The organism is Thioalkalivibrio sp. AKL6 (genome assembly GCF_000376905.1).
Lineage (GTDB): Bacteria > Pseudomonadota > Gammaproteobacteria > Ectothiorhodospirales > Ectothiorhodospiraceae > Thioalkalivibrio > Thioalkalivibrio versutus.
This window is the reverse complement of sequence record NZ_AQXS01000007.1, coordinates 169,255-226,148: the sequence shown is the minus strand read 5'-3', so window position 1 is coordinate 226,148 and position 56,894 is coordinate 169,255. Positions and strand designations below refer to the sequence as shown.

Sequence of the window (56,894 nt, the reverse complement as noted above, 5' to 3'; positions counted from 1 at the left end):
ACATCGATTTTGCCGCGCAAAACCCCGACTACTATCGCCTGACCCAGTACCTGGTGACCGAGGTGGTCTGGGCCAATGTGTCGGCTCCGCGCCGCATGGCATTGCTGGAGGCCGGGAAGCCGATCAGCGAGGCGGTGCATGCGGTGGTGGCCGAGGCGCGTGACCGCGGCGACCTGCCGCCGGCCCGCGAGATCTCCGAAGACGAGATGGGGCTGGGCCCCTGGGCGCTGAACGTGGGGATGCAGAGCCTTGCCAATGCGCAGGGGTTGCTGGATGCCTACGACATCCATCGGCCCTATGACCACCTCATCCGGCATTTCCATGCCCTGATGACCGGCTGGCGCTGGGAGCCGCGGCTGGATCCGGACGAGCCCACGGTGGTTCGGGCGGAGACGGCGCGCGTGCGTGCCGCCCTGCGCGATGCAGGTCTCTGCGACCCGGGCGCTGTTTAGAGTCCGGCGACGGGCGAGTCTGTTGAACTCATTTCATGATGCCGGTGGGAATGCCCCCGCCGGTGTCTCCAGGAGACCCTGATGAAGCGTTTTATCCTCATGCTGGTGGCGGTGGCCATCGTGCTCGGCGGTATTTTCGGCTTCAAGGCCTTTGTCGATCAGCAAGTCGCAGAGTACTTCGAAGACATGCCGGAGCCGGTGGTGACCATCAACGCCGCCGAGGTCACGACGGACTCTTGGACTCCGCAGGTGCGTGCGATCGGTAGCCTGGAGGCCGTGCAGGGCGCGACCCTGAGCTTCGAGGCGCAGGGCATTGTCCAGGCGATTCACTTCGAGAACGGGGCGCGGGTCGAGACCGGCGATCCACTGGTCGACCTGGATACCACCCTGGACGAGGCCGAGCTCGAAAACTTGCGGGCCGGCGAGCGCCTGGCGCGCCGCGAGCTGGAGCGCGCCAGGGGCCTGATCGAGCGCAACGACATCTCGGATTCGGAATTTCAGCGCCGGGTCGCCGAGGCCGAGCAGGCCCAGGCCTCGGTGAGGGCGCAGGAGGCGCGCATCCGGCAGAAGAGCCTGCGCGCGCCGTTCGCTGGCGAGCTGGGTATCCGCGAGGTGAGCGTCGGGCAGTTCGTCGGGCCCGGGGATCCGATCGTGGTGCTGGAGGCGTTGCAGCCGCTGTATGTGAATTTCACCCTGCCGGAGCGCCGCCTGGGCGAGATCGCCCTGGGTCAGGACGTCCGTGTGGAGGTGGATGCCTTTGGCGAAGAGTTCACCGGCAATGTCACGGCCATCGAGCCGCGGGTCCGCGCGGCCTCGCGCATGTTCCGCGTGCAGGCCGTCCTGGGCAACGAACAGGGTCGCCTGCGTCCGGGGCAGTTCGCCCGGGTGACGCTGGATCGCGGCGAGTCCGAGGAGGCGGTGGTCGCGCCGCAGACCGCGATCCGGTTTGCGCCCTGGGGGCAATCGGTATTCGTGATCGCGGAGGATGACGAAGGCCAGCTGCGGGTGGAACAGCGCCTGATCGAGACCGGCGCGCGCCGCGGTGATCTGGCGCAGGTCCTTGACGGGCTGGAGCCGGGTGAGCGTATCGCGGCCAGTGGCCTGCTCAAGCTGCAAAACGACTCCCCGGTCGAGATCACCGAGGATGCCCAGCCCGACGCCGAGCGCGACCCGCGCCCGGCGAACCGCTAGAGCGGGGTCGCTGGCATGCGCTTTACCGATATCTTCATCCAGAAGCCGGTGCTCGCCACGGTGGTGAGTCTGTTCATCCTGTTGTTCGGGGTGCGCGCGGTATTTGACCTGAACGTGCGCCAGTTCCCCGAGGTGCAGAACGCGGTGGTGACCGTCAGCACCGCGTATATCGGCGCGGATGCCGATCTGGTGCAGGGCTTCATCACCACGCCGATGGAGCGCGAGGTGGCCGAGGCCGAGGGGATCGATTACCTCGTCTCCACCAGCCGCGCGGGGATCAGCATCGTCGAGGCCCATCTGGAGCTGGACTACGACCCCAACGTGGCCCTGACGCAGATCGCCGCCCAGGTGGACAAGATTCGCAGCGACCTGCCGGCGGAGGCCGAGGACTCGGTGGTGGATCTGTCCGTGGGCCAGGACGTGGCCGCAATGTACATGTCGTTCTACTCCGAACGGTTGTCCAACAACCAGACCACCGATTACCTGATCCGCGAGGTGCAGCCGGAACTGGCGACCATCAACGGCGTGCAGCGTGCCGAGATCCTGGGTGCCCAAAGCTTTGCGATGCGCGCCTGGCTGGATGCCGATCGCATGGCCGCCTTTGGTGTGACCGGGCGCGATGTGCGCGAGGCTCTGGAGCGCAACAATGTGCTGTCCGCCGTGGGGCAGACGCGGGGTTCCATGGTTGGGCTGGATCTGACGGCGGATACCGATCTGAGTCGTCCGGAGGAGTTCGAGCAGCTGATCCTGTTCGAGGCCGACGGTGACCTGGTGCGCCTCGGCGATGTCGCCGAGGTCGAGCTGGGCTCGGAAAGCTACGACACCTCGGTGCGTTTCAATGGCCAGGCCGCGACCTTCGTCGGCATCGAGCTGGCGCCGGACGCCAATGCCCTGGACCTGATCGCCGAAGTCCGCGACGTATTCGACGAGCGCATCCTGCCGCGGCTGCCGTCGGGGCTGGAGGGCGAGATCGTCTATGACTCCACCGACTACATCCAGAGTGCGATCGACGAGGTGCTGGTGACCATCGGCCTCGCCCTGGCGATCGTGCTGGTGGTCATCTACCTGTTCCTCGGCTCGCTGCGCAGCGTGATCATCCCGGCCGTGGCGGTGCCGCTATCGCTGGTGGGCACCTTCATGCTGATGCTGCTGATGGGGTTCTCCCTGAACCTGCTGACCCTGCTGGCGATGGTGCTGGCGATCGGCATCGTGGTGGATGACGCCATCATCATGCTGGAGAACATCTCGCGGCATATCGAGGAGGGCATGTCGCGCATGGACGCGGCGATCCAGGGTGCGCGCGAGCTGGCCTGGCCGATCGTCGCCATGTCGACCACGCTGGTGGCGGTGTTCCTGCCACTGGGCTTCATTGGCGGGTTGACCGGGACGCTGTTCATCGAGTTCGCGTTCACCCTGGCGGCGACCGTCGTGATCTCGGGGATTGTCGCGATCACGTTGTCGCCGATGATGTGTTCGAAGATCCTGCGCGATGGCGCCACCGAGAAGCGCGGACGGATCGAAGGCTGGCTGGATGCACGCTTCGACTCCCTCCAGCAACGCTATCGTCGGCGCCTGCATGGGGCGCTGAATGACCGCTTCACCATCGCGGTGTTCGGTGCCATCGTGCTGGTGTCCTGCTACTTCCTGTTCGTCACCTCGCAGAGCGAGCTGGAGCCGCCGGAGGACCAGGGCTTCGCGTTCTCCATCATGGAGGGCGACGCCTACATGGGCCTGGACTGGCTGGAACGCAACACCGAGTTGACCGACCGCTTCTTCGACGAAATCCCGGAGCTCGATAACATCTTTATCGTGAACGGTTTTGGCGGCGGCCCGGGGATCGCCGGTGCCGGCAACCAGGCCCTGGGCGGTTTCGTCCTCGCACCCTGGGATCAGCGTGATCGGGATACCGAGACCATCCTGCAGGAGGAGCTGCAGCCACGCCTGGACCGCATCCCGGCGCTGGAGGTGTTCGCGATCCAGCCGCCGCAGCTGCCCACTCCGGGCGACGGTGCACCGGTGAGTGTGGTCCTGGGTTCCACCGGTTCGTTCGAGGAGCTGGAGCAGTTCGCCAGCGAGATCATGCAGCGGGCGATGGCGACCGGGCGCTTCATCTTCATGGACTCCGATCTCGACTTCGATCAGCCGCAGGTGGATCTCAAGATCGACCGCGAACGCGCCGCCCAGCTCGGGATCGACATGGCCACGCTCAATGCCGATCTGGCAACCATGCTGTCTGGCGGGTTTGCCGGGCGCTTCGCGATGGAGAACCGCAGCTATCGCGTGATTCCTCAGGTGCAGCGCAGCGAGCGCCTGAATCCGGAGCAGCTGGAAGAGTTGTTCACGCGTACCCGTGACGGCGAGCCGATCCCGTTGTCCAGCATCGTGACACTGGAAGAAACGGTGACCCCGCGCTCGCTCAAGCGCTTCCAGCAGCTGAATGCCGTGACCCTGTCGGGCGTGCCGCGGCCGGGGGTGACCCTGGGCGAGGCGCTGGACATCGTCGACGAGATTGCCGCCGACGTGCTCCCACCGGATGTCAGTGTCGACTATGCCGGACAGTCGCGTCAGCTGAAGGCCGAGGGCAGTGAGCTGGTGGTCACCTTCTTCTTTGCCCTGTTGGTGATCTTCCTGGTCCTGGCTGCTCAGTTCGAGTCCTTCCGCGACCCGTTGATCATTCTGACCACGGTGCCGATGTCGATCGCCGGGGCACTGATCTTCATCAGCCTTGGGGTGACTTCGCTGAATATCTATACCCAGGTGGGCCTTCTGACCCTGATCGGCCTGATTGCCAAGCACGGCATCCTGATCGTGGAGTTCGCCAACCAGCTGCAGCGCCAGGGGCGGACGCTGCGCGAGGCGATCGAGGAGGCGTCGGCCCTGCGCCTGCGGCCGATCCTGATGACCACCACCGCGACCGTGGTGGCGATGGTGCCCTTGCTGATGGCCGCCGGGGCCGGCGCCGGCTCGCGTTTCGCGATGGGCCTGGTGATCGCGAGCGGTATGGCGATCGGGACCCTGTTCACCCTGTTCGTGGTGCCCGCCATCTACCTCTACCTGGCGCGGGATCACCATGCCGCCGGTGACGGAGAGCCTGCCGCTGCCGCCACGTCCTGATGCCCGGACTCGTGGGCTGTGTGACGGGGCGTTCCCGGCGGCCCGTCACAGGGCCTGTGCGGTGGGTCGCGCCAAAGGCATGCACAGGCTACGGTCTTCGACTACAATCGACCTCCGCAATCCGTCGCGGTCGGTGTTTCGATGCCTGGCTGCACCATTGCGAACCCGAACCCCTGCCGGTCAGTGGCCCTCCCGCTGTCCGGCTTTTATATAAACGATTGTCTATCGGTCGCATCTAGATTATTTATTTGTTATTAGTGATTGCCCTCCCTAATCTAGGCGACCATCACGATTAACCAACGCGTAGGAGAAGGCCACATGTCTGCCGCCAAGAAGTACTCCGCGGGCGTCAAGGATTACCGCGAAACATACTGGATGCCCGAATACACGCCGCTGGATACTGACCTGCTGGCGTGTTTCAAGATTACCCCGCAGCCCGGTATCGACCGCGAAGAAGCTGCCGCCGCTGTGGCAGCCGAGTCCTCCACCGGTACCTGGACCACGGTGTGGACCGACCTCCTGACCGACATGGATTACTACAAGGGTCGGGCGTACATGATCGAGGACGTCCCGGGTGACGACGAGTCCTTCTACGCGTTCATCGCCTACCCGATCGACCTGTTCGAAGAAGGCTCCATGGTGAACGTGTTCACCTCCCTGGTCGGTAACGTGTTCGGCTTCAAGGCCATACGGATGCTGCGCCTGGAAGACGTGCGCTTCCCGATCGCCTACGTGAAGACCTGTGGTGGTCCGCCCATGGGTATCCAGGTCGAGCGTGATCGCCTGAACAAGTACGGCCGCCCGATGCTGGGTTGCACCATCAAGCCGAAGCTGGGTCTGTCCGCGAAGAACTACGGCCGTGCCGTGTACGAGTGCCTGCGTGGCGGTCTCGACTTCACCAAGGACGACGAGAACATCAACTCCCAGCCGTTCATGCGCTGGCGTGACCGCTTCGATTTCGTCCAGGAAGCGACCGAAAAGGCCGAAGCAGAAACCGGCGAGCGCAAGGGTCACTACCTGAACGTCACCGCGCCGACCCCGGAAGAGATGTACAAGCGTGCCGAGTACGCCAAGGAAATTGGCGCGCCGATCATCATGCACGACTACATCACCGGCGGTTTCTGTGCCAACACGGGCCTGGCCAACTGGTGCCGCGACAACGGCATGCTGCTGCACATCCACCGTGCCATGCACGCGGTCATCGACCGTCATCCGAAGCACGGTATCCACTTCCGTGTGCTCGCCAAGATCCTGCGCCTGTCCGGTGGCGACCACCTCCACACCGGCACGGTGGTCGGCAAGCTGGAAGGCGACCGCGCGGCGACGCTCGGCTGGATTGACCTGCTGCGTGAATCCTTCATCCCGGAAGACCGCTCGCGCGGCATCTTCTTCGATCAGGACTGGGGTTCCATGCCGGGTGTGTTCGCCGTGGCCTCCGGTGGTATCCACGTCTGGCACATGCCGGCCCTGGTCGCCATCTTCGGTGACGACTCCGTGCTGCAGTTCGGTGGCGGCACCCTGGGCCACCCGTGGGGCAATGCTCCGGGCGCGACCGCCAACCGCGTGGCCGTCGAAGCCTGCGTCCAGGCGCGCAACGAGGGTCGCGAGATCGAGAAGGAAGGCAAGGAGATCCTGACCCAGGCCGCCCAGCACAGTCCCGAACTGAAGATCGCCATGGAAACGTGGAAGGAAATCAAGTTCGAGTTCGACACCACCGACAAGCTGGACGTCCAACACAAGTGATCGTCCGTGTGCGGGCGGCCTGAGTGGCTGCCCGCACCTTCAGAGAACAAGCGCATAGGATTAACGACATGTCCGATATTCAGAACTTCAAGCCGGTGCAGAAGTACGAGACCTTCTCTTACCTGCCCGAGATGAACGCCGATCAGGTTCGCCGTCAGATCGAGTACACGATTGCCCAGGGCTGGAACCCGGCGGTCGAGTACAGCGAAAAAGAACACGCCATGTCCAACTACTGGTACATGTGGAAGCTCCCGATGTTCGGCGAGCAGTCCGTCGAGGCCGTGCTGAGCGAGATCGAGCAGTGCCGCCGTGCCAACCCCGGCATGATGGTTCGCTTCCTCGCCTACGATAACTATGCCCAGAGCCAGGGCACGGCCTTCGTGGTCGATCGCGGTCGCTAATTAGGGCCCGGTACCTGCCGGGTCCGCCTTCGGGCCCGGCAGTTCAGTAAAGCGTTATTTACCGTTGCTGCCGCCAACTGTAAGGAAGTGCCATGAGTAATCCGACATCTGCGTCTGAAGGTCTCTCGGGGCGTGAACGTGCCCTGGAACGGCGCAAAGCCATGTCTCGCAATGGCAAGGCTGCCGTGAAGTCGACCGACCAAACCAAAGGGAGCAGCCGCTCCGCTGGGGCTGCGCGAGATGCGCGCCAGGCGAAGGCGGACCCTGCCCCGGCACCCCAGGCGCGGGAGCCGGAGATGCACTCCAGTGAATCCTCGTCGCAGGTCTCCGTCGAGACCCGCGAAACCACGCCCGAGCGCCGCCCGGAACCGGGCGCGCACACGGGTGTCTCGAATGGGCGCCAGGCCGCCCTTGAGCGGCGCCAGAAGATGGCGCGCCAGGGCAAGAAGGCTGTGGGCCGAACCAATACGCGTGCCCAGGCCGCGGGTGGCATGGCCCCCGCCGGCGCCGAGCGTTCGCGCCAGCTGGAAGCCCTGGCCCAGTCGCAGAACGTCGAGGTCGACTGCTCGAACATGAGCGGTCGCGAGATCTGCCGCCTGCGGCGTCAGGCGCTCTCCACGGAAGGCAAGAAGGCCGTTGCGCCGGAACCGCGCCGTGGGGATCGCATCAAGGGATCGGAGCCGGTGGCTGCGCCCACCCAGGAATCCAAGAAGGATTGTGGTTGCGGCTGCAAGGGCGAGAAGGCCGAGCGCGATGCGTCGGTCAACACCGCCCCGAGCCGCGACGCCGCGGTGGTCGAGAGCGGCTTGGACCAGCTGTGCCACAAGGTCGACTCCGGGGGCGAGGCCGCCGGCCCGCATCCGATGATCTCGGAGGTTCGCGCGATCTGCATGGCGCGCCGGGATGCCATGGCGCAGAGCGGCAAGAAGGCCCAGCGTCGGCGTTTTAACGGCGGTCAGGCTCGCGGCACCATGCCGCAGGAAGGCGCCTGGAAGGCCGCCAAGCGCCAAGGGATGTCCGCCCGCGAAGTCGCTCGGCAGCGCCGTGAAGAACTGTGCAAGCTGGGCCGTGGCTCGGCCGAGCCGGGGCGTCCCTGTGGCCGGCCGCGGCCCGTCGAGGGCGATGCGCCGCCGAAGGTTGAAGAGGGCACCACGCTGGCCGGCAGCCATGTAAGTGGCACGCAGGTCGAGCGCACCTCGGGCGTCACCGGCACGGAGGCAGGCAGCTGCTCTTCGATCACCGGCACCGAATACCTCGGGGTGGAGCACTACGAGCGGTACTGTGGTGCGCGCCCGGCCGGCAATCCGCCGAAGGTTGGCACGTCGCACACCGCGCACGGTCAGTCGGTCAGTGGCACCGAAGTTGGGCGGTCGAACCGTGTGACCGGCGACGAGCGTGGGTCCTGCGAGACGATCACCGGCACCGAGTATCTCAGTACCGAACAATACGAAGGCTTCTGCGGCACGCGTCCGCAGGCCGGTCCGGCCCGCACGAGCGTGATGGTCACCCGTCACGGTGAGGGCGTGTCCGGCACTTCGGTCGGGCGCAGCCCGAGCGTGACCGGCGACGAAGCCGGCGCCTGCCGCGATGTGACCGGTACCGAATACCTGAACACCGCGAACAGCGAGGTTCCCTGCAACACGGGAAAGTCGAACGGGGCGCCGGCCAAGGTTGGCGTAATGCATACGCTTCGCGGTCGTGAACTGACCGGGTCCGAAGTCGGACGCTCCGTCAACGTCACCGGCAACGAATATGGCGGCTGCAAGCCAGTGACCGGAACCGAATATCTCGGCACCGAGCAGTTCCAGGGCTTTTGCGGCACGCGCCCGGAACCCGCAGCGGCCAAGGTCCAGGAGTCGCACACCATGGAAGACCAGAGCGTGACCGGTGTGGCCGTGGGACGTAGCCGGCATGTAACCGGTGACGAGCGCGGGTCCTGTGCCTCGCTGACCGGTACGCCGTATTACAACAAGTCCGACTTCGGCGATCTGTGCGAGCGCCCGGACGCCGGTGGCGTCCCCAAGGTGGGCGTAATGCACACCCTGCGAGGTCGCGAGGTTTCCGGTACCCAGGTGGATCATTCGATCCACGTGACGGGTGACGAATATGGTGGTTGCAAGCCGATCACCGGCACGGAATATGCCGGCTCCGAGCACTATGACGCCTTTTGTGGCGGTCATCGCCCGGAAGCCAGCCCGGAGAAAGTGACTGTGGGCCGTACCTGGAATCAGCAAATTGTGTCCGGCTCGGCGATCGGGCGTTCCTCGCGCGTCACCGGTGACGAATATGGCGCCTGCAAGCCGGTGAGCGGCACGGCCTATATCGGTCCGGATCAGTATGACCAGTTCTGCGACACGCAGGATTCGAACGCGGCCGGTACGCGGGTGGCCGAACGGCACTCCACGCCGGGGCATTCGGTGTCCGGCAGCCAGCCGGGTTACGACAAGCGCGTGACCGGTACCGAACGGGGCGCCTGTCAGGACGTGTCCGGTTCCCCGTATGTGGGCGGTAACGAATTTGCCAAGAGCTGCGCCAGTGCCGCGAGCAGTCTCCATCCGCGTCTGCGCCCGGAAGGGATGGGCATGCAGGCCGCGCCGGCCCAGCCAGTGGCGCAAGCCGCTTCTCGCCCGATGCCCAACGCCGGCTTCAGCGTGGACACCCCGGCGCGGGTCGCCGCAGAGCGTCGGGAGCGCGTGACGGGGACCGCCTACGGCAGTAGCGGGAGCGTGACCGGGTCCATCAACAAGGCGATGGGTCTGGTGTCCGGCACCGAAGAGTTCCGGTATGGCGCCAGCAAGCAAGCAGCGGTCGTCGAGCCGGTGGAAGAAGGCGAGAAGGTCGGCGCCAACCGGGTGACCGTGAACGGCAGCAGCAATGGCGTCTCCATTACCGGCGACGACTGGGGGCGCGGTGACCACGTGACCGGGACCGAGGGCCTCTCGACGCGGCGCAACCAGACGCAGAAGGGCAATCCGCGTGGTGAAGGCCGCAGCGCGTATATCAATCGGGAACTCGAGCGCAAGGAAGTGCCCCCGAGCAGGATCACGGGTTCCTCCGGGAACAGCGACGCCGGTTCTCTGGTGACGCTGTCCGGCGGGGCGCGCGGTTAAGGACAGGCGAGGACTCTGAAGAACGTCATGGTGCGTGGTCGCCGCAAAAACAGCTCCATGGGCTCACGCTTCGCGAAGTCCCGGATTGCGGCTGCGCGCGCAGCGGCGCCGAGCACTGCGGACCCGGTGTCCGCGGTGCCGGCCTGCGGCTCGTCGTGTCCGGACATGACGCGTGAACTGACCGCGGGGCATGCGTTGGCGGATGTCCCGATGAACGAACGGCTGCACGCCTTCGAGCAGGGGTTCCGCGAGCGCTTTGCGCAGCTGGTTCCAGTGCTCAAGGAAGTGCATGCGCTGCAGCACGAGCGCGACTTCGAGGCGCGGGCGCAGGCGATCGTCGAGGAGCGCCTGGGGTACCAGCTGCCGCAAAAGGCGCTGGAGGATGCCTGGATCAACGATCTGGATACGCGCGAACTGTATCTGCACGGAACGTTCGAGCTGTTCGATCAGGTGGTCAACGAATACTGGGCGGGACGGGATGACCTGGTGGCCGAAGCGGATAGCGCGATTGCGTATTTCCTCGACTGCGACTTCCACGAAGTGGACATCTCGCCCTGCTCGGACGGGCGCCTGCTGGGCCTGCGGCGCTTCATCCTGCGCCTGCCTGATCTCGCGGTACGGGTAAAGAGCTACGCCGGGGCGCAGTTCGACATCGAGGAGGATGTGCGTCACTGGACCAAGCGCGAACTGCTGCGCTTTCGTGAGGGCCGGCCGACCACGGCCGATGTCCCCAGTCGCTATCTAAAGATTGCGGCCTACCACTACAGTGGCGCGGATCCGCTGCACCAGGGCTGCGCGGCGCACGGCAACAGCGAGCGCGATGCCGCGGACGGTGCCTTGCACCAGCTGCGCGCGTTTCGTCAGGCGATCGAGAACACCTACTGCTGTGGGGCCTCGGTCGACACGCTCCTGATCGGGGTGGATACCGATACGGATGCGATCAAGATTCACATCCCGGATGCGGACACGCGCATGAGCCTGTACCGCTTCGTGGAAAGCGCGGAGCTGTACCGGGCGACCCAGGGACTGGACGAACAGACCGCATCGCTGCGGGTGTATCAGGCGATCCAGGATGCGATTCACCAGCAGGGCTGGGGACGCGGTAACGGCGCGCCGCATGAAGGGATGCTGCGACTGATCTCGCGGCTGCTGTTGAGCAACATTTCGCAGCTGGATTATGTGGCGCGCTATCACGGCGGCCACTACGCCGATGTCGGCCACCGCGAGCGCGTGATCATCGTGGGCCAGGAGATCGAGGAGATGCAGGTTCGCAACTTCGCGTACTTTGCCCACCTGGAGACGATGGAAGAGGGCGCCGAGGGGATGGATGTCGGCGTGAACAAGATTTTTCGGAAGCTGAATGTCGAGCGCGGCCTGCCGATTCCGGTAGTGGTGCATTATCGCTACGACCGCAAGGTGCCGGGATCGCGGGAGCGGGTCGAGGCGCGTTGTCGCCGGATTCGCAACACGATCATGGATCGCTATCGCGACCTGGCTGAAAAGGGCCTGATCGGCTGCCACATGGTGATCCGCGACAAACGCAGCGGTAGCCGTCTGGAACCACTGGCCGCCTGACGCACACGGGAACGGGAATGAAGATCTGCAAGGTTGAGAAGACGCTGGTTTCGACCAACCGCATCCGCGATCTGGGGCACCGGCCGTTGCTGGTGGTTCAGGAAAAGGCGGGCGGGCCGCGCACCGTGGCGGTCGATGCGGTCGGCTGCGTGCCCGGGGACTGGGTCATCGTGGTGGGCAGCTCGGCGGCGCGCGAAGCGGCCGGTGACAAGTCCTACCCCAGTGACGCGACGATCGTCGGGATCATCGATTACTGGGAGGAGCAGTAGCTCCATGGAAATCATGCAGGTGCAGGATGAACTGGTGGTAACCCGTCGCGTCGACGGGCTGAGCACCATTTCGCTGCGCGTGCTGGTCGACCAGAAGGGCGCGCTCAGTGTGGCCGTGGACCCGGTCGGGGCGCATCCGGGCAACTGGGTGTTCACCATCAGCGGGTCGGCCGCGCGGCTTGCGCTGGACGACAACACTATCCAGACCGATCTCACGATCGGCGGCATCATCGACCACTGGGACGATGGTGGTAAGAAGACGGAAGGGTCGAAGGACGAGGCAGGACAAGACCAGACCGATGCACAGCGCTCTGCTGGTTCCCGCAAGGCGGCGTGAGCGTCATTTTTGTTTTAAAAAACCGTAAATCCAGGAGAGAAGACAATGGCAACTGAACGTTTTGGTGTGGCGCTGGGCATGATCGAGACCCGTGGTCTGGTACCGGCGATTGAAGCGGCCGATGCAATGACCAAGGCCTCCGAAGTGCGTCTGATCGGTCGCCAGTTCGTGGGTGGCGGCTACGTGACCGTGCTGGTCCGTGGCGAAACCGGTGCCGTGAACGCCGCTGTGCGTGCCGGTGCGGATTCCTGCGAGCGTGTGGGTGACGGCCTGGTGGCCGCGCACATCATCGCCCGCGTGCATTCCGAAGTGGAAAGCATCCTGCCCGAGCAGGTTGAAAAGTAAATCATCAGTAACGCTTGATAGGAGTTGAGTAATGGCTAGCGAAAACTTTGGTGTGGCCCTCGGCATGATCGAGACCCGCGGTCTGGTCCCGGCGATCGAAGCCGCGGACGCAATGACCAAGGCTTCCGAGGTGCGTCTGATCGGGCGTCAGTTCGTGGGCGGTGGTTACGTGACCGTGCTGGTCCGTGGCGAAACCGGTGCCGTGAACGCCGCTGTGCGTGCCGGTGCGGATTCCTGCGAGCGTGTCGGTGACGGCCTCGTGGCTGCCCACATCATTGCTCGCGTCCATTCCGAGGTGGAGAACATCCTCCCGGAAAAGCCGTAACTCACGGTAGTCGAACGCCGTCGGGTCCGTAATGGGCCCGACGGCTTTTTCAAGAAGAGGTAGATGATGGCTAACGAAATTTCTGGTGTGGCCCTTGGCATGATCGAGACCCGCGGTCTGGTCCCGGCGATCGAAGCCGCGGATGCGATGACCAAGGCCTCCGAAGTGCGTCTGATCGGTCGCCAGTTCGTCGGTGGCGGCTACGTGACCGTGCTGGTCCGTGGCGAAACCGGTGCCGTGAACGCGGCGGTGCGTGCGGGCGCGGATTCTTGCGAGCGTGTGGGTGACGGCCTGGTGGCTGCGCACATCATTGCGCGTGTGCATTCGGAAGTGGAAGGCATCCTGCCGACGGCCCCGACCGCCAGCGGTTCGGCCAGCTGAGGCGACATCCATGTCCGATCCACGGATCGTGGGGTACCTGAACCGGGCGGTGGCACATGAGCTGTCGGCGGTCCAGCAGTACCTGGCCCAGGCGCGGTTGACCGCGATGTGGGGAATGACCGACGTAAGCGACTGCCTGCGTCGGGACGCCCAGGAAGAGCTGGATCATGCGGATCGCTTCATGACTCGCATGTTTCACTATGGGGTGGCGCCGAACGGCAGCCAGCTGGCGCCGGTGCGGCTTGGCCGCTCGATGGCCGAACTATTGGCGCGCTCGCGCGAGCTGGAGATGGAGGCGATTCGTCTGTACGACGAAGCAGCCGTCTATTGCCGGCGCGTCGGTGCGGTGGATGATGCGGCGCTGTTCGAGAGCATCCTCGAGGATGAACTGGAACACGTGCGCGAGATCGATGCCCAGGGCAGCACCGCGTGACGAGCGCGGACGCGGCAACACAAGCGGAGTAGGCAATGGCGGATACCGATCTCGTGGTTCCGGCCGGGTGGGAACCCGGCAAGGGGACCTCGGCGTCCATGAGCAAACAGTTCACGTTCGACCGCTACGGCATCACGCGGAAGTTTCTAGACCACGTGGCCGACCTGTCGGAGCAGGATGGTTATCATCCGAACATCAGCTTCGGCACGACCTACGTGAATATCACCATCGACGCCCGTGATGGCGAACAGCTTGGGGAAGGCGACAAGGCCTTTGCCCTTGAAGTCGACCGCCTGGCCGATGCCACCACCGGCTGAGCCGGGGGATTCTTGATGGGCCGGGTCGAGCCCGGTCCCCTTCCGCAGGAGGCTGTTGCGTGGGTTCGAGGGTAATCGCGGTAGTCAATCAGAAGGGCGGTACCGGCAAAACCACCCTGACCATGAACCTGGCGGCCGGACTGGCCCGGCGCGGGCGTACGCTGGTGGTCGATGCCGACCCGCAGGGTTCGGCCGGTCAATGGGCGCGCATGGCCTCCGAGGATCGTCCGTTTGCGGCGTCGGTGTTCGCGGTTGCCGGGCCCCTCGACCGCGAGTTGAAGGCCCTGCGCAAGGACTATGACCACATCGTGGTGGATTGCCCGCCGACGCTCGAGGGCGGGGCTGTCACCGGTGCCCTGGCAGCCGCGGACGAGGTCTTGATCCCGGTGCTTCCGTCGCCGGTGGATCTGTGGGGTAGCGTCCGTATGGGGCGCGGGCTCGAAGAGGCCAAGCTCAGGAATCCCGCCCTGCGCCCCTTCATCGTCATTAATCAGCTCGAAGTCCGCAGTGCGCTGTCGCGTGCGATGAAACACGCACTGATGGAGATCGACATCCCCGCCCTGGAGCAGTCACTCCGCCGGCGGGCCATATATCGGCGTTCTGCGCTGGAAGGCTGTTCCGTCTTTGATCTGGGCAAGCCGGGCGAGGCGGCGGCGGCGGAAATCGAAGCCATCATCGAGGAGGTGTCGCAATGAGCAATCTGCAAGACAAGCTGGCAGCCGGCGTGCGCAGCGCGCGCGAGGACCAGGACAAGGACCAGACCCCGGACAGCACGGCCAAGGCCGACGCGCCGGCCGCGGCACAGAAGGACACCAGCCAGGAGCCGGCGAGCAGTAGCCCGCGGGCTGCCGCGAGTACCAAGGCGGCCGCCACCAAGAAGGCGGCGACCAAGACCCGCAAGGCTCCGGCCCGCAAGGCGGCCACGGCGCGCAAGAAGCCGGCAGCGACCAAGAAGACGGGGACGACCGCCCAGTCGGCCCAGGCCAAGGCAACTCCGGCCCGGAAAAAGCCGGCTGCAAAGAAGGAGCCGAAGGCGAACAAGGGCGGCAGCGCGTTGCATCCGGATCGGGTCTGGCCTGACTGAGGCCGATGCGTGCCGGTGGCCGGGGCCTGCGCCCCGGCCTTTCTGATTGAGGAGTCGAAACATGCAGGACGAACTACGCGATCACCTGATCACCGAGGAGCCTTACTATCAGTCCACGGCGGATGAGGTGGAGCTGTACGAGGCTGCCTATTCGGTGCGCATGCCGATGATGCTCAAGGGCCCCACGGGTTGCGGCAAGACGCGCTTTGTCGAGCACATGGCCTGGAAGCTGCGCAAGCCGCTGATCACCGTCTCGTGTAACGAGGACATGACCGCCTCGGATCTGGTGGGGCGCTATCTGCTGGATGCGAACGGCACGCGCTGGCAGGACGGCCCGCTGACCCAGGCGGCACGCCACGGGGCGATCTGCTACCTCGACGAGATCGTCGAGGCGCGCCAGGATACGACCGTCGTGATCCACCCCCTGACCGACAATCGTCGCATGCTGCCGCTGGAGAAGAAGGGCGAGATGGTCGAGGCGCATCCGGATTTTCAGGTGGTGATCTCGTACAACCCGGGCTATCAGAGCCTGATGAAGGACCTGAAAGAGTCGACCAAGCAGCGCTTCGGCGCGCTGGACTTCAACTACCCGGATCACGCAACCGAAACGCGGATTGTGGTCCACGAAGGCGGGGTCAACGAGGATATGGCCAGCAAGCTGGTCAGCGTCGCGGAGCGCGCGCGCAATCTGAAGGGCCACGGGCTGGACGAGGGGATCTCGACCCGCATGCTGGTGTACGCCGCGTCGTTGATTGCCAAGGGCGTCGCGCCGCTGGCCGCGTGCCGTATGGCCCTGGTGCGTCCGATCACGGACGACCCCGATATGCGCGACGCGCTCGACTCTGCCGTCACGACGTTCTTCTAGGCGCATGCGCCGAACACGATGAGCATCCATCTGGAGGAATACCAGGACCTCCTCGAGGACCTCGGGGGGCAGGCCGCCGAGGTCCTCGAGGCCTCGTGGCAGGAGGCGACGCGGGCCTTCAGTACAGGTGGTCTGAAGCGCTACTACCTGGAAGGCGCACGCAGCCTGCACTCTCTGGGGCGAGGTTCGGAGATGGTCGTGGCCTTCGTCCAGGAGGCGCCGGATCTGGCGCAGGAACTGGGCGAGGATGCGGTCGGCGAGCTGGTGAGCTCGGCGATCAAGATGTACTCCAAGACGAGTGGGGCGGTCATTACCCTGCTGATCTCCACCAGCCCGATTGCGGCGCGACGCCTGGGTGACCTGCGCCTGTTCGGGGGATATCTGCGCCTGGTCGACAACCTGCTGGGGCAGGCGCCACGCGGCGTTCGGCCGATGCTTGAACACCTCGACGAGTTGCTTTCGCAACTGACGCTGGGTGGGTTGCGCCGTTGGGCGACCTGGGGCGCGCAGGCCCACCGTACCGACCTCGAGGAACAGATCGCCTATTTTGGTCTGGAATCGCCCGAGTCCCGTTCGGTATTCCAGAAGGAGCGACGCGGCACGCTGTTCGTGGATGTGCAGCGGCGCATCAACCTCTACCTGCGTTCGCTCTGGGCGCGCGATTTCTTCATGCGGCCGACGAGTGGCGACTTTGAGTCCCGCGAGGGTTACAAGCCCTACATCGAGGGCTTCACGATCTTCCTGCCGGATGCCTTCGACGACTGGGAAGGCCTGACCGGGCTCGATCTCTACCGTGCGGCGGCGGCCCATGCCGCGGCCCATGTGGTCTACACGCGGGAAATGCAGCCAGAGGAGGCGCCGCGCGGCGTGACCGGCGTGCTGACCGAGTTGTTCGAGGATGCCCGCGTGGAGGCCCTGGCAAGCCGGGGTTTCCCGGGTTTGCGCAACCTCTGGACACCCCTGCATACCGCGACGCCGGACGACGGTGAAGCGCCGCAGGCCCTGCTGGCCCGCACCGCACGGGCCCTGCTGGACCCGGACTACCGCGACGACCATCCGTTCGTGACCAGGGCCCGTGCGGCGCTGGCCGAACGGACGGAGGATCTCGAGGCCCCCGGCCTGGCGCGCGCCCTGGCGGAGGCCCTGGCGCCGGAGTTTCCGGAGCAGGGCTACATGAACCCGCGGCAGGTCGCGCCGGATGTGCTCTACCGTGACGACAATCGCTACATGTGGGCGTTCGGGCGCGAGGAAGACGACTTCGAGACGCTGATGGCCAGCGGTTCGAACCAGGAACGCGTCTACGTGACCCCCATGGAGATGATCAACACCCTCGATGTCCCTGGCGCTGGGGACGATGCCCAGATGATCATGGTGCTGGCGACCGAATGGTTCCGGGACGGCGAAGAGGAAAGCATCAACCAGCAGGAGGGCAAGGAGCCGATCTCGCTGCCGTATCACTACCATGAGTGGGATTACCAGATGCAGCTGGAACGGCCGCACTGGGTCACCCTGCTGGAGCGGCGTCCGCAGAAGGGTGACGTGGCAGAGATCGACGCGATTAACGAAAAGCACAAGCCGCTGATCTCGCGCCTGAAGTTCCTGATCGAGGCGATGCAACCGCAGGGTGTCCAGCGCCTGCGCAAGCAGGCCGAGGGCGACGAGCTGGACTTGAACGCGCTGGTTGATGCACAGATCGATCTGCGCATGCGGCGCCAGCCGGACGAGCGCATCTACGTGCGCAATATCCGCCAGGTTCGCGATCTGTCGGTGCTGGTGCTGCTGGATCTGTCGGAGTCCACCAACGAGATGGTCCAGGGTACGGAGACCAGTGTGGTACAGCTGGCGCGCGAGGCCACCGCTCTGCTGAGCGGGGCAATCTCCAAGATTGGCGATCCCTTCGCCATCCACGGCTTTGCCTCGGATGGTCGCCACGATGTCGAGTACTACCGCTTCAAGGACTTCGGCGCCCCCTACGACGATCACGCCCGGGCACGACTGGCCGGGATGAAGGGTCAGCTTTCCACTCGCATGGGCGCGGCCGTTCGGCATGCAGGGCATCTGCTGCAGCAACAGGGCACGCAGAAGAAGCTGCTGCTGATCGTGACCGACGGCGAGCCGGCGGATACCGATGTGCGCGATCCGCAGTACCTGCGTCAGGACGCGAAGCGTGCGGTGGAAGAGGTGGGCAAGAACGGCGTCTACAGCTTCTGCATCAGCCTGGACCCGAACGCCGACGAGTACGTCGAACGGATCTTCGGGGCGCAGCACTTCATGGTGCTGGATCGTATCGAACGGCTCCCGGAAAAGCTGCCGATGCTGTACGCCGGTCTCACCCGGTAGGGGTCACGGGTACTAGCATGGCCAGGAAAGGGACCGGCACGACACCGCAGAAGGAGTCCGGCCTTCCGCAGGTGATGCTGAAATCCGAACTGCCGGCGCACCTGATCCGGCACGCCACCCTGCGCCAGCTGCAGGTGTTCGAAGCGATCGTGCGTCTGGGTAGCTTTACCCGTGCGGCGGAAGAGCTCTACCTGACCCAGCCCACCGTTTCCATCCAGATCAAGAAGCTCTCCGGCGCCCTCGGCCTGCCGCTGTTCGAGTACGTTGGGCGCAAGGCCTTCCCCACCGAGGTCGGGCTGTTGCTGTACGACACCTGCCGCGAGATGCTCGGCGCGCTGACCAACCTGGAGATGAAGCTCGCGGAAATGCACGGGCTCAAGCGGGGGCGGCTGCGCCTGGCGGTGATCACCACCGCGCAGTACTTCGCGCCGACGATCCTCGGGCAGTTCGCCAAGCGCTATCCGGACATCGAACTGTCGCTGGAGGTCAGCAACTTCGATCGTGTGCTGCAGCGCCTGGCCAACAACGATGACGATCTGTACATCATTGGACACGTGCCCGAGCGGCTGACCGACATCGCGGTGTACCCGTTCGCGCCGAACCCGCTGGTGGTGATGGCCAGCCGCGATCACCCGCTGGCCGGACAGCGCAATATCCCGATCGAGCGCCTGGAACAGGAGACGTTCCTGATGCGCGAGCCGGGCTCCGGGATCCGCGAGGCAACGCTCAAGCTGTTCCAGGAGCACGGGATCAGCCCGACGGTGCGCATGGAGCTCGGGTCCAACGAGGCGATCAAGCAGGCGGTGATTGGCGGCCTGGGGATTGCGGTGCTGTCGCTGCACACCCTTAGTGCAGAGGGGGCGGGCGGGCCGGTAGCACTGCTAGATGTGGAGCACTTCCCGATTCACCGCCAGTGGCACATCGTTCACCCCAGACAGAAGGTCCTGTCGGTGGTCGCGCAGACCTTTCTCGACTTCGCGATCCAGGACGAGGCGCGCGTGCGCGGCCAGGTCGAGGATCTCCTTGCGGCCTTCAAGGCCCAGGCGAGCTGACCACAAGCGGTCATTGCGAGCGCAGCGGTCCAATCTGCAGGGGTTGGCTGAGAGCGGCGGCATGCGGGGCGGGTCCGGAATGACAGGCCCGGGAGCGTACCTTACAATTCACGGATTACCCGGCCGCTAACGGCCGAACTCGGAGATCAGTCAGTGACCACGAGCAGCCGACCGCGTATCAGCGGCACCCAGTTCATCAACGCCGACCAGGCGCCGCGCGCTCGCCTGAGCCTGAGCGCCTCGCACCGCGATCAGCACCATCCGGTGACCGGGACCGGCGGTGACCTCCGGTTCGGCGCGATCGATACCCCAGCCAACGAGAGCTGCGTGGTCTGTGCGCCGGCGACCCGCCGCCTGGCCGAGGAGCTGTTCGAGGGCTGGAACGCCGCCCTGCAGACGGGTGACGCGCGCAAGGTCGCCGAGCGCTACGCCGAGGACGCTGTGCTGCTCCCGACCGTCTCCAACGTCCCGCGCACCACGCACGCCGAGATCCAGGACTACTTCGAGCACTTCCTGGAGAAGAAGCCCTTTGGGACGATCAACACCCGCAACGTGAAGCTTGGCTGCAACAAGCTGACCGACGCCGGTACCTACACCTTCCGCGTCACCGACGGTGGCGAGACGAAGGACGTCCCGGCGCGCTACACCTTTGTGTACGAAAACCGCGACGGGGAGTGGAAGATCGTCCACCATCACTCGTCGATGATGCCGACCGACTAAACACGCCGATAGCGACGGTTCGAACCTCGTTCGGATCGGGGGCTCCCGCGGGGGGCGGCCCTCAGCCCTCCTTGTCTCGCTTCAGCGCCCGACCCAGCTTGATGCCCGAGGCGATCAGCCCCACGTGGCTGAACGCCTGCGGGAAGTTGCCGAGGAATGCCCCGCTGGCCGGATCGATCTGTTCCGGCAGCAGGCCGAGGTGGTTGGTGCGTGCGCACAGGGACTCATACAGGGCCTCGGCCTCGTCCAGGCGGCCTTGCCCCAGCAGGTTGTCCACCAGCCAGAAGCTGCACAGCACAAACGCGCCCTCGTGCCCGGGCAGTCCGTCCGGGGATTCCTCCGGCAGATAGCGGTAGAGCAGGCCGTTGCCGGCACCCAGGCGCCGGACGACGGCCTCGGTAGTGGCCACCATCTTCGGGTGATCCGCAGGGATGACGCCGCGTCCGGGTAGTGCCAGCAGGCTCGCGTCGATGCCGCCACCGCCCAGGTGTTCGGTCAGGCTCTGGAGTTCGGGGTCCCAGGACTGTTCCAGGATCGCCTCGCGGATCTGCCGCGCCTCGGAGCGCCAGAGGGCACTGTCCCCTTCCATGCCATTGTGCTCGGCCAGCGCGGCACCGCGCTCCAGCGCCACCGCGCAGAGGGCGGCGGAGTAGGTAAAGGGGCGTCCGGCCGTGCGCACTTCCCAGATCCCGTGGTCGGGGTTCTTCCACTCCGTGTTGGCGGATTCCACCAGACGCCGCAGGCGAGCCCACAGGTGATCGTCCAGCGTGCCGCCCCAGCGAACCCAGCGATAGGCGCAGTCGAGGATCTCCCCGAACACGTCGTGCTGACGCTGCTCGACCGCGCCGTTGCCCCAACGCACGGGACCCGAGCCGCGGTAGCCCTCCAGGTCCGGGTCGCTGCGTTCCGGTTGCGGGAGGTGGCCGTCCACGTCGTACAGCACTCGGGGCCAGCCCGCGCGATCGACGGCGTCCAGGGCCCAGCCGATAAACCCGGCGGCCTCGTGGGTCATGCCGATATCGCTCATCGCGTAGACCGAGAACGCCGCATCGCGGATCCACGCGTAGCGGTAATCCCAGTTGCGCGGGCCGCCGATCGCCTCCGGCAGGGAGGATGTCGGTGCCGCGATCATGGCCCCGGTCGCGGTGTAGTCCATCTGCTTGAGGGTGACCGCCGAGCGGCGGACGAGGTCCTCGCGAGGCCCTTCATAGCTGAAGTGCGTCATCCAGCGTCGCCAGACCAGCAGGGTGGCCTCGAGCAGGTCCTGCGGGGTGCGGGGCTGGAACCGATGCGTATGCGGCCCCCACCCGAGGAGCACGTGATGCTGCTCCCCGGCCTCCAGTTCATGCAGGCTGTCCGCGTCCTCCAGCGGCAGGGACGAGCTCAGGGCCAGTTCCAGGTCGGGCTGGCGGTGCAACGCCAGGCCCAGCCCGGCCCCGTGCGGATACACATCCGCACCGCCCCGGGGTGTGACGCGGACCCGCAGGTGTACCCGGCCCTCCAGCACCTCGATCCGGCGAAGCAGCTCATTCCGTCCGGCGGGTGCGTCCTCGGAGAGGTCGGCCCCTGCGCGCAGGGGCAGGCAGTCGGTCACCCGGACGCGCCCCTCTGGTCCGGTCATCTCGGTAATCAGGACGGCGGTATCCGGAATATAGCGCTGGTGCGAGGTGACCAGGGGTTCCGGGGCCACGGTGAAGGCGCCGCCGCGCTGGTGATCCAGCAGCGCGCAGAACAAGGGTTCGGAGTCAAAGCGGGGGACGCACATCCAGGGGATGGTCCCGTCGCGACCGACCAGGGCGGCAGTCGTGCAGTTCCCGATCAGGCCGTGCTCCTCGATCGGCAGGTAGCCCTCGATGCGGTGTACGGGGCGGTCGGATACGGTCACTGGATCACTCCTTCGACATGGACGGTTGGCAGGGCAGGCAGGAGGGGGCAGGCGCGTCCAGGATCACGACGGACTCGCCGGGCAGCTCCAGGGTGTCCGGACCCACCACGATACCTGTATCGGACTGGAGCAGGAGGTGACCGGCCGCGGCACCCGGGCACGCCAGCCGTTGCGGGGCAGGGTGCAGGTTGCACACCACCCGCAGTCCCGACCGGTGCACGATCAACCAGCGTGCCGCCTCGTCGAAATGCGCCTCGATCGCCTCCAGACGGTCGTCGCCGAACGCCGAGTGGGCATGCCTCAGGGCGATCAGGGCCCGGTACCACTGCAAGATGTCGGCATGCGGCTCGCGTTCGAGCTCGTCCCAGTCCAGGCGGGATTGTTCGAAGGTCTCGATGGATTGCGGGTCCGGGACGTTGCCGGGATCGGTGCCCCGGCGGAAGGCCGCGAACTCGCGCTGGCGGCCTTCGGTCACCGCGCGCCCCAGGTCGGCGTCCGTGTGATCGGTGAAATACAAAAACGGCGTCGCGGCCGCCCATTCCTCCCCCTGGAACAGCATGGGCACGAAGGGACTGGTCATCACCAGGGCTGATCCAATCTTCAGTAGTCCCGGCGAGACGCCTTCACTGATTCGGTCCCCCTGGGCCCGATTGCCAACCTGGTCGTGGTTTTGCAGGCAGCCGATGAACCGCCGGCCGGGCAGGTCGGAGGCCGGTCGCCCGTGGGTACGCCGGCGATAGTGGGAGTAGCGCCCGTCATAGACGAGGCCTCGCGTCAGCGCCCGGGCGACATCCGCCAGGCGTCCGAAGTCCGCGTAGTACCCGTCGGATTCCTCGGTCAGCAGGGCATGCAGGGCGTGATGGAAGTCCTCGTTCCACTGCGCGTCCAGCCCGTAGCCGCCGGCCTCGACCGGCCGTGCCACGCGCGGGTCGTTGCGGTCGTTCTCCGCGATCACCGCCAGGTGCCGCCCGAGCGCGCGCCCGAGGCGCTGCACCTCGGCGGCGAGCTGCTCGAGGAAATGGGTGGCCGAGGTATCGACGATCGCGTGCACCGCGTCGAGGCGCAGGCCGTCGATGTGATAGTCGCGCAGCCACATCAGGGCGTTGTCGACGAAGAAGCGGCGCACGGGGTCACTGTCCGGGCCGTCGAGGTTCACCGCGTCGCCCCAGGGGGTTTGGTAGTGGTCAGTGAAATAGGGGCCGAACTGCGCCAGGTAGTTGCCGTCCGGCCCGAGGTGGTTGTAGACCACGTCCAGCAGCACCGCGATGCCGCGGCGGTGGCAGGCATCCACCAGCCGTTTCAGGCCATCGGGGCCCCCGTAGGCGTGGTGCGGTGCGTACAGGTCGACCCCGTCGTAGCCCCAGCCGCGCGCGCCGGGGAATGCCGCCACCGGCATCAGCTCCAGGTGGGTGATGCCGAGGTCGACCAGGTGATCGAGGTGGTCGATCACGCCGTCGAAGCTACCTTCCGGGGAAAAAGTGCCGACGTGGATCTCCTGGATCACCGCCGCGGCCAGCGGCGGCGCCTGCCAGCCGGCGTCGTGCCAGACGAAGCGGGAATGCTCCAGCCAGCGCGACGGGCCGTGCACGCCCTGCGGCTGCCAGGCGGAGCGCGGGTCGGGGAACGGGCCGTTGCCGTCGACGCGGAAGGCATAGTCGCTGCCGTGCACCACCCGCGAGGTCTGCAGCGACCACCAGCCGTCCGCGCGGCGGTCCATTGGCATGCGGCTGCCACCGCACTCCAGTTCGACCTGATGCGCCTCGGGGGCCCACACGCTAACGGTGGTCATGACGTGGCCTCCTCGCGTTCGAGCAGGGCCACCGGAAACGCATCGAGGATCTCCGCGACCGGGTAGTCGCCGCCTTGCAACGTCCCGCCGGACAGGCGGTTGTGCCAGGTGCCGGGTGGAACCGCAAGCCGGGTGCCGCGCCAGTCGCCCGCCAGCCCGAGTATCAGGCGCGGCACCAGCACCAACGCCCCTTCGCCGCGCAGGTAGGCGACCGCGTGCCCGGCGCGTTCGCCGCTGGCGCGCAGCGGGGTACAGGCCGCATCCGGGCGGAACCACTCCGGGTGGCGGCGGCGCAGGGCCAGGGCCTGGTGCACCACCCACTGCTTGGGCAGGCCCTCGTCGCCGCGGGCGTTGATCTGTGCCGGCGAGAGGTGCGCGAGTTCCTCCAGCAGGCGGGTCCGCGGGTCGAAGTCCACCGGGCGGCGGTTGTCCGGGTCGACCAGGCTCAGGTCCCACAGCTCGCTGCCCTGGTAGATGTCCGGGATGCCCGGCGCGGTGAGCTTGATCAGGGTCTGCGCCAGGCTGTTGGTGCGGCCGGGACCGACCAGCGGCTGCAGGAACGACTCCAGCGATTCGCGAAACCCCGGGTCGTCCAGGGTGCCGGCCACGAAATCGTGCAGGGCCTGCTCGTAGTCCTCCTGCGGATGGGTCCAGCTGGTGTTCTGCTTGGCCTCGCGGGCGGCCTTTTCCATGTAGGCCGTGATGCGCTCGGCGTCGATCGGCCAGGCGCCGACCAGCGTCTGGTAGTACAGGTACTCGGTGGCCGGGTCCGGCCACCCACCACTGCGGTGGCGGGCGTTGTGACGCATCCAGCGACGCACGCTCCTGGCCCAGGCCTCCGGCATCTCGGAGAGCAGCAGGAGGCGGGCGCGTACGTCCTCGCTGCGCTTGGTGTCATGGGTCGAGGTGGCCAGCATCGCCTCGGGGTGCAGCGCCCGGGCCCGGGCGCTGGCCTCGTGGAATTCGTCCACCGACAACCCGAAGCTTCCCGGGTCGCCGCCGACCTCGTTGAGTGCCGTCAGGCGGTGGAAGCGGTACAGCGCGGTATCCTCCACGCCCTTGGCCATCGCCGGGCCTGTCAGCTGCTGGAAGCGCAGGGCGAGCTCGGTCTCGCGCTCGCCAGGGATGCGCAGCAGGAGCAGGTTGCGCAGGAACTGCAGCAGCTCGCTGTCCAGCTCCGGGCGGCGCTCGGCGGCCTGCTGGATCGCGGTCTCCACGCAGCCGACGTCGGCCGCCGTCACGCCGCCTTCGCGTGGGGTGACGTAGGTGCGGTAGACCGGGAAGCAGGCCGCCGCCTCCAGCAGGGCGAGGTACAACTCGTGGCGGGTGTAGTCGCGGTGGCGGCGGTGGCGTTCGCAGATATCCACGAACAGCGAGCTCAGGCGATTGAGTTCGCTGCCGAGCAGGTCCTTGAGTACCTGCCGCTTGGATTCGTAGACCAGTCCCGGGTAGTCGGCCCCCTCGCCGGTGAGCTCCTCGAACAGCCGCGTCAGCGGGGCCTCGCCGGCCGGGTCCGCGAACAGCCCCTGCACGCGGTTGAGGAAGTCGTAGCCGGTCGTACCGGCGATTGGCCAGTCGCCCGGCAGCTGTTCGCCGGGCTCGAGGATCTTCTCGGCGACGATCCAGGTGTCCGGACAGGCGCGATGCAACTGGTTGAAGTACTGTCCGGGGTCGCGCAGACCGTCCGGATGGTCGACCCGCAGGCCGTGCACCGAGCCTTCCGTCACCCAGCGGACCGGCAACGCATGCACGGCCTGGAAGACCTCCTCCTTCTCCTGGCGCAGCCCGGCCAGGTCGTTGATGTCGAAAAACCGCCGGTAGCCAAGGTCGCGGCCGGCGGTGCGCCACCAGGCCAGCCGGTAGTTCTGCTTGTCGATCAGCGCGTCCAGGGCGTCGGGGTCGGCGTTGATCCGCTCGACCTCGGCCGCGATTGCCTCGGCGGCCGCCGGGTCCTGGCGGGTCGTGTCGTCCAGAAGCTGGCGGATCACGTCCTGGTCGCGGTGGCGCCGTGCCACCGAATGGTGTGCGATCAGATGCGGCTGTGGCAGGCGGGCACAGGATTCCGCGAGAAAGCCCAGCAGTTCGATACCGGTGGCGCGACAGGCGCGGTCGAGCAACTCGTTGAGCGAAGAGGGGTCCAGCGGGAAGCGGTGTTCGTAATGGGCGAGGTCGAACAGCCCGGCGCCATAGTGCAGGCGGATCTCGCCGGCCTCGAGGACGCGGCCGTAATGATCGCCCAGCACCGGGAGCAGGACCTTGTTCGGCCAGCGCTCCTCCGAGGACTCCCAGTCCACGTCGAAGTACATCGCGAATCGGCTGGACGGGCCGTTCTCCAGGACATCCCACCACCATGGGTTCTGGTCCCCGGCCACCGCCATGTGATTGGGCACGATGTCCAGTACCAGCCCCATCCCGGCGGCGTCCAGCGCCGCGCACAGGCGCTGGCGTGCCGGTTCGCCGCCAAGCTCTTCGTTGACGCGCGAGGGGTCGACCACGTCATAGCCGTGGGTGCTGCCGCGCACCGCCTGCAGGATTGGCGAAAGATAGACATGCGAAACGCCCAGCCGCGCGAGATAGGGAACAATCGCGGCAGCATCGTCCAGCGTGAACCCCGCGTGCAGCTGCAGGCGACAAGTCGCGATTCGCTCGGGTTGGGCCTGTTGCCCTTTGCGGCCGTCCGCGTAACCCGCGCTTCCTGTACTGCCGAAGGATCCCTGCATCGCCCTCCGCCCCGAAGGCAGACCGGCCGGACAATCCGGCCGCTAACCCGAATATGGACCACATCCCGAACGAAGGGAATCCGCATCGCCGGCCAACGCCCAGAAACTAGGGCACTGCCGTCGGGATGGACCGCATGGCAGGAGGCAGGAGCTTCGCGGGGTGATGGGGTAAGCTTCCGGCATACCCCCACCCATGTGAAGGAGCTCCCGTATGCGTCGAGCGCTGGTCCTGCCCGCCTGTCTGGTCTCGTTGTTTTCCGTTGCGCTGGTTTCCGGGAATGCCCACGCGGCCGGGGCCGCGACACTGGTCCTGGAGGGCGATGAGTACGTGCTGGAGATGGAGGTCTGTGATTTCTCGGGTGAGTCGGATGACCGCTACCAGACGCTGGTGGCGCGCGCGGATACGGATCGCGGCCCGCTGCGGGTATTCGCCTCGCGCAATGCGGTTGCGGGGATGCTGACGCACTCGGTGTCGCTGCAGTTTGGGGACTTTCGTGCGGGGGGCGAGGTGCTGGAGGCGAATCGGACCCGCATGGGCCAGCAGTGGATGAGTGCCGCCGGAGGTGCTGCCGAGCCGCTGCTCCAGATCGACGGCAGCGAACTGCAGGCCGATGGCCGATTCGTGGATATGGAGATGACGAGGGAGCCGGTGGACGGGCGCCTGACCGCGACCTGCGATCGCCGGTAGGGTTGGCGGGCCCATCGCTGCCGTTGCATTATTTTCGGTCTGTTGGGCGCGCACTCGCCTGACCAGCTGACGTGTCGAGTTTCAGGAGGCGGCCGGAATGATCAAGGAGGCGGACTGGAAGCGGTTCAGCCGGTTGAAGGAAACCGCGCTGGATCGTTACTGCGAACGAGCCCTGGCCGATTGTCGGGCGACGATGGAACAGGAAGACCGGTCGAATCACGAACGCTTTCTGGACCTGTACGAGCAAGTGCGCGAAGCGGACAAGCGGCTTGCGTTCATCTTTGATGGCCACGCCCGCTCGAAGGCGCTTGACCAGTTCACGTGCATGCGGCGCGAAGGGCTGATCGAGGATTCGGAACTGGCAGCGTTTACCGAAGAATTTGTCGAGAACACCCGGCCGCGGGGCGGGTAGTCTCTGGCTGGGTCGGGCTCCCAACGCGCAGGCGTATGCGCTGTATGCGAAGCGTCTCGGACCACCGGGCCGCATGGGCCCGCGCGTCCTTCACACAGCAACGCTTTGACTCCGGCGCCTCGCAGGTGACTGGAGCCGGTACCCAGATCGTCCCACAAACCGCTCGAGCCCGCTCGCCGTGATGTTCGATTGGGCGGTGAGCTCCGAGCCGATTGCCTGCCCCCCCTGGTTTGCCGTGGTGGCCCTTTGCGAGCCGGGACGCTTTCATGGGATCGCGTAGGTGAAGGGCAGAAACCAAAAGGCCCGGCGGGTGCCGGGCCTTCGGGGTGGATCAGGAGGCGAGTCGCTTGTACTTGACCCGGTGCGGCTGGTCGGCCGCGGCGCCCAGGCGCTTGTGGCGATCCTCCTCGTACTCCTGGTAGTTGCCGTCGAAGAACACCACGTTGCCGTCTTCCTCGAACGCGAGGATGTGCGTGGCGATGCGGTCGAGGAACCAGCGATCATGCGAGATCACGATCACGGAGCCGGGGAAGTCCAGCAGCGCCTCTTCCAGTGCGCGCAGGGTCTCCACGTCCAGGTCGTTGGTCGGTTCGTCGAGCAGCAGGAAGTTGCCGCCGCTTTGCAGCAGCTTGGCCAGGTGCACGCGGTTGCGCTCCCCACCGGAGAGGTCCTTCATGCGCTTTTGCTGGTCGGTGCCCTTGAAGTTGAAGCGGCCGACGTAGGCGCGTGACGGCATCTGGAAGTTGCCGACCTGGATGATGTCCTGGCCGTTGGAGATCTCCTCCCAGACGGTCTTCTCGTCCTGCAGGGCATCGCGGCTCTGGTCGACATAGGCCAGCTGCACGGTTTCGCCCAGCTCGATGGTCCCTTCGTCCGGTTGTTCCTGGCCGGCGATCATGCGGAACAGGGTGGTCTTGCCCACGCCGTTCGGGCCGATCACGCCGATCAGCGCACCGCGCGGAACGGAGAGAGACAGGCCCTGGTAGAGCACGCGATCGCCGAAGTGCTTGGACAGGTTGTCCACCTCCAGCACCTTGTCGCCCAGACGCGGGCCCGGCGGGATGTAGATCTCCTTGGTCTCGGAGCGCTTCTGGTAGTCCGTCGAGGCGATCTCCTCGAAGCGCTTCAGGCGGGCCTTGCTCTTGGCACCACGGCCCTTCGGGTTGGAGCGCACCCACTCCAGTTCGGACTCCATCGCCTTCACGCGGGCCGCCTCGGACTTTTCTTCCTGCTTCAGGCGCTTTTCCTTCTGTTCCAGCCACTGCGAGTAGTTGCCCTGGAACGGGATGCCCTGGCCACGGTCCAGCTCGAGGATCCAGCCGGCCACATTGTCGAGGAAGTAGCGGTCATGGGTCACCGCAACCACGGTGCCCTGGAACTCCTGCAGGAAGCGCTCCAGCCAGGCCACGGATTCGGCGTCCAGGTGGTTGGTCGGCTCATCGAGGATCAGCATGTCCGGGTTGGACAGCAACAGCCGGCACAGCGCCACACGGCGGCGTTCCCCCCCGGAGAGGTTCTTCACGTCGGCATCCCATGGCGGCAGGCGCAGGGCGTCGGCGGCCACCTCCAGCTTGCGTTCCAGATTATGCCCGTCGGCGGCCTCGATCTTCGCCTCCAGCTCGCCCTGCTTCGCGGCCAGGGCGTCGAAGTCGGCCTCCGGCTCGGCATAGGCGGCATACACCTGATCCAGCTCGGCCAGGGCCTCCTTGACCGCGGCCACGGCCTCTTCCACGTTGCCGCGGACATCCTTGTTCTCGTCGAGCTGCGGCTCCTGCGACAGGTAGCCGATGTGGATGCCCGGCTGCGGGCGCGCCTCGCCGACAATGTCGGTATCCACGCCTGCCATGATGCGCAGCAGGGTAGATTTGCCCGCGCCGTTGTAGCCCAGCACGCCGATCTTGGCGCCCGGGAAGAAATTCAGGTTGATGTCCTTGAGGATGTACTTCTTCGGCGGGACGATCTTGCCCACGCCGTTCATGGTGAAGATGTACTGCGCCATGGTGCTCCTGCGACGAATTCGGTTTGGATGAGGGGGCCGGCCACTCGTGGCCCGCGCTGGGTCGGCACTTTACCATCCCAAGGGGGTCAGGGGCGTGTCTCGCGGACTGCCAGGGTTCCACCGCGGGCGGTCCCCGCAACTCCGCGATCCTTGTAGGTGTGTGTCGAATGAAGCGATCAAGCCGTTCAACGAGCGGGTGGGGGGGGCTGGTACGCCCTGGAAAGCTCGGGTCGTCCCATGAATCGAGCAGCGCAGCGGCCCTGCGACGGTGCCACATGCGACTGCGCCTCCTTTCTGCCATCCGGGACTGGACCCGGAGGCATCAAGCCGGGGCTCGAGGAATATCGGCGCGAAAGCCCCAATACTCGGAATGCTGGACGGCACAGGCTCGGCGCAAGCTGCTACCATTCATGCAATGAGAAGGTATCAAAGGGGACGCGCGCACCAGGCCTTGCGTAGGGGCACGGTGCCCGCGCACAAGGCGCTGGATCAGCACCGGTTGATGCAGCGGCTGACCGGTAGCGAGCTTACCCGCGAGCAGTACGCGGAATCGCTTGCGGCCATGTGCCGACCGCATGCCCGACTGGAGTGGCAGGTTCATGCAAGCCGCCATCATGCGGAGTCGGGATTTGAGCTGTTACCACGTCTCGCGCGACTGGAAGCGGACCTGGTCGCGTTGGGCCAGCCCGTCCCTCCGGTCTCGCAGACGCCGCCGGACCTTTCGGATGGACGTGCGGCCTGGTGGGGCCGGGTTTACGTACTGGAGGGATCGCGTCAGGGCAGTGCGGTGATTGCCCGGTGCATCCATTCCAGCCTGGGCGATACGGTGCCTTGCCGTTTTTTCGGTGAGACGATCGTGCCCGACGACTTTGGTCGCTTGCTGGCGACGCTCGAGCGCGAGCTGGAAGTCGAGGACGCTCTCGCGCGGGCTGTAGCAGGCGCCCGAGAGGCGTTCGTCGACTACAAGGCCGAGCTGGATGCCTTCGACAGCAGGAAACGCGCTGTCGAATTGCGATAAATTCATTGCCCGCTGTCACTCCGCGAAGGAGATGAAGGATATGGACGAGCCGGAACTGGATGCCGCGCTCGAGGCTTGCGACCGTGAGCCGGTGCATATCCCGGGAGCGATTCAGCCGCATGGTGCGCTGGTTGCCATGGACGAGCAGCTCCAGGAGGTTCGCCAGGTCAGCGCCAACCTCGAAGCCATCCTCGGTGTGGCGCCGGCCGATGCCCTTGCCATGACACCCGAGCGGATGTTCACTCGCCGCTGGCTCGATCAGATCCGCATCCAGCTCGATTCACGGAACCGTTACGGTGCGCTGATCGTGTCGCTGCGTAGCCGTGGCCGGTCGCAGCGTTTTCGCCTGCTGTCGTATCGCAGTGGTGCGCGCGTGGTGGTCGAACTCGAACCGATTTCCGGCAATCCCGAACGCTGGCTGTTCGGCGCGATGGCCGACTGGCAGACCGAGCTGTCCGGACACACGACCCGTGACGGGCTGCTGCGCGCGCTTACCGCCCTGGTGCGCGAACTGGCCGGCTACGATCGGGTGATGATCTATCGGTTCGACGAGGACTGGAACGGCAGCGTCGTCGCCGAAAGCCTGGCCGACGGTGCCGACACCTACCTGGGTCACCACTTTCCGGCCAGCGACATTCCCGCCCAGGTGCGGCAGCTCTACAGCATCATGCGGGTGCGCGACATCCCGGATGCTTCGGCGGCAGCCGTGCCGCTCGTCCCGACAAGCGACCCGGCCGACGCTTCTCCCCTCGATCTTTCGTGCGGCATCCTGCGGGCGGTCGCACCGATCCATGTCACCTACCTGGCCAACATGGGCGTGGTCGCCTCGATGTCGATCGCCCTGCACCTCGATGGACGGTTGTGGGGGTTGCTGGCCTGCCATGCAGCGGCACGCAATATCCTGTCGCCGGCGTTGCGTGATGCCCTGCGCGCCATGGTGCAGACCACCTGTGTTCAGCTCGAATTGGTCCAAGCCCGCGAGGAGGCCGCGCTGATTCAACGGGCCAACGACAGTCGTGACGTCCTGGTCGATCAGCGTGGGGAGTTTCCCGAACCGGAAGAACTGCTGGCAAGCCACGGCAAGGAATGGTTGCGGATCTTCCGGGCCAGTGGCGCGGTTCTGGCCGCCGGTGATCAGAGCGCCGGCGTGGGCACGGTGCCGGATGCGGAATCGATCGACGGGATCGTCGCCTGGTTGAACAGGCATCACTCCGGCGATCTGGCCTGGTCATCGCGAGAACTCGGCCGGACCGAACTGGGAAGGTTCTGCGAACCCGCCCGGGCCTCGGGCTTGCTGGCGGTACCGCTGCCGATCCGGAACCCGCGTGACGCCTGGCTGCTGTTCTTTCGATCAGAGAAGGCCGAAACGCGCATCTGGGCGGGCAACCCCGAAAAGACACTCGACCGACAAAGTGGGCGAATTTCGCCGCGCGAGAGCTTCGCCTCCTGGAAGGAAATCGTGCGCGGACAGAGTGTCCCGTGGCAATCGGCGGAGCTGCGTGCGGCGACCGACCTGGCCAGCGATCTGGCCGTGCTGATCGCAGCCGGCGAGATCAGTCAGCTCAACCAGCGGCTCGAGCGCCTGGCCACCCGTGACCATCTCACCGGCCTGTGGAACCGCTACCGCATGGAGGAGGCGATCGACCAGGAGGTCGCCGTGGCCGAACGCTACGGGCGACCTTGCGCGCTGGTCATGTTCGATATCGACCATTTCAAGCGCTTCAACGATACCTGGGGTCACGATGCCGGTGACGAAGTGCTGGTCACGGTGGCGCGGACCGTCTCGACCTTCATGCGCGATGCCGATCTTGCGGGTCGCTGGGGCGGTGAAGAATTCCTCGTACTGGCTGCCAATACCGGTCTCGAGGGTGCAACCCGCCTGGCAGAACGGCTGCGCGCGGCGATCGCGGGCCTGGAGATCCGTGACTACGGCAGTGTGACCGCCAGTTTCGGCGTGGCGGTATACCGGGAGGGTGATCAGAGACGCGGAATCGTCAAGCGTGCTGATCTGGGTCTGTATGCCGCCAAGGAGGGCGGGCGCAACCGGGTAGAAGTCAGCGCGGGTTGAAGCCGCAATCCCTCCAGATCGGATTTCCCCTAGTTATGGCGTTCCTGCGCAGCACCGGGATTTACTGGTGCGGGTTGAAGCCGCGGCGGCGCAGGAAGGCCTTTTCCAGCTCGACGAGGGTGAACAGGACGATCCCAAACACGAGGATGCGGCCCCATTCCTCCAGGCCGATGGCGGTGGTGCCGAACAGGAACTGCAGCGGTGGGGCGTAGGTAAACATGCCCTGTAGCAGGATCAGGGCGCCGACGGCGATCAGCACGGGGCGGCTGCCGAACAGGCCCTCGCGATTGCAGGACGGTTCCAGGATGTAGCGGCTGTTGAACAGGAAGAACAACTGGCCCATGACCAGGGTGTTGATCGCCACGGTGCGGGCGAATTCGGCGGCCACGCCCTGTTGTTCCAGCCACAGGAAGTGGCCGAAGGTGCCGGCGACCAGCAGTGCCGAGACGAACCCCACGCGCCAGATCAGGAAGCCGGACAGCAGGGGGGTGCGCGGCGGGCGTGGAGGGCGTTGCATCACGCCGGGTTCGGTCGGTTCGAAGGCCAGCGCCAGCGCCAGGGTCACGGCGGTGACCATGTTCACCCACAGCACCTGCACCGGGGTCAGCGGCAGCGTCAGGCCGAGCAGGATGGCGGCGACGATGGTGAAGGCCTGGCCGCCGTTGGTGGGCAGCAGAAACAGGATGGCCTTCTTCAGGTTGTCGTAGACCGTGCGGCCTTCTTCCACCGCGTTGGCGATGGAAGCGAAGTTGTCGTCGGCCAGCACCATCTCGGAGGCCTCGCGCGCGGCCTCGGTGCCCTTGATGCCCATGGCGATCCCGACATCCGCGCGCTTGAGCGCCGGAGCATCGTTGACGCCGTCGCCGGTCATCGCCACCACCTCGTGGTGGCTCTGGATGGCGCGCACCAGGCGCAGCTTGTGCTCGGGCGTGGCGCGGGCGAACACGTCCACGTGGCGGACCTGCTCCTCCAGCTCTTCGTCGGTGGCGTTCTCCAGCTCGTGGCCCACCACCACGCCGCCCTCGGTGTTGATGCCGAGTTCGTCGGCGATGGCGCGCGCGGTGACGCCGTGATCGCCGGTGATCATCTTTACGCGGATGCCGGCTTCCTGGCAGTGGGCCACTGCCTTGATGGCCTCTTCGCGGGGCGGGTCGATGATGCCGCAGACGGCGACCAGGGTGAGACCGCCATCCTCGATGTCGGCGAACTCCAGCTCCCGGCGATGATCCTCCATGCTCCGCGTGGCCAGGGCGAGCAGGCGCTGGCCGCGCGCGGCGACGCCGTCCATCCACTGCTGCCAGTGTTCGGCGTCCAGGGGTTCTTCGCCGTCGGCGGTGCGCTGGTGGCTGCAGACGGCCAGCACGCGTTCCGGCGCGCCCTTCAGGAAGACGAATGCCCCGCCTTCGTGATCGTGATGCAGGGTCGCCATGAACTTGTAGGACGACTCGAAGGGGATCACGTCGTCGCGTACATAGCGCTCGTTGATCGCCTTCGGGTCCAGCCCGCCCTTCATCGCCGCAGTGATCAGCGCCCCCTCGGTGGGGTCCCCCTCCATGGTCCAGGCGTCGTCCTTCGGGTAGACCTCGGCATCGTTGCACAGCAGGATGCCGCGCAGGATCTCCGCGAGCAGCGGGTCGGATTCCGGATCGGCCTCCTGGCCGTCGCGGGTAATCCCGCCGTGCGGCTCGTAGCCCACCCCGGTCAACTCGTACTCCGCGCCCGTGGTGACGATGCTCTTCACCGTCATCTCGTTGCGGGTCAGGGTGCCGGTCTTGTCGGAGCAGATGGTGGTGACCGAGCCGAGGGTTTCCACCGCCGGCAGGCGGCGGATGATCGCGTGGCGCGCGGCCATGCGCTGTACCCCGATCGCCAGGGTGATGGTCATGATCGCCGGCAGGCCCTCGGGGATGGCCGCGACCGCGAGGCTGACCGCCGCGAGGAAGGTCTCCACCAGGTCGTAGTCGCGCACCCAGAAGCCAAAGGCGAAGGTGGCCGCGGCCAGTATGCCGATCGCCACCGACAGCCAGCGGCCGAACTGCGCGATCTGGCGCAGCAGCGGCGTCGTCAGGGTCTCCACCTCGCCGATCATGGTGGAGATGCGCCCGATCTCGGTATCGGCCCCGGTGCCGATCACCACGCCGCGCCCCTGGCCGAAGGCGACGAGTGTGCCGGAATACGCCATCGAGACGCGGTCGCCGAGGTCGGCCTCTGGCTCCACCGGGGCGGTCTGCTTCTCGCTGGCGACCGATTCGCCGGTCAGCGCGGCCTCGTCGATGCGCATGTTGTGCGCCCCGGTCAGGCGCAGGTCCGCCGGGACGCGGTCTCCCGCCTGCAGGTAGACGGTGTCGCCGGGGACCAGCTCTTCCGCAGGGATACTCCGGCGCTGGCCGTCGCGCAGCACCTGCGCCTTCGGCGAGAGCATCTGGCGGATCGCATCCAGCGCCTTTTCCGCCTTGCCCTCCTGGATGTGGCCGATGATCGCGTTGATCAGTACCACCCCCAGGATCACGCCGGTATCCAACCAGTGCCCGAGGAAAGCGGTGCCGATGGCCGCGGCGATCAGTACGTAGATCAGCACGTTGTGAAACTGCAGCAGGAAACGCCGGATGGGTCCGGTGCGTGCGGTTTCCGGCAGGCGATTGGGGCCGACGTCCTGCAGCCTTTGTTCGGCATCCGGAGACTTGAGCCCGTGCTCGTCCACCTCCAGGCGCTTGAGGACCTCGTCGGTCTTCAGGGCGTGCCAGTCGAGGGATGGGTCACGATTGCTCATGCGTCTACCGTCAAGGTGGCGGCGGCGGGGCCGTTCCGGATTTGCCTATCATGCGCTGCGCAGGCCGCGCTGTCAGGACTACGCCCGCCCGTTCGGGAGGAATTTTCCCACCGCTACTGAGTCTATTGGATCACGCTAACCACCCAGGAGGTTCCCCATGTCCCGTTGGATCGCCACGGCCGCCCTTGCGGCCGCAGCATTGTTGGTGGCCCCGGCCGCGCTGGCCGCGGAGAAGGTCACGCTGGAACACGATGATCTGACCCTGGTCGGGCATATGAAGGAAGGCATGGGGGCGAGCCCCTCCGACGGTGTGGTGCTGATGCTGCACGGCACCCTGGCGCACGGTCGCATGGAGGTGATGGCGGGGGTCCAGGACCTGCTGGCCGAGCACGGACTGAACTCCCTGTCGATCAACCTGAGCTACGGCATCGATGCACGTGAAGGGATGTTCGAGTGCGACGCCCCGGTGCGTCACGGGGTCGCTGACCACCTGCAGGAGGTCAGCCTGTGGCACGAGTGGCTGCAGGACGAAGGCTACGGCCCGGTCACCCTGTTCGGTCACTCCCGTGGCGCCAATCAGGTCGCCCGCTACCTGACCGAGCACGACCCGGACGGCATCCGCGCCCTGGTGCTGGTGGCGGCCTCCACCTTTGACGAGGATGAGGCTGCGGCGGATTTCGAGGAGCAAAGCGGCCTGCCGCTACAGGTGATGCTGGATCGTGCCCGCGAACTGCAGCGCATGAACCAGGAAGAGACCCTGATGGAGGACGTGCGCTTCCTCTATTGCGAGGAGCTGGACGTGACCCCGCGCGCCTTCCTTGGCTACTACGAACCGACTCGCCAGAACGACACCCCCTCGGTGATCCGCGGCATGCAGATCCCGACGCTGGTGATCGTGGGGTCCGAGGACGACGTGGTCCCGGATCTGCCGCAGAAGGTCGAGGCGGTGAAGGACAGCGGCGACATCACCCTGATGACCGTGGACGGTGCCGATCACTTCTTCCGCGACTTTTTCGCGGATGACGTGGCCGACTTCACCGCGGACTTCATCGATCAGAACTGATCGGCAAGGGACCTAGGGAGACGCAGGCTAACGAGCATCTACGGGTCCGCAGCACCTTGAGGCCGGCCCGGGGTTTCCCGGGCCGGCCTTTTGCGTTTCCGGCGTGGGGGAGGACTACCCTGCGAGCAACGTCAGGTAGAGCCCGAGCATCGCGGCGGAGAACAGCAGCCCGATGGTCTCCCATCGGGTCAGGATGCGTTCGGCGTCTTCCAGGTGCTGGCGCAGTTTCAGGCGCAGTACCCGCAGGCGTGCCGGCATCCGGTGCGGCCGGGGTGGTGGCACGGCCAGGCTTCGGTGGGTACGGCGGGCGGCACTCCAGGCGGCCTCGGCCAGGACGGCCAGATCGCCCTCCGTCACGCGCGGGGTCTCGCGGTCGCGGATCAGCCGGTAGGCGATACCGGCGAGGACGAGCCCGAGGGCGATCGGCCACAGCAGGGCCAGGCCATACAGATCCCGTAGCTCGACGGGCAGGCCGCCGGGCCCGACGACCAGGACCCCGAGCGGGAGCAACAGCCCCATCAGTGCAAGACTGCCCCAGGCCCACCACCGTTGCCGGTCGAGGCCGTCGGCGGGTGCTCGCAGTCCGGCCTGCCAGCGCCACAGGAAACGCAGCAGCAGCACGGTGGTGCCCGTCGCGGCGAGGGTCAGCAGCAACTCCGTATGCGCCAGCCAGCCGGGCAGGGCGTCGGGGGCCAGCGGGCCCTTTAGCGTGTTCTTGGCCAGCGCGCCGCTGGTGAACGGCAGCCCGGCCAGGGCCAGGGCCGGCAACAGGGTGAGCAGGACAAACGCGGCCCGGGCCAGGCGCGTACCCGGCCACTGGTTCTGCATCCCCGCCGTCAGGAACAGGGCCCCCTTGGCCAGGCCGTGATGCACGGCGTACAGCGTGACGGCGGCCAGCAGCCAGCCGCGCGCCTCCGGCAGCAACAGGGCCAGGCCTATGCCGACCGTCATCAGTCCCATCTGCGAGATGCTGGAGTAGGCGAGGATGGTCTTCGGTCGTAGCTGCAGGACGCCCACCAGGACCCCGAGGAAGGCCGCTGCCAGGCCCAGCAGGACCAGGGTCTCGCCCAGCACTGCATGCCCGGTGGCGTCGAGCGGCAGCAACCGCATCCAGCCCAGCAGGCCGGCCTTGATCATCGCCCCGGACAGCACGGCGCTGGCCGGTACGGGGGCCGCCGGGTGGGCCAGGGGCAGCCAGAAGTGCAGCGGCAGCATGCCGGCCTTGATCCCCAGACCTACGACCAGCAGTGCCAGCGCCCAGCCCTCGGGGCGTGCCGCTGCCACCGCGGCCAGGCTGGATTGCCCGGCGGCGTGGACGGCCAGGAGCAGGCCCGCGAGCAGCAGGACCTCGCCCAGTACCGCGAGGATCAGGTACACCCGCCCGGCGCGCCACGCCTCCGGCTTTCCGGAGTGGACCACCAGCCCGTAGGCGGAGAGGCTCATCAGGGAGAAAAACAGGTAGAACGATGCCGCGTCCTGCGCGAGGACCAGGCCCAGATTCCCGGCCAGGGCCAGAAGCCAGAACACGTAAAAGCGCTCGCGCCGGGCGTCGTCACGCCGCTCGCCGAGGGCGAATAGTCCGGCTGCCAGCCAAAGACCTGCAGTCAGCGCCAGAAACGCCCGCCCGGTTGGGTCGACGGCCAGGTGGGTCCCCATCAGCAGGCTATCGAAGGTCGCCTCCAGCCCGGTCGGGGCCAGGGCGGCGAGCAGCAGCCCGGGGAGCGCGGCCCAGGGGACCAGGCGGTTCAGCCGCGCCTGCCCCGGGCGCAGGCCGATGAATACCGCCAGCAGCAACGGCAGCAGTGGGACGGCGAGCAGGAGGACGCTGCTCACAGCCCGAACTCCGGCAGCGAATAGTCGCGCCGCACGATCAGGCTGACCCAGCCCAGCGGGCTCAGCCCCAGCCCGGCGAAGAGTCCCACCAGCAGGCCCAGCGCAGCGGTGAAGACCACCGGAAACAGCAGCATCCAGTGGGTCTCGAAGCGGGTCGGCCCGGCATGCGCCTGCAGCGGTTCATGCCACGGCTCGCGGCGCTCACCGAGCCAGCCACGGATCACCGGCGGCAGGAAATAGGCGGCGTTCAGCAGGCTGCTGAGGACCAGCACGCCCAGCACCCAGGGCATGCCGGCCTCCAGCGCCCCCAGCCCGAGGTGCCACTTGGTCACGAATCCCGCCAGCGGTGGCAGGCCGATCATGCCCAGCGCCCCGAGGGTGAAGGCGAGCATGGTCAGCGGCATGCGCCGGCCGACCCCGTCGAGCTCGCTGATGCGGTGGATGCCGAGGGTCTCGGCGAAGTTGCCGGCGCAGAAGAACAGGGTGATCTTGGTGATGCCCTGGTGCACCAGGTGCACCAGTCCGCCGATGATGCCCAGCGGCCCGGCCAGCGCCACGCCGAGGATGATGTAGGAGACCTGGCTGATGGTGGAGAAGGCCAGGCGCTGTTTCAGGTCGTCCGTGCGCAGGGCCTGGATGGAACCGTAGACAATGGTGATCGCCGCCACCACCAAAAGCCCGGCGGTCAGGCCCAGTTCGATGGCCAGCTCGGTTCCATAGACGTCGTTGACGACGCGGATGATGCCGAAGGCGCCGGCCTTGACCACGGCCACGGCGTGCAGCAGCGCGCTGACCGGCGCCGGCGCGACCATCGCGATGGGCAGCCAGGAGTGCAGCGGCACCAGCGCGGCCTTCACCCCGAAGCCGATCACCAGCAGCACGAACAGGACTTGCAGGGTCGTGGCGTGGGTCTCCGCGAGGCCGCCCAGGTACCCGCCCGGGGTGAAGCCCTCCGCTCCCGCCAGGAGCGTGAGCCAGACGATGGCGGTGAACAGCACCAGCCCGCTGGTCAGGGTGTAGGCGAGATAGATCCGGCCGGCCCGCAGCGCCGCCAGGGTGCCCCGGTGGACCACCAGCGGCCAGGTCGCCAGCGTCAGGATCTCGTAGAAGATCAGGAAGGTGATCAGGTTGCCGGACAGGGCAATGCCGACCGTGGCACTGACGCACAGCGAGAAGAACCCGAAGAAGCGACTGCGCCGGGGCGATCCTTCCAGGTAGCCGATCGCGTAGATCGTGGTGACGAACCACAGCACCGCCGACAGGCTGGCGAACAGCAGCGACAACGCGTCCGCGGCCAGGACCAGATCGATGCCCGGCATCAGCGGGAGGCTGAAATAGTACTCGTCGCCGCGCAGCACCCCGTCCAGCAGGACCGCGATCAGCGCCAACTTGGTGCCGGCCCCACCCAGGTTCAGCGCGGTGCGCAGGCCCCGGCGATGTTCGGGCAGGAAGAAGATCGCGATCCCGGGCCCGAGGGAGCTGAACAGGATCGCGAGCAGCAGCCAGCCGCCATCCATCAGGGGGCTCCCGGCGTCAGTGCGAGCGTGTTCAGGGTCAGCGTGCCGGCCAGCCCGGCCAGCGCCGCGATCGTGGCCAGGCCCAGAGGCACCCAGTCCATCCACGGCGAGACCGCCTCGCCGGCGTCCGCGCGTCCGCGCTGGAAGGACGGGGCCACCATGCGCAGCACGTAGGCCGCCGCGAGCAGGCCGCCGCCGGCGATCGCCAGCACCCACAGCACGCCGATGACGCTACCGGCCAGGACCGTGCCCAGGCCGGCCTCCAGGAGCAGGTACTTGGCGATGAAGCCACCGGTGAACGGCAGCCCCATCAGGCTGACGCCGGCCAGCCCCAGGGCGAAGACCGTGCGCGGCCGCGCCCGCAGTACATCGCCGAGATCGGCCAGCCGATCATGCCCGGCGGCGTGCTGCAGCGTGCCCGCCGCGAGGAAGACCGAGGCCTTGGCCAGCGCGTGGACAACCGCGAAGAACACCACCACCCGCCAGGCGCCCGGATCCACCAGCATCAGCGGAAAGGCCACCAGCAGATAACCGAACTGGGCCACGGTGGAATAGGCCACAATCGATTTGAGGCGGCCGGCGCGCAGGGCCTGCAGCGAACCCCAGACCAGCGCCGCCACGCCCAGTAGCCCGACGAGGATGCCGAAGGCCGGGGTGGCCAGCGGGGCGAACACGCCTATCCAAAGACGCAGGATCAGGTAGAACGACCCGGTGACCACCAGCCCGGAGAGCACCGCGCTGACCGGCGCCGGGGCCGAACCGTGGGCCGGCGCCAGCCAGACATGCAGCGGGAACAGTGCGGCCTTGAGCATCAGCCCGGCGGTCATCAGCACGGCCGCCATGCGCTCGGTCGGGCCCGCCTCGGTGCGTGCCTCTAGCAGCACCAGATCGAGGACCCCGTGCTCCCCGAACAGCAGTACCACGCCCATCAGGAAGCTCAGCGAGCCGAGGATGTTGACCAGCAGGTAGCGCACCGCGCCGGAGACCGCGGCGGCCGTTCCGGTGAAGGCGACCAGGGCCACCGCCGACAGCGAGACCACCTCCAGCGTGATGTACAGGTTGAAGACATCGCCGGACAGAAACAGCATGTTCAGGCCAGCCCACAGCCAGAGCCACAATGGCCAGAATTGGCGCCGCTCGATTCGATCATGCACATAGCCCAGGCTGTGGAGGCTGGTCGCAAGCCCCACGACGGCCGTCAGCACCAGCAGGGTCATGGACAGTCCGTCCAGATGCAGCATCAGGCCCAGCGGGGCCTCCCAGCCCCCCAGTGCCACCCGCGTGGCCGCGGCCTCCGGATCCGGCCCGGCGTTCAGGAACAGCGCGCTCAGACCAAGCACCCAGGCCGTGACCGCGAGCGCCCCCAGCAGGCCGACACGATGGGCCTGGCGCGGCCAGGCCGTCGCCAGGATCGCCACGGCCAGCGACAGCCCCACCAGCCCGGCGACTCCCGCCGGGAGCCATGCGGCGCTGTCGGGACTCACGAGGGCCGGTCCTCGCTGGAGGCGCGATCGGCCGGGCCGCCATCGGCGTGGTGTTCCTCGCGCGAGATGTCCTCCACCGGGGCGTCGTCATCGGGCGGCCCGGGCAGCATCACCGCGTGGCCGGTCAGGCGCGTCAGATGCACCACCAGGGCCAGGGCGAAGGCGGTTGCGCTGACCGCGACCACAATGCCGGTCAGGGTCAGCGCCTGGGCCACCGGGTCCGGCGGGCCCTCGCCACGGGCCGCCACACCCAGCAGCACCATGAATACGCCCGAGCCCATGATGTTCAGGGCCAGGATGCGCAGCACCAGATGGTGGCGGCGGATCAGCCCGTACAGGCCCAGGGCGAACAGGATCGCTCCCCCGGTGGGATACAGCAGGCCCGGGGCCAGGGTGTGGGCAACCGTCTCGAGTAAGCCGTTCATGCGTCGTCCCCGGCCGGGCGTCCGGCCACGAACAGGGCCACCAGGGTCAGGGCGATGGAGAGCGTCGCCGCGACCTCGATCAGGATGATCAGGGGATAGGCCCAGGCCTCCGCGTAGCCGAGGAAGCCATGCCCGGCGGCAAGGCCGTACAGCCCCACCAGCAGGAACAGGGCGACCCCGGCGGAGATGCCCAGGCGCAGCGGCCCGCCCGGCGCCATCGGCAGCTGGCGCGGCCGTGCCAGGACCAGCAGGATGCCGGCCGCGCCGAGGATTGCCCCGGCCTGAAAGGCCCCGCCGGGGGCGTGACTCCCGGCCCACAGCACATACACCCCGGTGACGATCGCGACCGGGACCAGCAGCCGCAACGTGCCGGGCAGGATCGGCCCCGGGGCCGGACGCGCCGGGATCAGGTCATGTCGCCCAAGGGACCAGGCGCCCAGCAGCGCGATCAGCACGATGGCCAGCTCGAGGAAGGTGTCGTAGGCGCGGAAGTTCAGCAGCACTGCGGTGATCGGGTGATCGACGCCCGAGACGTCCATGTGCGCATCCACTACCGGTTCCAGCCCGGTGGAATGCGGCTGGTGCCACAGCGCCGTGACCAGCAGTCCACCGACCACCAGGGCAAAGGTCAGCGCGGGGATAAAGGTCCGGCGTTCGGGCGGTGGGTCGTGCAGCGCCCGCAGCAGGGCATGCGGCCCGGTGGGGTCGGGCGGGGGTGAATGCGGGCGGCCACTGCGCCGCTCGGCCATGATGCTGCGCAGGCGTTCCAGCGTGACCAGAAGCAGGGCACCGGTGATGCCCGCGCCGATCGCGGCCTCGGCGAGCGCGATGTCCGGGGCCTCCAGCCGCACCCAGGCCAGCGCCAGCAGCAATCCGAAGGTAATGAACAGCACCACGGCCCGAAACAGGTCGGTACTCGCCAGGCAGCGCCAGGCCACCCCGACGATGCCGGCCAGCAGGACCAGATCGAAGAGGACCAGCAGCCCGTTCATCGATCCGACTCGAACTCCCCGTGGGTCCAGGTTCGTTGCGCCACCATGTGCGCGGCGGTGGTCCCCGCGGCCAGGACCAGAAGCCAGATCAGCAGCAGCTTGAGGATGTCCGCCGGACCGCTGGCCTGGAACATCAGTCCGAGTACCACCAGCCCGAGTCCGACGTTGTCGGCCTTGGTCAACGCATGCAGGCGCGAGTAGACGTCGGGGAAGCGCAGCAGCCCGGCAGTGCCGGCGGCAAAGAACACAAGCCCGGCCAGGACCAGGAGTACGGTCAGGGTATTAGCGATCATCGTTCGACTCCCTTGATTCCGTGGACTCGGGATGCTGGCGGTGGGTCGGGGTATCCGGCGGTTCCGGCAGGCCGTGCTGGCGGACGAAGGCCACGGCCGCGACCACCGCCAGTAGCGCAAAGACCAGCGCCACATCCACCAGGGCGGAGTCCTCCAGCGTCATCGACAGCAACAGCAGGATCGTCACCCCGGTGGTGCCGAATAGTTGCGCGGCCAGCATCCGGTCCCCGGAACCCGGCCCGCGCAGTACCCGAACGAGACCCAGCAGGATGGTGCCCAGCAGGAACAGCGCCGCGGCCAGGTAGAAGACGCTCACGAGGTTTGCCCGTTGCGTTTGTCGCGGTGGTCACGCGGGTCGCGGAAGGCGGCCCGGATGCGTCGTTCCAGAGCGATCAGCGCCGCCCGGGTGTCGGCGTCGCGATCCAGCACATGCAGGGTCAACAACCGGCCCTCCAGCCGAATGCTGAGCGTGCCGGGCAACAGGCTAATGACCGCCATGAACAGGGTCAGCGGCGGCCCATGGGCCAGTTCGGTTCGGTAGGTGACGAACGCCGGCTGGATTGGCAGGCGCGGATCCAGGGCGCGGCGCGCGACATCCAGGCCGCCCAGAAACGAGTTGCGAAGAAAAAAGCCCAGCAGGCCGGGCAGGGCGCGCAGGCGTAACGGGAGCGGCCGGCCGGTCGGCAGCAGCAGGCTGGCGCTACCGGCCAGAACGATCGCCAGCAGGGCCAGCGGTTCCAGCAGGGCCTCGTGGCCCGCGAGCACCCACCACAGCAGTGCGGCCGCGGCCGCAGTCCCGATCGCCCGCCTGCCACGTGACCGCGCGCGGCCGGGGAAGCCGGGGCTCGGTTGCGAGGAGCGAGACGCGGGCGTCATCGAGTCGCTGCCTGGCGAAGGTGTCGAGGTGATCCTGGCGCTCTTATCTCAGTTCGTTGCTGGCGTCGGTGAACCCCATCAAGGACACGTCAAAGACGAACGGTTGCTCCTGGTGCAGGGCGCGGAAGGCCACGGTCAGGGCCTGCCCGCCTCGGAGCGCGCTCATCTGACTGTCATTCAGTTCGCGTCCGGCGACACAGCCCTGCTGCACGCAGGTCACGTAGTCGGCATCCATTTCCTCGCCCGCGTCATCGACCTGCATGCGGATACCGGGTCGCAGATCCACGCCCAGCGGCACCAGCACCTCGATCACATGCTGGTCACCCTCACGGCGGATGGTGGCCTGCAGAAACAGTCCCTGCGCCTGTTCGTCCTGAATCTGCAGGGTCTGCTGCATCTGGCAGCGCTCGCCGTTCGGGGTGTCGATGCAGGCGACCTCCCAGTCCTGGTAGACGGTGGTTTCCGGCTCCTGCTGCACGGGCTGCTGCGGTTGGCCGGGTTGTCCCATGTCCTGCGCCGCCCCCGGGGCGGCGAGGCCCGCGAGCAGCAAGGCAAGCAGGGCGATGGAGGGACCGCGGCGGACGCGGCGAACACACTGGATGGCCGTATGCATGAGTCGAGGTATCTCCGGTATTGAAATGACGCCCCTACTCTAGCGCGCCGCACAAGTCGGTGCCTCGAACCGGCTTCGGTTTCGGGGACGCGGTAGGCGCATTTCCCTCCCGTCCGTGGGTCAGCGGGTGTAGCGCTCGACGAAGTCGCAGCGGCCCTCGGGCAGCCAGTCCGGGAGGTCGTAGTAGCGATCGAGGACTGGCTGCAGGACCTGGTCGTGGTAGGCGGCGTAGTCGAAGCCGCGGCCCTCGGCGAGGGTCCAGGCGACGCCGCGGATGGTGACTTCGCGTACGCGCACCTCGTCGAAGAAGGGCTCCACATGCGCCGGATCCAGCTCGCCGCGGGTGGGGACGTAGAGCAGGTTGGCGCCGTCAAGGGCGCGGAAGTCGGTAAGCAGGTCGTCCTGGCGGCCATAGTGCGAGCCGGGGCCGAACACCCCGACCTCGCGGCCGGCGTAGTAGCCCAGTACCGCCGAGCGCGAGTAGCTGCGGGTGAAGACGTGCCAGTCCGCGTCGTATTCGCCCACCACCCCGGCCACCGATTCCGGGGCCAGGTAGAACACGGCGTCGGCGTAGCGGTCCTGGCCCTTCAGCCATTCCACCGGCATCAGCGCGAGGGTCAGGATCGCGACGGCGTGCAGCACCGCGAGGGCCCCGGAGAGCCAGACGCCGAGCGTCAGCGAGCGTCGGGCCAGGAACAGCGCGGGCAGCAGCAGGAAGGGCGCGAAGGCGGCGAGCCAGTGCAGCCCGATGCTCTTGAACGGGGCGAGCAGGGCAAACAGGATCAGCGGGATCAGCCCGGCGGAGAGGAACACGCCCAGCTGGTGCTCGCGGATGCCGGCGGCCAGGGCGCGCCACTGGCGGGCGTAGAACCACAGCAGCCAGGGCGTGAACAGGTAGACGAGCAGGATCGCGTAGGTGAGCCAGTTGCCCGGGTCGAAGCCGCCGTCGCCATGCCGGTTCACGACGTTGAACATCACGTTGTACCAGCAGTTGTCCCAGTTCCAGTACAGATTGAGGGCGACCGCCGGCACCACGCCGAGGATGATCAGCAGGAGCCCGCGCCAGTGCTGTCGCGCGAACAGCAGGATATGCAGCCCTAGCGCGATCCCCAGCAGGACCGCGAAGTACTTGGACAGGAACGCCAACCCCAGGGCCAGGCCGGCGAGCAGGAACCAGTGTGCGGCCCCGGTGCGCAGCGCCTGCCAGGCAAGGGCGGTGGCCAGCAGGCTGAACAGGATCAGTGGGGTGTCCGTCGCGGTGATCACGGCGATGAAGAACAGCGGCATGAACAGCGCCAGCAGGGAGACCAGGCGTGCCCGGACCGGATCGGTATGCCGCCACCAGAGAAAGACCGCGAGCGCCGGGGCCATGGAGGCGAAGATGCCCAGCGCGCGGATCGCCAGCGGGTGGTCCGACAGGGGCAGGATGGCGCCGAGCCACCAGCCGATCATCGGCGGGTGGTCGTAATAGCCGAGATCCGGGTTATGGCCCCAGATCAGGAAGTAGGCCTCGTCGCCGGTGATCGGCAGGGCCCAGGCCATGCCGATCTTGACCAGCAGCACGGCCAGCAGGATCGCGCCGTAGTGACGGGCGAGCCAGGGACAGGAGGGGGTTGCCGTGTTCACTCGGGGGCGCCCTCCAACGCCGGCCCGTGGACACGCCGGAAACGGCCCCGGCGCAGCCGGTAGCCGCTGCCGGCCATCTCCAGCATCGGCTGGTCGGCTTCGCTGTCGCCGTAGGCCGCGACCAGATCGACCGGCTCGTCCGGGGGCAGGGTCGCGAGCCAGGCGGCGATGGCGGCCGGCTTGGCCGCGCCCCGGCAGTTGGTACCGTCGAGGCGCCCGGTCACGCGTTCGCTGTCATCGACCGCCAGGCGCGAGCTGACTACGCCGGCAAGGCCGTGGCGCTCGGCCCAAGGCTGCAGCCAGAGATCCAGCGAGGCCGACACCAGCACGCAGTCATGGCCCGCAGCCTGGTGGGCCTGGAGCGCGCGCATGCCCGCCGGGCGCAACAGACGGTCCAGGCGGCCCTCGGCGAACTCGCGGCCCTTGGCCTGCAGGTGGGCGAGGGTCTCGCCGGCCAGCATGCGGGTCAGCACGGCCTCCTTCGCATCCTGGTTGGAGAGGCGCTTTAGCGCCAGGCCGGTCAGGGCGGGGAGGCAGTCCGGCAGCCGGCGCAGGAATTCCACTGTCCCCAGCGCGTGGCGCAGGAAGGGGAACAGGCTGTCGCGCCGGGTCAGGGTGCCATCAAAGTCGAACAGCACGATCTGCCGCGCGGGGCCGGGCCGGGTGGAGGCGGACATGGCTAGGGAAACACTGATCCATGTACACGCTCGCTGCTTCGTCGCTTTTGCGTGCGTTTAATGCGCGGTGACTGCCGTGCAGTCATTCTGCACGAGGGAACCGCAACGCCGTGCGCGCGCCCGTTTTTGATAACAACGGGCGGCCGAGCCCCTTCGTTCATCATCTTGTGGGGTTGGTACCCCAGGTTCCCCGATCCTGCGTTGCGGCGCGAAATCATCAAAAACGGGCCGGTAGAACCACTACCGGCTGCGCACCGCGCCTTGCCTCGGAAAACCTGGGGTACCAACGCGAGTGTGTACATGGATCAGTGTTTCCCTAGAGTTTGAGGCGCTTGAACAGGTATTCGGGGATCAGGCGGATGATGGTCATGATCACCCACCACTTGCCGGGCAGGTAGGCCACGTCACGGCCACGGTGCATGGCGCGGACGATGCCCCGGGCGACCGTTTCCGGTTCGGCCCACAGGGCGCCGGCGCGATTGAAGCCCTCGGTCATCGGGGTGCGCACGAAGCCGGGCTTGAGCGTGACCACGTCCACGCCGCTGAAGAACAGCCGGTTGCGCAGCCCTTGCAGGTAGATCGCGAGCATGCCCTTGGCCGTGCCATAGGCGTAGTTGCTCTGGCGCCCGCGGTCGCCGGCGACCGAGCCGATGGCGGCGATCACGCCCCGGCCGCGGGCTTCGAAGTCCGGCGCGATGCGGGCGAGCAGGGCGATGGCGCTGGTGCCGTTCACGTGGATCGCTTGCAGGGTCTCGTCCACCGAGGCGTTGCAGGCCGCCTGGTCGGGCAGGGTGCCCCAGGCCAGCAGCACGCTGTCCACCTCGCCCAGGGCCTCCTGCGCCTGTTGCCAGATGGCGGCGTGGCCGTCGACGTCGGCCAGATCCGTCGTGGCGCCGAGGATGCGGGCGCCGTCCGGGTCGTCGCCACGCACCCGCAGGTCGGCCAGCAGGGCCTCCAGCGCCTCGCCGTCGCGGGCCACGCAGAACAGCCGTGCGCCGGTGTCCACCAACTCCCGCGCCGCCGCGGAGGCAATGGCCGAGGTCGCACCAAAGAGGACAACGTTCTTCATTGGGTTCATGCCGTCACCCTGCGCCAGAAGCCGGAGGAGAATTCGGGGTCCACATACTCGGCGAAGGCCTCCCAGCGGGGGAACCCCTGGCGGAAGACGTCGGCCGGCATGCGTGCGTCCTTCGCAGGGTACAGGGCACCGCCGGCCTCCTGCACGATCGCGTCCAGGCGCGTGAACAGGCGTTCGGTGTCGCGGCCCTTTTCCGGGAAGTCCAGCGCGAGCGTGGCACCCAGGCGCGGGAAGGACAGCAGGCCCGGCGCGGCGCGGTCGCCGAAGGTCTTGAGCACCGCGAGGAACGACCCCTGGCCACTGGCGGCGATGGCATCCAGCAGGGCCTGCACGCCGTCCTTTGAAGCCGCCGGCGGCAGCACGCACTGGTACTGGTAGAACCCGTCGTGACCGTAGATCCGGTTCCAGTGCCGGATCGCGTCCAGCGGGAACAGCCAGGGCAGGTGATGGACCGCGCGCGGGGTCGCGTGCACCGGCTGGCGGTAGTAGAGGTGGTTGAACGCGCGCAGGGTCAGGCGGTTGACCAGCGACACCGGCGGGTCCAGCGGGATGCTGCGGCGGCGTTCGTGCCAGGCGTCCTTGCGCGGCGCGGTGGTGGCATGGCGCCCGCCGCTGTAGATGCCGCGACCGACCCGGCCGCCCGCTCCCGGGTTCAGGCAGTCGATCCAGGCCACGGTGTAGGGCCACTCGCGCTCGGACTGGGCGTTCAGCTCCCAGAATGCGTCCAGCGAGTCGAAGCGCTGCGACCAGGCGCGCATCCAGGCACTGCGGATCGGGGCCAGTTGCAGGGTCACGGTCTCGATCAGGCCGGTCAGGCCCAGGCCGCCGACGGTCGCGGCGAACCAGTCGGGTGTGTTCTCGGGGGTGACCTCCAGCACCTGGCCATCGGAACGACGCAGGGTCAGGGCGCGTACATGGTCGCCGAAGCTGCCGGCCTGGTGGTGGTTCTTGCCGTGCACGTCATTGGCGACCGCACCCCCCAGGGTAACGAAGCGCGTGCCGGGCACCACCGGCGGAAACCAGCCGCGCGGCACGGCGAAGCGCAGCAGCGCATCCAGGGATACTCCGGCCTCGGCCGTGAGCTCTCCGGTGGCCGCGTCGAAGGCCACGAAGCGATCCAGCCCCGGGGTGTGCAGCAGCGAGGCCTCCGGGTTCAGGCAGACATCCCCATAGCTGCGTCCCAGGCCGTGGGCGAGCAGCGGGCGCGGCACGTCGGGCAATGCCCGCCCGCGGCGACCGAGCGCGACCTCGGCCGCATGTTCCGCCTGCGGGATGCGGTTCCAGCTGGCGGTCATGCAAGGCCTCCGGCGCCTTTCCCGTACCCGTCATTGCGAGGCCCCGCAGGGGCCGCGGCACAAAAGCGCGTAGCCCGTTGAACGGCCGCAGGCCGGCCCGACGGGCGAGCGCAGCGAGTGATCGCCGTCTCCTGCCCCCAACGCCCGGAACAGCCTCGGGAGATTGCCACGGCCCCTGCGGGGCCTCGCAATGACGGGATTGGCATGGCGAGCCTAGCCATGGTGCTCGTCCGGGAGTTCGTGGCCGCGGGCCTCGGGGTTGGTGCCCAGTGCGATCAGGCCGAGGATCACGGCGAACCACAGGGTGGTGAAGCGGATCAGCATGGTGGCCGCGACCGCGTCGGCCGGGGGCATGTCGGCCCACAGCAGCAGGGCGACCATCACCGCCTCGGTACCGCCGAGCCCCCCCGGTAGGAAGCTCAGCGCTCCAGCGAGCATGGCCAGGGCGAAGACGAAGGCGGCAAAGGCGAAGCCGACCTCGAAGCCCATGGCATTCAGGATCCACCAGAAGGCCAGGGCCTCCGCGCTCCAGGCCACCACGCTGAGCACGGTGGCGCCGGCCAGCAGGGCGGGCCGGTGGCAGCGTCGCGCCTGCAGCAGGACGGTAACCAGATGGTGCAGGGTGCGCCACAGGCGCTGGCCCGGGCGGTCGCTCACGGTTTGCAGCCAGGCCAGCGGCCGGCGCCAGGCGAGGACCACCAGCGCGGTCAGGACGCAGGCGGCACCGATCAGGATCAGCCAGGTGCCCTGCGCGACCAGGGTCAGCCCCAGCATGGACAGCAGCACCACCGCGATCAGGTCGGACAGGCGTTCGGAGACGAACGCCGCGAAGCTGTCGGGGTAGGGTACGTGGCGACGTTTCAGCAGCACCCCGCGCAGGGCCTCCCCGGCCTTTCCGGGGGTGGTGGTCAGGGCAAAGCCGGCCACGTAGATGTGCAGGCTGGCGCGGGCCCGGACGGTATGGCCGAGGGTGCGCAGGTACAGCTGCCAGCGGGCAAAGCGCAGGCTGTAGTTCACCAGTGACAGCGCCAGGGCCAGCAGCAGTCCGCCGAAGCCCACCAGCTTGAGGGCGCGCCAGACCTCGTCCGCACCGGCCCACAGGGCGACCCCGAGATACAGGGCGACGGCCACGATGACCGAGAACATCACCGCGCGCAGGCGCCAGCCGGAGAGCCGTACCGCGCTCATGCGAGCACGGCGATGGTGACCCCGAGCCACACCGCAACGGTGGCCAGCAGGTGGGGGTCGGTGACCAGGTCGCGCGAGGTGTCGTTGCCGCCGCCGCGGGCGTGCAGCAGGAACAGGTAGCGGAAGATACCGTAGATCACGAACGGCAGGGTGTAGATCAGCCCGTCGGTGCCGTGCAGGGCCATGGTCTCCGCGCTGACGGTGTACAGGCCATAGGCGAGTACCGTGCAGGCGGCGCTGATGGAGGTGAACTGATCGAGCAGGCTGAGGCTGTAGTCGTCGAGTACGCGCCGCGGCCGATCGGCGTTGCCGCGGCGTTCGATGGTGTCGTCGGCCAGCTCCGCACGGCGTTTGGCGAAGCCGAGAAACAGCGTCAGCATCAGGCCGCACAGCAGCAGCCACTGCGAGGGCTCGATCCCCAGGCCCAGGGTGCCGGCAAGGATGCGCAGCATGAAGCCGGCCGCGATGCTGAATACATCCAGGATCACGATGTGCTTCAGCGACCAGGAATAGGCCACGTTCAGCACCAGGTAGGTCAGGATCAGCGCGATGACCCAGGTGCTGACCATCGCCGCGAGGACCAGCGCGAGGATCGCCGCGGTGGCGAAGATCGCCCAGGCGGTGGGGACGCTGATCGCGCCACTGGCGATGGGGCGGTCGCGCTTGGTCGGATGCTGGCGGTCGGCCTCGACGTCGACGATGTCGTTCAGCACGTACACCGCGCTGGCGATCGCGCAGAAGGCGAGGAAGGTGAGGCTGGCCGCCAGCACGGTGCCGGGCTCGCCCCACTCGTGCGCGAACACCACGCCGAGGAACACGAACCCGTTCTTGATGTACTGGTGCGGGCGCAGCAGTTTGATCAGCGAATACAGCATGCAGGCGTCGGTCGTGAAGGTCGTTGCAGTCTACTGACGCACTCGATGCGTTACCATCGGCGGCGCTAAACCGCGCCCGTGCTGCGCGCTCGATTCCATATTTTGATTCGCAGGAGAACTGTCATGTCCCGTATCGCCCGATCCTTCCTGCCCGCCGTCCTGCTGGCCGCGGCCGGGCTTGTCGCCGGTTGCATGTCCGGCGGTGGCCCGGAGCCCGAGTTCGCCGAGGGCCAGCCCTTTCCCGAGCGCACCCTGAACGACCAGCACGGCAATCCGGTGGAGCTGCCGGGCGATGCCCGCGTGATCCTGAAGACCGTGGAGGCCGCGCCGGCTGGTGTGGCCAATGCGGTGCTGGATGGCATGGGCGCCGAGGCGCGCGATGCGCTGGGCATTATCTACATCGCCGATATCCACGAGATGCCGCCGCAACCGATGCAGAACGTGGTGCTGCCGCGCATGCAGGCACGGGACTACTCCATCGTGGTCACCTCCAGCGCGGCCGATGCCGGCTTCCTGCCGCATCAGCGCGAGCAGGTGACCGTGATCCTGCTGGACACCGAGGGTGTGGTGACCGGCGTCGGCCATGCCGGTAGCGAAGAGGCCCTGAAGGACATGCTCGACGGCGCGCACGAGTAAGCCCGCGCATGATGGGTTCGAACCGCGGCAGGGTCTGAGTTGGCGTTCTTTCTGGGCCTGCTGACGGCCCTGGGGTTTGGCGCCGGCGATTTCTTCGGTGGGCTGGCCTCGCGACGCATTCCGGCGCTGGTGGTGGCCTGCTATTCGCAGATCCTTGCGACCGCAGCCCTGTTGGTGATCGCCCTTCCGCTGGCCGGGCTGCCTGGAGCGCAGGCCCTGATCTGGGGTGGCGCCGCGGGGCTTGCCCTGGCGCTGGGCCTGCTGGCGTACTACCACGGCCTGGCCCAGGGTTCGATGGGGCTGGTCGCTGCGGTGACCGGGGTGATCTCGGCGCTGGTGCCGCTGCTGGTCGGACTCGCGCTGGGTGAACAGCCGGGGCTGCTGGCGTTGCTCGGGATCGCCGCGATCGTGATCGCGATCGGGATGATCTCTGGCGGGGCGCGCAAGGCGAGTCCGCGCAACCTGGATCAACCGGTACGTGGCCTGATGGCGTTGGCGAGGGGGGAGCATCCGGTTCGTGGCCTGCTCGACGCGGCGATCGCGGGGGCCTGTTTCGGTCTGATATTCGTGTTCCTCAACGAGGCCGAGGCCGGCTCGCCGCTGTGGCCGGTGGTCGCAACCTCGGCAGTGGGTGCCCTGGCCCTTCTGGTGGTGATGCTGATCCGCCGTCCGCAGCTGGGGATGAGCCGCTCGACCCTGGTGTTGCTGTCGCTGGCAGGTCTGTTACAGGCGGCGGCGACCGTAGCCTTCGTGGTCGCGGTGCGCATGGGCCTGTTGTCGATCATCGCGGTGGCCGGGGCGCTGTCCCCGGCGCCGACGGCGCTGATGGCGCGATTGTTCCAGGCCGAGCGCATGTCACGGGTGCAACTGGCCGGGTTCTTCTTTGCCCTTGTCGGTATCCTGCTCATCGTGCTGGGCGGGCCCGGATAGGCATCGGGCGAGTCTGATAAGTTGGTCCCCGTCATTCACGCCACAGGAGGTGCGAAGTGTCCGAAGATCCGAAACCGGAAGTTGTGCGCAGCGACGTGAGCGAGCCCACGCTCGGCCCGCGCAAGGATGGCACGATGGTCACCGTGGTATACGTGCTTTATCTGGTGAGCTTCCTGACCGCGCTGACCGCCATCGCCGGCCTGATCATCGCCTATATCAAGCGCGGCGAGGCCGATACCGTCAGCGTCTCCCACTTCACCTACCAGATCCGCACGTTCTGGATCGGGCTGTTGTTTGCCGTGCTCGGGGTCATCACGACGCCGATCGGCATTGGCTTCGTGATCTTCCTCGCCCTGGTGATCTGGCTGCTGGTGCGCTGCATCAAGGGCCTGCTGGCCAACAACGACAATCGCGCCATCGAGCAGCCCGAAACCTGGCTCTGGTAAACGCCTTGTGTCGTGCCCGAGCCGCCTTCGCGGATGCGTGAGCGGCTGGAGCAGTACCAGGTCCTGATCTACCTGGTGACCATCGTCCTGGGGCTCTTCCTGGGGGTGGCCGCGCCGGGGGCCAGCGAGTGGCTGGATGTGGTGCTCTGGCCCGTACTCGGGGTGCTGCTGTACGCCACATTCACGCAGACGCCGCTGATCCACCTGGGTGCGGCGTTCCGCGAGCCGCGTTTGCTGGTGGCCGCGGTGATCGGCAACTTCGTGGTGATCCCGCCGCTGGTCTGGGCGATCCTCCAGGTGGCGCCGGGTGATCCTGCGATCCTGCTGGGGATCGCCCTGGTGCTGCTGGTGCCATGCACCGACTGGTTCATCACCTTTACCCATCTCGGCGGCGGCGATACCCGCGGGGCCATCGCCTTCTCCCCGATCTCGCTGCTCATGCAGCTGGCGCTGCTGCCGTTTTATCTGTGGCTGTTCTTCGGCGGCGAATTCACCCTGGCGCTGGCCGGCGAGGACGTGCTGAAGGCCTTTGCCGGCCTGATCCTGGTCCCGCTGATCCTGGCGTACTTGACCGAACGCTGGGCCAACGACGACCCCGGCCGCGGGCATCTGATCTCGGGCCTGGCCTGGCTGCCGGTCCCGTTGCTGGCCGTGGTGGTGTTCGTCATCGCGGCCTCCCAGTTCAACACGGTGCTGGACGGTGCCGGTGTGCTGTTCCCGCTGTTGCTGATCTTCGCCGGCTTCCTGGTGGTCGCGGCCCTGCTGGCGCGGGCGCTGGCCCGGGCCTTCGGCCTGCCGGTGGCCGATGGGCGGGTGCTCGCCTTCAGCCTCGGCTCGCGCAACTCCTTCGTGGTCCTGCCCATCGCGCTCGCCCTGCCGCAGGGGCTGGAACTCGCCGTGGTCGTGGTGGTGTTCCAGTCCCTGGTCGAGCTGATCGGAATGACGGTGTACCTGTGGTGGATCCCTCGCCACCTGTTCCCTGATCGCCCTGCTGCCTGAGGCGGCGCTTCCGAGCCCCGCATCGCCGTCCGGCCTTTCGTGTCGGGTCGATCATCAAACACGTGTAGGAGTGCCGTCCGCGGGCCGATGCGGCCCGCCGTGGAGGCGGCCGCGTGTCGAGCACTTCCTGGGGAAGGGTGCGGTAGCGGGGCGGATGGGCCTCGTGCTGGGCCAGGGGCAGGCAAAGAGATCGTTCCCCAGGCGGTGCATCGCCTAAACGCGTGCCTCGCCCGGGGCTGAGCGGCTGACGGGTACCGGTTCGACCGGGGTCAGCGCTCCAGGTACTGCAGTTTGTTATCGACGCCGTCCCATTCCTCGGCGTCGGCCGGCGGGTCCTTGCGCGCGGTGATGACCGGCCAGGTGCGGGCGAGTTCGGCGTTCAGTTCGATGAACTGAAGCTGGTCTTCGGGGACATCGTCTTCCGGCACGATGGCTTCGGCCGGGCATTCCGGCTCGCACAGGGTGCAGTCGATGCATTCGTCGGGGTCGATGGCCAGGAAGTTCGGTCCTTCATGGAAGCAGTCGACCGGGCAGACCTCGACGCAATCGGTGTACTTGCACTTGATGCAGTTATCGAGAACGATGAAAGCCATGCTTGTCTCCCTTTGAATTCAGTCAGTTGACCGGGATTTTTGAGGCCCGGTCATGGTCGCGGCGGCACGTGTCCCTGGCCCTGCCGACAGGATATGGCGGCATTGTAACGCCTCCACCACCGGAGTCGTGAATCCCGGGCGCGGGCCGGCGTCATTTCGGGATTCGATGGGCTGCAACAGCCTTTACGGGATGGGTCGGTGGCGTCCCCGTGTGGCCCTCGTGCTGGCGGGCTGTGCGGTGGGGCCGGACTGCGAGCGCCCGGAGGTCGCCCTCCCGGAGGCGTGGCCGGGGGCGGTTGGCGAGCAGATGGACCAGAACTCCGCCGATGCCGAGTTCTGGTGGGAGAGGTTCGAGGACCCGCAGCTCGACCGCCTAGTGCGCGACGCCCTGGAGAACGACCTCGACGCTGGGATCGCCGCGGCCCGTGTGGTGCAGGCGCGGGCCGAATGGTTGCCGAGCCTGAATCTGGCGGCCCTGTTTGGGCAGGAGGCGAGCGGGTGGAGGCACGCCAGCGCGAGATGCGTGCCCGGATCGAGGTCCTTGACCTGGCGGAGCGGCGCTATCTTGGCGGCTTCGTGGGCTATCTGGAGGTGCTGGACGCGCGTCGCGCCCTGCTGGATGCGAGGCCTGACCCTGACCGAGGCCTCGCGCGATCGGCTGGCGGCCACCGCGACGCTATTCCGTGCGCTGGGTGGCGGCTGGGACAGCGCGGCGATCCCGTCGGATGTGCTGGAAGATGGCGATCCGGACGATGCCAAGGAAGAGGCGGTCACGCCCGCGGATCCGGACGACTGACCCCCGACGCAGCGGCTACTTTTCGCGCAGGGTGTCTTTCATCCGATAGAGGGCATCCAGGGCCTCGCGCGGGGACATGTCGTCCGGATCCAGCGTGTCGAACAGGGCCTTCAGGGCGCGTGCCTCCGCTTCGTACGGCTCGGGTTCGGGTACGGCCACGTTGGCCGGGTCGGGCTTGGGCGTGAACAGCCCCAGTTGCGGCGAGTCGCTCTCGGCGGCGCGGTCCTCGAGCTCGCGCAGGTGCTGGCGCGCGAGCTTCAGGACATCGGCCGGTACCCCGGCCAGTTGCGCTACCTGCAGGCCGTAACTCTGATTGGCCGGCCCCTCGCGGACCTGGTGCAGGAACACGATGCTGTGCTCGTGTTCCATGGCATCCGTGTGCACGTTGGCGACCGCCGGTTCGCGTTCGGCCAGCGCCGTCAGCTCGAAGTAGTGCGTGGCGAACAGGGTCAGGGCGCGATTGTGGCGCGTCAGGCGTTCGGCGCAGGCGAGCGCCAGGGCGAGGCCGTCGAAGGTGCTGGTGCCGCGGCCGATCTCGTCCATCAACACCAGGCTCTCGGGGCCCGCGTTGTGCAGGATGTTGGCGGCCTCGGTCATTTCCACCATGAAGGTGGAGCGCCCGGAGGTCAGGTCGTCGGAGGCCCCGATGCGGGTGAAGATCCGGTCCACCGGCCCGATCTGCGCGCGCGCGGCCGGCACGAAGCTGCCCATGCAGGCCAGCAGCACGATCAGCGCGGTCTGGCGCATGTAGGTGGACTTGCCGCCCATGTTGGGGCCGGTGATCACCAGCAGACGGCGCTCTTCGGGGTCCAGCGCGGTGTCGTTGGCGACGAAGGGCGCATCCAGGCCGGCCTCCACTACCGGGTGGCGGCCCTGTTCGATGCGGATGCCGGGCGTGTCGACCAGTTCCGGGCAGTGCCAGTCCAGGCGCCTGGCCCGCTCGGCCAGGCAGGCCAGGGCATCCAGTTCGGCCAGCGCGTCCGCAATCACGCGCAGACGCGGGGCGCGACCCTGGAGCTCGGCGATCAGGCCATCGAACAGGGCGCGTTCGCGGGCCATGGCCTGCTCGCGGGCGGAGAGGATCTCGTCCTCGAAGCGCTTGAGTTCCTCGGTGGTGTAGCGCTCGGCGTTCTTCAGCGTCTGGCGGCGCATGAAGCGCCCGGGTAGCTCCGCCGAGCGCGTGCGCGAGACCTCGATGTAGTAGCCGTGCACCCGGTTGTAGGCGACCTTCAGGGTGGGGATGCCGGTGGCCTCGC

General features: G+C 67.3%; 51 protein-coding genes and 1 pseudogene (2 of these 52 only partly in view). 30 read left to right on the top strand and 22 right to left on the bottom strand.

Annotated features, from left to right (window positions below):
• The 20 genes from D575_RS0102625 to D575_RS0102525 all read left to right on the top strand — a co-directional run.
• On the top strand, nt 1-452 hold the 3' portion of the coding sequence (locus tag D575_RS0102625) for a TetR/AcrR family transcriptional regulator (protein WP_018144358.1). The gene continues 301 nt to the left of window position 1, outside the view; 452 of the gene's 753 nt are visible here — the last part of the coding sequence; its start codon lies off the left edge, out of view; it ends in the stop codon at nt 450-452.
• 81 nt (nt 453-533) lie between these two features.
• A complete protein-coding gene (locus D575_RS0102620) occupies nt 534-1,643 on the top strand; it encodes an efflux RND transporter periplasmic adaptor subunit (protein ID WP_018144357.1) in 1,110 nt (369 codons plus the stop codon).
• A gap of 15 nt (nt 1,644-1,658) precedes the next feature.
• Entirely contained in the window at nt 1,659-4,757 is a 3,099-nt protein-coding gene (locus tag D575_RS0102615; protein ID WP_018144356.1) for an efflux RND transporter permease subunit, read from the top strand.
• A 318-nt stretch (nt 4,758-5,075) separates the two neighbouring features.
• Nucleotides 5,076-6,500 (top strand): form I ribulose bisphosphate carboxylase large subunit, encoded by a 1,425-nt coding sequence (locus D575_RS0102610; protein ID WP_018144355.1) that lies wholly within the window; start codon nt 5,076-5,078, stop codon nt 6,498-6,500.
• Nucleotides 6,501-6,568: 68 nt separating this feature from the next.
• Nucleotides 6,569-6,901 (top strand): ribulose bisphosphate carboxylase small subunit, encoded by a 333-nt coding sequence (locus D575_RS0102605; RefSeq protein WP_018144354.1) that lies wholly within the window; start codon nt 6,569-6,571, stop codon nt 6,899-6,901.
• Between the two features lie 161 nt (nt 6,902-7,062).
• Nucleotides 7,063-10,011 (top strand): CsoS2 family carboxysome shell protein, encoded by a 2,949-nt coding sequence (locus tag D575_RS0102600; RefSeq protein ID WP_026182022.1) that lies wholly within the window; start codon nt 7,063-7,065, stop codon nt 10,009-10,011.
• Nucleotides 10,012-10,176: 165 nt separating this feature from the next.
• Nucleotides 10,177-11,586 carry a carboxysome shell carbonic anhydrase gene (locus D575_RS0102590; protein ID WP_018144351.1) on the top strand — a complete coding sequence of 470 codons (1,410 nt, stop codon included), beginning with the start codon at nt 10,177-10,179 and terminating at the stop codon, nt 11,584-11,586.
• Between the two features lie 17 nt (nt 11,587-11,603).
• The gene (locus D575_RS0102585; RefSeq protein ID WP_017940626.1) at nt 11,604-11,855 is read left to right on the top strand and encodes a carboxysome peptide A; all 252 of its coding nucleotides are present in this window, start codon (nt 11,604-11,606) and stop codon (nt 11,853-11,855) included.
• Nucleotides 11,856-11,859: 4 nt separating this feature from the next.
• Nucleotides 11,860-12,192, top strand: a complete 333-nt coding sequence (locus D575_RS0102580; protein WP_018144350.1) for a carboxysome peptide B — start codon at nt 11,860-11,862, stop codon at nt 12,190-12,192.
• 45 nt (nt 12,193-12,237) lie between these two features.
• Nucleotides 12,238-12,537 carry a BMC domain-containing protein gene (locus tag D575_RS0102575; protein WP_012982275.1) on the top strand — a complete coding sequence of 100 codons (300 nt, stop codon included), beginning with the start codon at nt 12,238-12,240 and terminating at the stop codon, nt 12,535-12,537.
• 31 nt (nt 12,538-12,568) lie between these two features.
• Entirely contained in the window at nt 12,569-12,862 is a 294-nt protein-coding gene (locus D575_RS0102570) for a BMC domain-containing protein (protein ID WP_012982276.1), read from the top strand.
• Nucleotides 12,863-12,928: 66 nt separating this feature from the next.
• Entirely contained in the window at nt 12,929-13,243 is a 315-nt protein-coding gene (locus D575_RS0102565; RefSeq protein WP_026182021.1) for a BMC domain-containing protein, read from the top strand.
• Between the two features lie 10 nt (nt 13,244-13,253).
• Nucleotides 13,254-13,676, top strand: a complete 423-nt coding sequence (locus tag D575_RS0102560; RefSeq protein WP_018144348.1) for a bacterioferritin — start codon at nt 13,254-13,256, stop codon at nt 13,674-13,676.
• Nucleotides 13,677-13,711: 35 nt separating this feature from the next.
• A complete protein-coding gene (locus D575_RS0102555) occupies nt 13,712-13,993 on the top strand; it encodes a 4a-hydroxytetrahydrobiopterin dehydratase (protein ID WP_018144347.1) in 282 nt (93 codons plus the stop codon).
• Nucleotides 13,994-14,052: 59 nt separating this feature from the next.
• A complete protein-coding gene (gene parA / locus D575_RS0102550) occupies nt 14,053-14,688 on the top strand; it encodes a ParA family partition ATPase (protein ID WP_018144346.1) in 636 nt (211 codons plus the stop codon).
• Entirely contained in the window at nt 14,685-15,077 is a 393-nt protein-coding gene (locus tag D575_RS0102545; protein WP_018144345.1) for a hypothetical protein, read from the top strand. Before parA ends, D575_RS0102545 begins: the two co-directional genes overlap by 4 nt.
• Before the next feature lie 61 nt (nt 15,078-15,138).
• A complete protein-coding gene (locus D575_RS0102540; RefSeq protein ID WP_018144344.1) occupies nt 15,139-15,942 on the top strand; it encodes a CbbQ/NirQ/NorQ/GpvN family protein in 804 nt (267 codons plus the stop codon).
• A gap of 18 nt (nt 15,943-15,960) precedes the next feature.
• Nucleotides 15,961-18,282: a nitric oxide reductase activation protein NorD gene (locus D575_RS0102535; protein ID WP_018144343.1), complete on the top strand. Its 2,322-nt coding sequence runs from the start codon at nt 15,961-15,963 to the stop codon at nt 18,280-18,282.
• A gap of 74 nt (nt 18,283-18,356) precedes the next feature.
• The gene (locus D575_RS0102530) at nt 18,357-19,334 is read left to right on the top strand and encodes a LysR family transcriptional regulator (protein ID WP_018144342.1); all 978 of its coding nucleotides are present in this window, start codon (nt 18,357-18,359) and stop codon (nt 19,332-19,334) included.
• Nucleotides 19,335-19,487: 153 nt separating this feature from the next.
• A complete protein-coding gene (locus tag D575_RS0102525; RefSeq protein ID WP_018144341.1) occupies nt 19,488-20,054 on the top strand; it encodes an SgcJ/EcaC family oxidoreductase in 567 nt (188 codons plus the stop codon).
• A gap of 61 nt (nt 20,055-20,115) precedes the next feature.
• Here D575_RS0102525 and D575_RS0102520 read toward each other — a convergent pair whose 3' ends face one another.
• Genes D575_RS0102520 through treY form a run of 3 tightly spaced genes read right to left on the bottom strand, consistent with a single transcriptional unit; the run spans nt 20,116 to nt 26,448 of the window.
• Nucleotides 20,116-21,939, bottom strand: coding sequence for a glycoside hydrolase family 15 protein (locus D575_RS0102520; protein ID WP_018144340.1), 1,824 nt, complete (start codon nt 21,937-21,939; stop codon nt 20,116-20,118).
• 4 nt (nt 21,940-21,943) lie between these two features.
• Nucleotides 21,944-23,728 (bottom strand): malto-oligosyltrehalose trehalohydrolase, encoded by a 1,785-nt coding sequence (gene treZ / locus D575_RS0102515; RefSeq protein ID WP_018144339.1) that lies wholly within the window; start codon nt 23,726-23,728, stop codon nt 21,944-21,946.
• Nucleotides 23,725-26,448 (bottom strand): malto-oligosyltrehalose synthase, encoded by a 2,724-nt coding sequence (gene treY / locus D575_RS0102510; protein ID WP_018144338.1) that lies wholly within the window; start codon nt 26,446-26,448, stop codon nt 23,725-23,727. The genes treZ and treY overlap by 4 nt, the downstream gene beginning before the upstream one ends.
• 211 nt (nt 26,449-26,659) lie before the next feature.
• On the opposite strand from treY, the gene D575_RS0102505 reads away from it, so the two are divergent.
• Nucleotides 26,660-27,136 (top strand): hypothetical protein, encoded by a 477-nt coding sequence (locus tag D575_RS0102505; protein ID WP_018144337.1) that lies wholly within the window; start codon nt 26,660-26,662, stop codon nt 27,134-27,136.
• A 97-nt stretch (nt 27,137-27,233) separates the two neighbouring features.
• On the top strand, nt 27,234-27,548 hold the full coding sequence (locus D575_RS0102500; protein ID WP_018144336.1) for a hypothetical protein: 315 nt from the start codon (nt 27,234-27,236) through the stop codon (nt 27,546-27,548).
• Between the two features lie 331 nt (nt 27,549-27,879).
• Here the strand turns inward: D575_RS0102500 and ettA are convergent, their stop codons facing one another.
• Nucleotides 27,880-29,547 (bottom strand): energy-dependent translational throttle protein EttA, encoded by a 1,668-nt coding sequence (gene ettA / locus D575_RS0102495; RefSeq protein ID WP_018144335.1) that lies wholly within the window; start codon nt 29,545-29,547, stop codon nt 27,880-27,882.
• Nucleotides 29,548-29,917: 370 nt separating this feature from the next.
• Between ettA and D575_RS0102490 the strand changes: the two genes are divergently transcribed.
• Both D575_RS0102490 and D575_RS0102485 read left to right on the top strand, forming a co-directional pair.
• Entirely contained in the window at nt 29,918-30,565 is a 648-nt protein-coding gene (locus tag D575_RS0102490) for a biliverdin-producing heme oxygenase (RefSeq protein WP_018144334.1), read from the top strand.
• Nucleotides 30,566-30,605: 40 nt separating this feature from the next.
• Nucleotides 30,606-32,633, top strand: coding sequence for a sensor domain-containing diguanylate cyclase (locus tag D575_RS0102485; protein ID WP_018144333.1), 2,028 nt, complete (start codon nt 30,606-30,608; stop codon nt 32,631-32,633).
• Between the two features lie 61 nt (nt 32,634-32,694).
• Here D575_RS0102485 and D575_RS0102480 read toward each other — a convergent pair whose 3' ends face one another.
• Entirely contained in the window at nt 32,695-35,403 is a 2,709-nt protein-coding gene (locus D575_RS0102480) for a cation-transporting P-type ATPase (protein ID WP_018144332.1), read from the bottom strand.
• 157 nt (nt 35,404-35,560) lie between these two features.
• Here D575_RS0102480 and D575_RS0102475 point away from each other — a divergent pair, with 157 nt between their 5' ends.
• The gene (locus D575_RS0102475) at nt 35,561-36,466 is read left to right on the top strand and encodes an alpha/beta hydrolase (protein WP_018144331.1); all 906 of its coding nucleotides are present in this window, start codon (nt 35,561-35,563) and stop codon (nt 36,464-36,466) included.
• Nucleotides 36,467-36,580: 114 nt separating this feature from the next.
• Here the strand turns inward: D575_RS0102475 and D575_RS0102470 are convergent, their stop codons facing one another.
• The 15 genes from D575_RS0102470 to D575_RS0102400 all read right to left on the bottom strand — a co-directional run bounded on the left by D575_RS0102470 (nt 36,581) and on the right by D575_RS0102400 (nt 51,238).
• Nucleotides 36,581-38,299 (bottom strand): complex I subunit 5 family protein, encoded by a 1,719-nt coding sequence (locus D575_RS0102470; RefSeq protein WP_018144330.1) that lies wholly within the window; start codon nt 38,297-38,299, stop codon nt 36,581-36,583.
• On the bottom strand, nt 38,296-39,816 hold the full coding sequence (locus D575_RS0102465; protein WP_018144329.1) for a complex I subunit 5 family protein: 1,521 nt from the start codon (nt 39,814-39,816) through the stop codon (nt 38,296-38,298). The genes D575_RS0102470 and D575_RS0102465 overlap by 4 nt, the downstream gene beginning before the upstream one ends.
• A complete protein-coding gene (locus D575_RS0102460) occupies nt 39,816-41,300 on the bottom strand; it encodes a complex I subunit 5 family protein (protein ID WP_026182020.1) in 1,485 nt (494 codons plus the stop codon). The genes D575_RS0102465 and D575_RS0102460 overlap by 1 nt, the downstream gene beginning before the upstream one ends.
• The gene (locus D575_RS0102455) at nt 41,297-41,725 is read right to left on the bottom strand and encodes an NADH-quinone oxidoreductase subunit K (RefSeq protein WP_018144327.1); all 429 of its coding nucleotides are present in this window, start codon (nt 41,723-41,725) and stop codon (nt 41,297-41,299) included. Before D575_RS0102455 ends, D575_RS0102460 begins: the two co-directional genes overlap by 4 nt.
• Nucleotides 41,722-42,717, bottom strand: a complete 996-nt coding sequence (locus D575_RS0102450; RefSeq protein ID WP_018144326.1) for a hydrogenase subunit MbhD domain-containing protein — start codon at nt 42,715-42,717, stop codon at nt 41,722-41,724. The genes D575_RS0102455 and D575_RS0102450 overlap by 4 nt, the downstream gene beginning before the upstream one ends.
• Nucleotides 42,714-43,010 carry a monovalent cation/H(+) antiporter subunit G gene (locus D575_RS0102445; protein WP_018144325.1) on the bottom strand — a complete coding sequence of 99 codons (297 nt, stop codon included), beginning with the start codon at nt 43,008-43,010 and terminating at the stop codon, nt 42,714-42,716. Before D575_RS0102445 ends, D575_RS0102450 begins: the two co-directional genes overlap by 4 nt.
• Nucleotides 43,000-43,326, bottom strand: coding sequence for a monovalent cation/H+ antiporter complex subunit F (locus D575_RS0102440; protein ID WP_018144324.1), 327 nt, complete (start codon nt 43,324-43,326; stop codon nt 43,000-43,002). Before D575_RS0102440 ends, D575_RS0102445 begins: the two co-directional genes overlap by 11 nt.
• Nucleotides 43,323-43,886 (bottom strand): Na+/H+ antiporter subunit E, encoded by a 564-nt coding sequence (locus D575_RS0102435; RefSeq protein WP_019571989.1) that lies wholly within the window; start codon nt 43,884-43,886, stop codon nt 43,323-43,325. Before D575_RS0102435 ends, D575_RS0102440 begins: the two co-directional genes overlap by 4 nt.
• Nucleotides 43,887-43,929: 43 nt before the next feature.
• Nucleotides 43,930-44,499, bottom strand: a complete 570-nt coding sequence (locus D575_RS0102430) for an invasion associated locus B family protein (RefSeq protein WP_018144322.1) — start codon at nt 44,497-44,499, stop codon at nt 43,930-43,932.
• Nucleotides 44,500-44,619: 120 nt separating this feature from the next.
• Nucleotides 44,620-46,125 (bottom strand): glycosyltransferase family 39 protein, encoded by a 1,506-nt coding sequence (locus D575_RS0102425; RefSeq protein WP_018144321.1) that lies wholly within the window; start codon nt 46,123-46,125, stop codon nt 44,620-44,622.
• Nucleotides 46,122-46,802 carry an HAD-IB family hydrolase gene (locus tag D575_RS0102420; protein ID WP_018144320.1) on the bottom strand — a complete coding sequence of 227 codons (681 nt, stop codon included), beginning with the start codon at nt 46,800-46,802 and terminating at the stop codon, nt 46,122-46,124. The genes D575_RS0102425 and D575_RS0102420 overlap by 4 nt, the downstream gene beginning before the upstream one ends.
• A gap of 316 nt (nt 46,803-47,118) precedes the next feature.
• Nucleotides 47,119-47,871, bottom strand: coding sequence for an SDR family oxidoreductase (locus D575_RS0102415; RefSeq protein WP_018144319.1), 753 nt, complete (start codon nt 47,869-47,871; stop codon nt 47,119-47,121).
• A 5-nt stretch (nt 47,872-47,876) separates the two neighbouring features.
• A complete protein-coding gene (locus tag D575_RS0102410; protein ID WP_018144318.1) occupies nt 47,877-49,175 on the bottom strand; it encodes an FAD-binding oxidoreductase in 1,299 nt (432 codons plus the stop codon).
• A gap of 213 nt (nt 49,176-49,388) precedes the next feature.
• Complete coding sequence (locus D575_RS0102405; protein WP_018144317.1) at nt 49,389-50,363, bottom strand: lysylphosphatidylglycerol synthase transmembrane domain-containing protein; 975 nt, start codon at nt 50,361-50,363, stop codon at nt 49,389-49,391.
• Nucleotides 50,360-51,238, bottom strand: a complete 879-nt coding sequence (locus tag D575_RS0102400; RefSeq protein WP_018144316.1) for a decaprenyl-phosphate phosphoribosyltransferase — start codon at nt 51,236-51,238, stop codon at nt 50,360-50,362. Before D575_RS0102400 ends, D575_RS0102405 begins: the two co-directional genes overlap by 4 nt.
• A 123-nt stretch (nt 51,239-51,361) precedes the next feature.
• Between D575_RS0102400 and D575_RS0102395 the strand changes: the two genes are divergently transcribed.
• Genes D575_RS0102395 through D575_RS0102380 form a run of 4 tightly spaced genes read left to right on the top strand, consistent with a single transcriptional unit; the run spans nt 51,362 to nt 54,249 of the window.
• Nucleotides 51,362-51,874 (top strand): hypothetical protein, encoded by a 513-nt coding sequence (locus D575_RS0102395; RefSeq protein WP_018144315.1) that lies wholly within the window; start codon nt 51,362-51,364, stop codon nt 51,872-51,874.
• 39 nt (nt 51,875-51,913) lie between these two features.
• Entirely contained in the window at nt 51,914-52,804 is an 891-nt protein-coding gene (locus tag D575_RS0102390) for a DMT family transporter (protein WP_018144314.1), read from the top strand.
• Between the two features lie 56 nt (nt 52,805-52,860).
• A complete protein-coding gene (locus D575_RS0102385; RefSeq protein WP_018144313.1) occupies nt 52,861-53,250 on the top strand; it encodes a hypothetical protein in 390 nt (129 codons plus the stop codon).
• A 33-nt stretch (nt 53,251-53,283) separates the two neighbouring features.
• Entirely contained in the window at nt 53,284-54,249 is a 966-nt protein-coding gene (locus tag D575_RS0102380) for an arsenic resistance protein (protein WP_018144312.1), read from the top strand.
• Nucleotides 54,250-54,518: 269 nt separating this feature from the next.
• On the opposite strand, the gene fdxA is transcribed toward D575_RS0102380, so the two are convergent.
• On the bottom strand, nt 54,519-54,842 hold the full coding sequence (fdxA, locus tag D575_RS0102375; RefSeq protein WP_018144311.1) for a ferredoxin FdxA: 324 nt from the start codon (nt 54,840-54,842) through the stop codon (nt 54,519-54,521).
• Between the two features lie 166 nt (nt 54,843-55,008).
• Here fdxA and D575_RS14515 point away from each other — a divergent pair.
• Nucleotides 55,009-55,638, top strand: a pseudogene (locus tag D575_RS14515) (TolC family protein).
• 15 nt (nt 55,639-55,653) lie between these two features.
• On the opposite strand, the gene mutS reads toward D575_RS14515, so the two are convergent.
• Nucleotides 55,654-56,894, bottom strand: the 3' end of a protein-coding gene (gene mutS / locus D575_RS0102365) for a DNA mismatch repair protein MutS (protein WP_019612106.1). The gene runs 1,357 nt beyond the window's last position; the window shows 1,241 of its 2,598 coding nt (coding positions 1,358-2,598); its start codon lies beyond the right edge, outside the window; it ends in the stop codon at nt 55,654-55,656.

Excerpts from the sequence above, each read along its gene's own strand:
- D575_RS0102620 (WP_018144357.1), top strand. The coding sequence starts at position 534 with ATGAAGCGTTTTATCCTCATGCTGGTGGCGGTGGCCATCGTGCTCGGC.
- D575_RS0102615 (WP_018144356.1), top strand. The coding sequence starts at position 1,659 with ATGCGCTTTACCGATATCTTCATCCAGAAGCCGGTGCTCGCCACGGTG.
- D575_RS0102610 (WP_018144355.1), top strand. The coding sequence starts at position 5,076 with ATGTCTGCCGCCAAGAAGTACTCCGCGGGCGTCAAGGATTACCGCGAA.
- D575_RS0102605 (WP_018144354.1), top strand. The coding sequence starts at position 6,569 with ATGTCCGATATTCAGAACTTCAAGCCGGTGCAGAAGTACGAGACCTTC.
- D575_RS0102600 (WP_026182022.1), top strand. The coding sequence starts at position 7,063 with ATGTCTCGCAATGGCAAGGCTGCCGTGAAGTCGACCGACCAAACCAAA.
- D575_RS0102590 (WP_018144351.1), top strand. The coding sequence starts at position 10,177 with ATGACGCGTGAACTGACCGCGGGGCATGCGTTGGCGGATGTCCCGATG.
- D575_RS0102585 (WP_017940626.1), top strand. The coding sequence starts at position 11,604 with ATGAAGATCTGCAAGGTTGAGAAGACGCTGGTTTCGACCAACCGCATC.
- D575_RS0102580 (WP_018144350.1), top strand. The coding sequence starts at position 11,860 with ATGGAAATCATGCAGGTGCAGGATGAACTGGTGGTAACCCGTCGCGTC.
- D575_RS0102575 (WP_012982275.1), top strand. The coding sequence starts at position 12,238 with ATGGCAACTGAACGTTTTGGTGTGGCGCTGGGCATGATCGAGACCCGT.
- D575_RS0102570 (WP_012982276.1), top strand. The coding sequence starts at position 12,569 with ATGGCTAGCGAAAACTTTGGTGTGGCCCTCGGCATGATCGAGACCCGC.
- D575_RS0102565 (WP_026182021.1), top strand. The coding sequence starts at position 12,929 with ATGGCTAACGAAATTTCTGGTGTGGCCCTTGGCATGATCGAGACCCGC.
- D575_RS0102560 (WP_018144348.1), top strand. The coding sequence starts at position 13,254 with ATGTCCGATCCACGGATCGTGGGGTACCTGAACCGGGCGGTGGCACAT.
- D575_RS0102555 (WP_018144347.1), top strand. The coding sequence starts at position 13,712 with ATGGCGGATACCGATCTCGTGGTTCCGGCCGGGTGGGAACCCGGCAAG.
- D575_RS0102545 (WP_018144345.1), top strand. The coding sequence starts at position 14,685 with ATGAGCAATCTGCAAGACAAGCTGGCAGCCGGCGTGCGCAGCGCGCGC.
- D575_RS0102540 (WP_018144344.1), top strand. The coding sequence starts at position 15,139 with ATGCAGGACGAACTACGCGATCACCTGATCACCGAGGAGCCTTACTAT.
- D575_RS0102535 (WP_018144343.1), top strand. The coding sequence starts at position 15,961 with ATGAGCATCCATCTGGAGGAATACCAGGACCTCCTCGAGGACCTCGGG.
- D575_RS0102530 (WP_018144342.1), top strand. The coding sequence starts at position 18,357 with ATGCTGAAATCCGAACTGCCGGCGCACCTGATCCGGCACGCCACCCTG.
- treZ (WP_018144339.1), bottom strand. The coding sequence starts at position 23,728 with ATGACCACCGTTAGCGTGTGGGCCCCCGAGGCGCATCAGGTCGAACTG.
- treY (WP_018144338.1), bottom strand. The coding sequence starts at position 26,448 with ATGCAGGGATCCTTCGGCAGTACAGGAAGCGCGGGTTACGCGGACGGC.
- D575_RS0102505 (WP_018144337.1), top strand. The coding sequence starts at position 26,660 with ATGCGTCGAGCGCTGGTCCTGCCCGCCTGTCTGGTCTCGTTGTTTTCC.
- D575_RS0102500 (WP_018144336.1), top strand. The coding sequence starts at position 27,234 with ATGATCAAGGAGGCGGACTGGAAGCGGTTCAGCCGGTTGAAGGAAACC.
- ettA (WP_018144335.1), bottom strand. The coding sequence starts at position 29,547 with ATGGCGCAGTACATCTTCACCATGAACGGCGTGGGCAAGATCGTCCCG.
- D575_RS0102490 (WP_018144334.1), top strand. The coding sequence starts at position 29,918 with ATGCTGGACGGCACAGGCTCGGCGCAAGCTGCTACCATTCATGCAATG.
- D575_RS0102485 (WP_018144333.1), top strand. The coding sequence starts at position 30,606 with ATGGACGAGCCGGAACTGGATGCCGCGCTCGAGGCTTGCGACCGTGAG.
- D575_RS0102480 (WP_018144332.1), bottom strand. The coding sequence starts at position 35,403 with ATGAGCAATCGTGACCCATCCCTCGACTGGCACGCCCTGAAGACCGAC.
- D575_RS0102475 (WP_018144331.1), top strand. The coding sequence starts at position 35,561 with ATGTCCCGTTGGATCGCCACGGCCGCCCTTGCGGCCGCAGCATTGTTG.
- D575_RS0102465 (WP_018144329.1), bottom strand. The coding sequence starts at position 39,816 with ATGGATGGCGGCTGGCTGCTGCTCGCGATCCTGTTCAGCTCCCTCGGG.
- D575_RS0102455 (WP_018144327.1), bottom strand. The coding sequence starts at position 41,725 with ATGAACGGCTTACTCGAGACGGTTGCCCACACCCTGGCCCCGGGCCTG.
- D575_RS0102450 (WP_018144326.1), bottom strand. The coding sequence starts at position 42,717 with ATGAACGGGCTGCTGGTCCTCTTCGATCTGGTCCTGCTGGCCGGCATC.
- D575_RS0102445 (WP_018144325.1), bottom strand. The coding sequence starts at position 43,010 with ATGATCGCTAATACCCTGACCGTACTCCTGGTCCTGGCCGGGCTTGTG.
- D575_RS0102435 (WP_019571989.1), bottom strand. The coding sequence starts at position 43,886 with ATGACGCCCGCGTCTCGCTCCTCGCAACCGAGCCCCGGCTTCCCCGGC.
- D575_RS0102430 (WP_018144322.1), bottom strand. The coding sequence starts at position 44,499 with ATGCATACGGCCATCCAGTGTGTTCGCCGCGTCCGCCGCGGTCCCTCC.
- D575_RS0102420 (WP_018144320.1), bottom strand. The coding sequence starts at position 46,802 with ATGTCCGCCTCCACCCGGCCCGGCCCCGCGCGGCAGATCGTGCTGTTC.
- D575_RS0102415 (WP_018144319.1), bottom strand. The coding sequence starts at position 47,871 with ATGAAGAACGTTGTCCTCTTTGGTGCGACCTCGGCCATTGCCTCCGCG.
- D575_RS0102410 (WP_018144318.1), bottom strand. The coding sequence starts at position 49,175 with ATGACCGCCAGCTGGAACCGCATCCCGCAGGCGGAACATGCGGCCGAG.
- D575_RS0102405 (WP_018144317.1), bottom strand. The coding sequence starts at position 50,363 with ATGAGCGCGGTACGGCTCTCCGGCTGGCGCCTGCGCGCGGTGATGTTC.
- D575_RS0102400 (WP_018144316.1), bottom strand. The coding sequence starts at position 51,238 with ATGCTGTATTCGCTGATCAAACTGCTGCGCCCGCACCAGTACATCAAG.
- D575_RS0102395 (WP_018144315.1), top strand. The coding sequence starts at position 51,362 with ATGTCCCGTATCGCCCGATCCTTCCTGCCCGCCGTCCTGCTGGCCGCG.
- D575_RS0102380 (WP_018144312.1), top strand. The coding sequence starts at position 53,284 with ATGCGTGAGCGGCTGGAGCAGTACCAGGTCCTGATCTACCTGGTGACC.
- fdxA (WP_018144311.1), bottom strand. The coding sequence starts at position 54,842 with ATGGCTTTCATCGTTCTCGATAACTGCATCAAGTGCAAGTACACCGAT.